We start from the raw sequence: 57,671 nt of genomic DNA, 5'->3' as shown, positions 1-57,671 counted from the left end.
CATCTTTACCAAGAATAGCTTCTGCTGCTCCACGGGTAATAAAACGATTGAGTTCATTACTAAGTAAATTTGCCCGTACTGCTGCATTATTTTCAAAGCGACTTTCTTTAGATTGTGAACGATAAGATTCGTTGATAATGTTATCACGAACCTTTTGTCCCGCAGCGACGGGGTTAGGTATCTTCAATTCTATATCTCCCTGGGAACTATCAAGAGCATTTCGGCTCTGTGCTTCTACAGGCTTTAAGTTTTCGCTCACATTATTTTGAAAGTATTTTCCCATATCTGTGGAATATGATTTAAAATTAGTCCAAACCTCGCCTAATCCCGATCCCAGTTGAACTTGTGCCATTACTGGTAAGATTGCCAAAGATGATAGCAACGTCAGAGTAAAAATGGTAGTTTTTCGCATACATTTGTGCCTGAAAAAGGTAGACGATATCAATTAAGTAGCAAGTCAGAAATTTAGCTTTTTAACTATGATTTATAACTTTTTGATCGCTGTTAACTGCTTACAAAACCCGATTAACTACTACGCAGATTAGCCACTAACTGACGTGCAAATGCAGAAATTGCTTCATATTTATCGCTATGAAGTTGCATCATTTTACTACGTGCAGTTTGTTCAGCAGGGTTATTAGCAACTGCTGCCAATTGTTCGTAACCTGGATAATAACGACAGAATGTATAAATACCGTTATCATCTAACAGCCATTGGCTATAAACGCTTTCTTTCCGGGGAAAAAAGCTTTCTGAGGCGTTACGAGCAATAATGTTGCGGGGATACTTTAAGATATCTGCAAAACTATCCACTGCAACTGGCTGAATGCGTCCAATCAATCGTGTTGTCAAGTTTTGCAAAATCTTAGATGCAGCTTTAGATTTGGCAATTGTATCAGGATCTTGTCCTGATAAAATGACTCTAATGCCGGCTTTAGCGCCGTTTGCACAAATTCTGCCAACTAAGTCAGAAATTTGCTCGAATTCAAATAGAATTGGTGCTTCGTCAATGAAGAATATAGAAGCTGGACTACCTAATGCGCGTCGTAATGCTGCTGAATAGGCACTTAGAGATAGTACGGCTGCATCTTCACTATCTGATAGGTTTCTGAGAGCAAAAACTAAAAGTTGTGCATCGGTAGGAAAGCTAGATGGTGCAGAAATGGCTTGTCCCACCCGACTAGAAAGCCAAAACCGCAAGCGCAGCTGAATTTGACTAAGCGCGTCTTCTACTCTGCCAGTTAAAGAACTTAGCTGCAAGTGTTCTGATGAACAGAAATACAGAAAATCTTTTAAGGTAGGGGTTTTCTGCCAAGCAAGAGTGCCAAATCCTCCCGCCATCGCCTGTCGATATCGCTCTTTTATACCCTCATCAGCAAAGAAGGCTTCTAATGCTAAGTTGAGGAGCGATCGCACGGTTTGGGATAAAATTTGACTTTCAGTGGAAGATCCTAAAACCATTGTCATTAAAGCTGATTCTAGGAAGGCGGTATAATCGTTGAAGCGATCGCGCTGTTGTTCTTGATCTAGCGATCGTAAGTCTGGCTGTTCAAATAAGTTATTCGATTGTTTGGAGATATCAAAGTATGCTCCATTGACCCCCATAAACTCTGTGTAATCAGTGAAAGTAGATGTACCATCCGGTTTCGGGAAATCTAACGCCACAACAGGAATCCCATGCGCCAAAGCCTGAGTTAAAATCCCTGATACCAACACCGATTTACCAGCACGAGTTGTCGCAAACAAAGCTAAATTTTTGTGTTGGTTAAACAAATCTAAATGTATCGGTGTTCCGCCTTCTTCGGCAATCAACTCAAAGCCTTGTTTATCACCCTGTTTAGTTAAAACTAAAGGCATTAATCCCGGAACTTCACTGGTTAAATATAGCTGGCGACGATTGAAAGGTGTCGCTAACAAACCTTCCCAAACTATTGGGAGAGTTTGCAGCCAAATTTTCCAGGCGTACTCAGTTTCCCTAATTAGTTTTGCTGGACGTTGAAAACAGTTTTCAATATATCTTGTTGCCTCATCTAATTTATCAACAGTTGGACGATGTACCAAAATAACGATACTCGTATAAATCGGAACTGCACCTTCAAATAATTGTTCTTGTGCTGCAACCGATTTCTTCAACTTTAATTGCGCGTTGACATCAATAGTTTTACTTTTTTCTTGAGCCATGATTGTCGTCATGTTAGACTGCTTCAAGACTCGTTGCAAAGTAGTTTTCACTAATGCCGGATTTGCCGCAGTCAACTCACAAAAAATCTCTGTATCTACTACTGTTTCTCTAGCCAACAGTTCCCATAAATATCGCAGTTGAGTAGATTTATTTGCCCAACCTCCGGGTTTTTCCAGAAATGACAGTGCGCCAATATAACGATTGTTAACATTAACCCAACGGCGATCGGCACAAGGTACGCTAGACTCCATCAGCAAAGTTGTGCCGTGGATATTGTCTAGAAGCAATTTAGTACTAGCTAAATCTGAATTAACTTGCTCGTGAAGCCCTTGTTCATCCAAAGTCATTAACTGGGGAATCGGTATTGGCTGCGTATCATTAAACCTTTTCCAGATGCCCTCCCAGAGTTCATCAGCTTTCAAAGGCTTGACATCCAATCCCATTTGGTTAGATAAAATTTGTTCCCAGCGGAGAAAACCCTGCTTGTAAGCGTTTGTTACCAGCGTTTCAATGCGTTGGTGTTCTACTTCTGAGAGATCCCCTTTAAATTTCAACCACCATGATTCAGCTTTGACTAAAAGCTTCTCTATCCAATCATCTGCATTCTTGGAGTTGGATTCAATGGTGTAAGTGACATAAATCCGCAAAAATTTAGGCTTACGAATACCAGAAATAGTCAATTCTTTGACTCTGGCTCTTTCCGCCATCAACAAATATTTGATATCTCGTGATGTCGCATTTCTTATTAGCGATGCTAATTCTTTTTGGCGCTCTTTGTCGGAACTAAAAGATCCCAAATGCAGTGTCATTCTTTCACCGCTAGGAATGTCTTTCAATCCGGCTTCAATGTTATTAAAAAGCGTATCGATTTGTTCGGCTCTTAAAGTGGTATGAATTCCCTTACAGTCAAAACCAAAAACAAAGCAAAACCGATCTCTTTGAGTGCCTTTTGTCAAAAGATAAGCGCCAATATCACGTCCATTCATTGCGACACGTAGCATTGTCGCCAAGTGTAAGGCATCTTCAAATGGTGTTAATCTACTACTTTCATTTCCGGCGATGCCGACGCTTTGTTTTCCGATTTTTTGCTTCATGGTTAACTTCCAATAAGCTTTGATAACGAGCAAAGCCTCTTGTCCAAGCGGGAACGCCAATAAATTTACTTAAAAAACTCCAACTCCTACCACCAGTTAAAATCCACCAAGTTCCGATTCCCCAACCAGTCATTAGTATTGTCCACAACCACTTTTGAAACTCTTCTTGGAAAATACCACCAAAAATTCCATTGATAATAAAGTAGGAGGCTAAGGCAATTACTGTCCAAGGAAGAATTTGATCGGCAGGGATTGGCCCTAATGAGGGTTGGCTTCCTAGAACCTGATTGACTGGACGAAAATCTTGTTCCCGCTCTTGAGACATTTGAAATATGAAATATCTAAATTATTTACTGCCCTTGTGGGCCAATTACAAAGCGTGTGAGTACATCAGCAATGGTAACAGCAACAACGACTAATAGGGGAGTTCTGGCAATGCTTTGCCAATCTTCATCTTTACGCACTGCGTTAATCACACCAACCAGAGAAATTGCAATATAGAGTAAGTAAATCGCCCGCAACACATTAAATATCAAACTTATTGCTGCTTCACTACCACCACCAGCTGTTTGCGCTCCACCTAAGTTTCTTTTGAAAAACCTTTCAGCTTCTCCAAAAAACTGTGCTTGTGCGGGGGCTGCAAACCAGTCTAACCAATACAAACTCAGAATGACGGCTGCTGCTAAAATTTGTAATATTATTAGCGATCGCCTTGGTAAATTCACCTGCTGCCCAATTTGCTGGGTGATAACTGCAATTAAACTACCAACTAATAAACAAAAAAGCAGGATAGGACTTTTTAGGCTGATAACGCTTACAAGTACAGCACAAGCAATCAAAAAAGGTACAGATTCAACCAGAATAATCAGGCCATATTTCAGTCCCAGTCTTAATTTATGAGAGCCTTTGACCGCACTACCAGTTAAAGCTTTGAAAAAGTTTCTCTCGTGAGAACTTTGTCTAGACATTTGCTAATTTTCCTATGGTGTACTATGAGTATTGGTTGTCTAAAATTTTACAGATATTATAATTTAACATGATTTAACATTCATTTTTAATCAAAATTATCAAGTCGCAGTCAAAGTTTTACATTTTATACAAACTCTTATTAAGTTAACTTAACAGAATATTAAATTTGGTTTAAAAGGCAAATATATGTGATTTGAGAAACTAGGTTTCGAGCTTTAAACCAGAAGTGCTACAGTCTTCCTAAACTTTTTCTATCCCAGCGTTGCCTCAATTAGAGGTTGGGGAATCCGGTAGAAACCTGAGACAATGCTTAGGAGCAGAGTTACAAGTTCTATAGAAAACATTTTATTTCTCCAAGCAACCGTTTTGTGAGGTGTTATCCTTACCTAATTTACTACAAAAAACTACATAAATTGCTACAAGGTTGAGGAAGTTCGCAACGCAGTCGCTACACTATCCCATCTGCAAAGACCTTTGGAAATACTTTTGGAGATTATGTTAGCACTACCATTTACATACGCGTTAATAAGTCTACCGTCCTTAGCACGAAATAGACCACGCTTTATCCTTTCCCCTAAATATTCTGAATGTTTACAAATTGGTTCATTGTCAAAAAAAATACTTTAGCTTACTTATTGACAGAAAACACCAAACACGTAGTATAGATTTCTGTTATTATAGCTAGATTTTTCAGCTATTTTTTTGCGATGCCTGTCTTGAAAAGTGACGCTCGTTCCGACAATCGTTTTAACGCTACCGCTTTGTGAGATAGGAGGCAGAAACTCTTTATACCTGATGCATGAGTCCTATATTTTGTACCTCATTTACTTGCAAACTTGTACGGGGATATATTCCTCTTGCCGATGCGATTAAAAATCAGGCTCTTAAAGCTTATAAGTAGATGGGTATAAATAAATCTCAGATAGTTTGTGATTGCGATCGCCCTTAGACGTGAATGTAGGGTACGAAGTTAAGCGATCGCAGGGGTTGAGGATTTGAGTGTTTTACCTATTGATGAGGTATCAATATTAACAAATATGTAGTTGAAAAAAGTTCAACCGTCAACTATGTTATAATTAGGTAGTTGAGAAATATTTTCGGTCATGTAACTGACTATATAGACGCCTCTCCGAATCTAAATCTCTACACCCTTTGATTCTGGAGGTGTTTTATGTCAGTTTATATGGCTAATCTACCTAATGAAACCCAATAAGGTTGAAGACGATCGCCTAGAATAGGTCTTCTCAGAGTAGGGATTATCTTAAAAAAATTTTGGTGTCTACCAACTAAAAAGGGGATTTACCGTCGTATAAATGGAAACAAACGCCGAAGAAGTAATTGCTATTCAGGCGTTGAGAGATATCCAAAAGATGGGTCATAGTATCAAAGTTAATAGAGCTAAGACCTTTAGCGATCGGAGTATTTAGCATTCCCAAACTTGAAATTTTTAGTGAGCCGAACTGTGTTGCAATACCTCGCGTGAAACTGATACATCTCACTGTCAAAAAATGTGCTAAGAAGAACGGACAGCAAAATGGGTTACAAACCCAGATAATATACGGATACTACTTGAACTTATGGCAACGGATATAATTACCCGTCCTGAATCCCTCACGGAAGATTGTTTCTTTACTTACGCCCTTGGGACTGATTTGCATGATACTAATTCGACAGCCCAATATTTACGCCGAATCAGAAAAGAAAATAAACCATATATTGACCTAGCTGTTTCTCCCAGACCAGGTTATCGGTTTGAGGTTTGCCTTATCCCGGTTGAAGGGTTTGCTCAAGAAACAATTTTGACAAAAGATGGGTTTGCCAAAGCTTTAGCGATTATTTGTGCTGTATCTAACAAAGCTAGGAAGCGATTCCCTTCCGGAAACGGACAAGAGATTGTCCGGTGTCAATTTAGCAACTTAGCTGATGCAGTTGCTGTAGCGAACAGATTGTCTGCATTGCCCTCTGATATGTATGAAACTCTCGCCAAGCTACCAAATGCCTCGTGAAATCGCGTCCCCATGAAGATTTATTATTAGGACTGACGCGAAGACATTTTAATGGTAAATAACTAGACGGACTTGAGAATAAAAAACTCAATGCTTCAGATTTCATCTGCTGAGAAAAGATTTGTTATACAAGTCTTTTAACCCTAGTGTACAATTTTCCTGTTTTTGCAGGGTGACCCGTAATTCAAAGTGAGTTTTTTTTATGCCTACAAGTCCTTTACGTGAAGAACCTCGGAACCAGCGAGCGCCTGTAATTCGTACAAGTAATGAATTTATTCTCTTGGAATGGTTAAAGTCAACTGGTCGTCTAATAGAGCGCGAACATCAAGAATCTGAGTATCTAAATGAAGTAGAAGAAATTTCCGAAATGATAGACCTTGACGATATCCCTTACGATCATGACGATGATGATACTGAAATGGATTTAGAAGCCTAGCGCTGTAATTCATAATTACTATACCGTAAGCGTTTCATTGATTTAAGATGAGTGCTTAATGTACGCCGAAAGGCTAAGAATCCCGACTTCTCTAAAAAAGTCGGGATTCTTAGTATTAAAATGCGAATGTGTTTAATTTTTGGACTTGAGTAATAGATAAAATAATTGTCCATTGCTGACTGTAACACCAGCGCGATCGCCTGCTAATTTCCCAGTACCTAAAAAATAATCTACCCTACCTGCACCTTTGATTGCACCTCCGGTATCTTGGTCAAGAACATAGCGACTAACGATGCGCTCCTCGATTTTTCCGGTAGGATTAGCAAAGGGAATAGAAGCGCGAATCAACGCTAAAGCACCAGGAGGCATGAGGGATTTATCTGTAGCGATAGAACGCTCTGCTGTTAGCGGTACGTTGATAGAACCTTGGGCTGGTTCGCCGTGGTTTTCTTGAAAAAAAACAAAGCTGCGATCGCGCGGAATATAAATATTTAATTCTTGGGGATGCTTTTGGAAATAGTCGAGAATAATTGGTAAAGTTATACCTTCTAGCGGTAATTTACCATCATTTGCTAATTCTCGCCCAATGCTTTTGTAGTTATAAGCAATATGACCAGCATAGCCGATTGTTGTTTGAGTGCCATCGGGAAGCTGAAGTCTAGCTGAACCTTCAATTTGAGCTAGATATGGTTCGAGGCGATCGCGAAACCAAAACAACTCTAATCCTCGTAATTTTCCTTTTGCGCCTTGTAAACCATCTGCTCCTTCTAATTCTTCCCGTGTAGGATGAGGCTTAGGCCAGGAGTTTAAATCAGCAGGTAATCGATAAACAGGATAACGATATTCTGCTGTGGGGAGACGACTGGCTGCGTAAAGCGGTTCATAATAGGCGGTGAATAAAACGGAACCTTTAGTGTCTTTACCGACTGACTGGTAAAGAACAAATTCTCGCTGAATGGCTTGATGTAATTCTGTTGCAGAATTAGTTTTTAATAAAAGTTCGCGGAATCTTTTCAAACTTTTTAAAACGCGATCGCGCGTAATCCCAGCTACCTGATAGTTTTGATAAGCAGCCGCAGCATTAGCTGTTTGCAGATATTGGAGACTGCGATCTATAGCTGTCAACAGTGCCTTTTTCTCTGATATTTTTCCATAGAGCATCTCATCCATACAAGAGCTATCATTCTGACAACAAGTAACTGGTAGTTTCTGAATTAATGGTGCTTTTTGCTTTTGTGTAAAAGACACTGGTATATCCCACTTTTTCACGCGACATTCTGGCGGACTGAGTTCCCGATGCACTAAAGATTGCATACGCACTAAGAAAATCGACAGAAGCACCGGTAGACTGATGGCGATAACTTTGCTTAGTTTTCCTAACCCAGCAAGTGTGTTTTTCATCAAAATTTAAAATTTTTGAGATTATCCCACTTTACTCAAATTCAAAAATCACAAACCAAAAATACAGTAGATATTTTGCATAAATCAAACAATTTGAACCCCACTCCTTACTCTTTGAACTAAATTGTCTCAATTTGGTAGTAAGCCCCGACTCCATCGAACTACTTACACCCAAGATCGCGAAGCGCCTCCCCCAGCGCACGCGCAAGGGAGAGGCAAAGAGGCACATAAAATCCTATTTACTGTCCGTTCATCTATTTTGTAACTAGTTGCTTACGTTTGCGAAGAGAGGTGATGCCAAAAGCACCTAAGCCTAAGATACCGATGAGGGAAGCGGGTTCGGGAACAGCTTGGGTAACTACGTCAAATTTGAAATTGGGGCCAATCCTACCGTTACCGGGTGTCAGGATTGAAGGAAAACTAAAGCCTTGGGATGAACCATTTCTGGCGCTACCGGTGAGAGTAATTTCTGGAGCCGTATTTACTGATGCAGGAACAGTATAAATATCACTAAATGGACTAGTTATTGCTGCACCAATAACGTATGACATTCCAGCAAGAAGATTGACTGATGTAATATCCTGGTAACGAAAGCTTCCAGTTAGTGGACTGGTGGTTTGGACAGTTGTTGAAGCTAGTAAATTCCCGTCCGATGTCCACAACCCAACTAAGTGGGATTGTGATAGAGGATTCCCAGGAGTTTGATCGTAAAAGCCTAATGCAGTAACTGAGAGGTTGTCATTAGCAGTAAATGACCAACCGATTGTTTGATTTGTACCATTAAAAGCTGGAAAGTTAGATCCACCTGTCAAACTCTGTATCGCTTCAGATGCGTATACAGATGGTGCAGAAACTAAAGCTGTTGTCAGGATGAAAGTAGAAGCTATTGATAATTTTTTTAGTACATTTACGATTGTCACGATCTTATTTCTCCGATAAACCTCCACAACAATATAATTTTTTTATACTTGCAGTGTCAAGTTTATTAAGCAAATTCACGCAAACTTTAAAGAAAGGCTAGTTTATTTAACGCAATACCTTCGTCAAAAGAAGAAGATATCTGATTTTTCACGGCATATGGAAAAGCTCATTTTAAAGATTTCCTAAACCCTGATTTTTCTGTTAGTTATTTTCATTAACTCAAAGCTATTGAGAATTAACCTGTGGAAAAAGCCACGCTTTTTCGAGGTTTGAGGGCTGAGGTATTGTTGCTTTAACTTAGGGTTCATCCGAATTTGGCAAATTTATTTTGTAGTGCGAGCGTTTCACTTGCACTACATATTCCAAAATGGGATGCTCCCGTAAGTTAATTGTTTTATTAAAATTTTTCCCACCCAATCCCCAGTTCCCAATCCTTATTCATTCATATTACGGTAAGTAGCAACTGCGGAAGGCGATATCCGATTCAAATATCGGAAGATCCAATATTTGAAAATTGTATCTAAAATCACCGGAAATGTGGCAATAAATAAGAAGATAAAATCTCGATTAGCTGGTAATCCCCAATGACGCGATACACCTTCTAGCAGTACTTCCCAGCCATGAGGAGAGTGGAAACCTACAAATATATCGGTAAACAAAATGATGATAAATGCCTTGGCACTATCACTAAGACCATAGACAATATGATCGAAGAAATCTTTGATTACAGCAATAGAAGACTTGCTAACAACTAAAAGCCAGATAAAAGCAGCGACTGAGAAAACATCTGCAAAAACATTTTTGATAGCATTAGAGCTTTCGTGCCGAAATTCTTCAGAAAGCTCAATAGCCCTCTTTTTTAGTTCTACTTCTATCTGCTCAGGTAACAATGGCGGGGCATTTCTAATGAGATTTTCAAACTTGACCTTTTCTTCAAATCTTTGTAATTCTTCAAGGGCTTCCTCTTCCATTTCTGAATTGAGGAATATCTGCATTTGCTCGCTGTCTCTAGACCGCTCAATAATTGGCCCTACCACGAAAGCTTTTGCTATCTGATGTGTCAAAAGTGGTACAATAATTAATAGTAAGATAAACCTGATAGATATTATTGTTCTTCTTTGAGCTTGACGAAAACTCTGGATTACTTCTTCTTCAGAATTAGGGTCTAATTCAACTTGCAAACGAGTGATAGTACTTAAAATAGAACGGGGTAAAACGCCTGTTGTATCGACTTTACCCTTTGGTTTTGTTTTTTTCTCCCAGTCTTGAGTTGGTATTTTGGGTGGTAATGTTGGAGTATTGACGAGCAGCGACTTGTCGTCAGATATCGCATTAACTGGTAGATTTGGAGGGTTGACCATTAAAGCTTTGGAACTTATTCGATCGGGAGTTGTTGTGTATTTGGATATAACTCGATCGATGAAGTTTAGCTTTTCCAAAACCAAAGAAGGACTGGGATACTCTATACCTGCTTTCTCGGCAGCTTTTTGATTTTCTTCATTTAAAAACCAACGGCTTGCTCTCAACTCTGTAAGCCGCATCCTTGCAGTTTTTAATAGCTTTTTTAGGTCTGACTCAAAATAATCTATCACGCTGTTACTGTACATGGCTGAGTCAATGTCTATTTTATTACCATTGAAATGCTTATCTTCTATTTCTTTAATCTTTAATGCTGCATCGTAAGCCTCATGTAAAGAACGTTCCGGAGTCTGTAAGTACCATCGATAAGCAGCAAGTAAGAAAGAATAGATTTTTTGGCTAAAAACAGAGTTTTTCATCGCAGACAATCATCCAGCATTTTTTGGTGACTATTAACCTTAAGTTAACGCACGAGGTATACTAGCAAATCTACAAGGAGAAAGTTTGTGGTTTCTCATTCGGTTTGGATTGTTGGCAATAGCCGCAGTGGTAAGACGGCTCGCTTGGTAGAGCAATTTTGTAGTTGGGTACAACCTGAAAAACAGTATATTGAATCATTTTATACTAAAAAACCGGGACGTAAAAAAGGCGATCGCATACCTGAATTTTTATATCTTAAACAAACCGAGCCAGGAGTTTTAGTCTTAGCTGCCAATGATGATAATCGGCGAGAATTGGGAGATATAATTGTTACATCTACATTAGGGAAATATCCGGTTCGTGCTAAGACGCCGCTAGGTTTTTTCCAGGATGAAGTTATTTTATTTTGGCCGTTACTAATTAACTCGTTGAACCTGAAGGCACAGTTTCCGGTAAGATTGCGCCCAGAAACCGAACAAGAGTTAGCAACCAAACTCTGGCGTCCCCAATTAGACGAAGAAATTTTACGAATTGCGGGAGTGAATGAATCTCGCTTGGTGCGCCGCATCTTAGACTTATTACAATTAGCAGCTTACAGTGGTATACCTTGCGAAGATATTGCCCAGATTTTGACAAGGGGTCTGCGGGAAAATAATACAAATTTAGAACCGGAATTTCTAGCCTCTTTACTCCTAGATTGGCGTAACTGGTGTTTAGAGAGGGGTTTACTTACTTATGGGATTATTACTGAACTTTATAGTCAACATTTATTAAGCGATCGCAATTACCAACAGCATCTAACGAAACGCTATCAGGCGGTACTGGCGGATGATGTAGATGATTATCCTAGCGTAGCGCGTCTTTTGTTTGAGTTGCTATTAGATCGAGGTGCAGTTGGGGCGTTTAGTTACAATCCCGACGGTGCAGTGCGATTGGGGTTGGGAGCAGACCCCAACTACCTAGAAGGGTTAGCAGAACGTTGTCGGGTAGAAATCTTGACGGGGTCGCCTCCAGAGTCCCTTGGCGAGCAACTCACTACACAGATGGTGGAATTAGTCACAGAACCGATGGTACTGTCAAGCTTACCAAAGACAGTCCATTCAATTGAAACCACCTCCCGCGCCCAATTATTGCGGCAAACAGCAGAAGTAATTGCTGATGCCATTCAATCACAGCAAGTGCAACCAGAACAAGTGGCGATTATTGCACCAGGTTTAGATGCGATCGCTCGTTATACTCTAGTAGAAATCCTCGTTAAGCAAAATATCCCAGTAGAATCGCTCAATGACCAACGTCCCCTAATTAGTTCACCCGTGATTCGCGCATTACTCACCATGCTGGCACTAGTTTATCCCGGCTTGGGACGCCTTGTAGATCGGGATGCTGTGGCAGAAATGCTAGTTGTATTGAGCAGAAAACAACAACCACCAGAAAACTCTACAGACGCGATTAATCGGGTATCTACAACAGACGCGATGAATCGCGTCTCTACAAATATTGACCCGGTACGTGCTGGTTTGATTGCAGATTACTGCTTTGTACCCCATCCCGATCGCCCCAATTTGCTACCAGTATCAGCCTTCGAGCGCTGGGATAGAATCGGCTATGCAGCGACTACAGCCTATAATGAGATATTGGAGTGGTTAGAACAGCAGCGATCGCAACAAGAATTGCGGTTAATTCCCAGTCCCATTTCCCTCTTAGACAGAGCAATTCAACGTTTTTTGTGGAATGGTAGTAATCTCCCCTACGAACAACTAGCAGCACTGCGGGAATTATTAGAAACTGCCCAACACTACTGGGAAATTGACACCAGGTTACGACAAATTACCCCAATTGAGACAACGCTTCATACAACTATTATTGAATTCATTCAACTACTGCGACGTGGGACTATTACCGCCAACCCTTACCCTGTGCGTCCCATTGGTGGAGCGAGAAAGGCTGTCACATTAGCAACTATATTTCAATATCGATCTAGTAGGCGATCGCACCGTTGGCATTTTTGGCTGGATGCTGGTTCACCTCTTTGGGCGAAAGGTGGTGCAGCAACTTTGTTTGGTGCGCCGTTTTTTCTGCGAGACAGGTTAGGCGAACCTTGGACAGCAGAAGATGAGAAATTGGCGGAAGAACAACGACTGCGAAGGATTTTGACAGATTTACTGTCTCGTGTATCCGAGAGAGTTTATTTGTGTCACAGCGATTTAGCCGTGAATGGACAAGAGCAATTAGGGCCGCTGTTACCCTTAGTGAATGCCTGTGTGACGGTTATTTCTGAGGCTAATGTTAATTGAGTGTTTTTGTAGCGGTTCTCGACAAGCGTGAAGTACAATTTTGACCTCTCTCCAAACCTCTCTCCTAAAAGGAGAGAGGCTTTGAATCTTTTACTAAATCAACCTATAGCGTTTCCTAATCACATGAGGTACATCTTAGCCCCCTCTTCGCTTGCGGGGAGGGGGTTGGGGGTGGGGTTCTTGTACCTCACTCAACCGAGAACCGCTATAGCACTTACTAAAATATCCGAGTAAATTAAAAATGATATTGCTGAAATAGTAAAAGAAGGTTGTTAAGTTAATGTCACTCGATTCGCTTAAGCAAGAAGCAACGAATCATAACACTTCACCACAAAGATTACGAGAACTAGCTGCAATTAATGATGAGCTAACGAGATTAGTTGCTGCAAATCCTCTTGCCGATAGTAGTTTATTAGGAGAACTTGCGATACAAGCCAGAACTAACAAAGATGTGGAAATGCAAAGAGCGATCGCAAGTAATCCCAATACACCAACAAAATGCTTAATCGGACTAGCGCATCTATTTCCTGAAGAATTCTTTAGCAATCCGGCTTATGATTTGTCAATTTGGGAAAATGTCAACTTTACTCACCGTTTTGAGAATAAATTACTCTTTAAGCTTGTTTGTGCATCTAATGCAACAACATCTTTTCTAGAATTGGCTGCTGGCATTTGTGAAACTAATATTAAGCGTATTCGTAATGATAAATATTTTGGACATTTCTCTCTAGAGCAGCAATATGGCATTAAATATCTTCGGATGAGTATAGGGTATATAAGTACATTCTCTTTTGAAAATTTTTGGCAATGGAGAGAAATTTTAATTCTTATAGCTAGTAATCAGAATACTTCCAGAAAAAAGCTATTGGGTTTATCTATATCTGGGGAGGATATTGTTGCAGAAGTTGCTCAGTTACGTCTTGATTATCCCAATGATGATATTACTTTCTGGGATAAGGTGGCTTTAAATAATAAACCAAACCTCATTCTTTTTATTCCCCGTAGACTGATGTTTAAATTAGTGCAATTGCCAGATATATCCACAAACTTTTTAAAAGCAGCATCTCAAATTGAGACATTTCCAGGAATTCTCAATATTATTGCAAATCATTCAAAAACACCCAAAAAATTACTCGATAAGCTAGCGAAAAATAGCCTTCCTTTTATTGCTGAAGCAGCAAAGCTACATATTAATTATGCTGGAGAGTTGGAAACTGGATGGCGCGATCTAGCGGAAAGCAAAATTGATAGAGCGCAACTGTCTATTTCAACTGATAATGAAGAAGCAATTGAACTGCGATTGTGGTATGTAGGAGCAATTCATGAAAGTACTTTACCTTATTTAAATCAAAATTTAGTAGACGAATATACAAGTACATTATTAACGATCCTTTGTTCTGTTAACACACCTCGATCGATTTTAGATAATCTTGAAAACCACCCCATACTTTCTCAATTAATCACTGAATGTATTACATTCTTAAAACAACGAGAAACAATATTTTTCGATTTACTTCCGCTAATATTGCCAATAAACAATACTGAATTACTAAATCATGCTGCTAATAAAACCAACCCTGTAGTTACCAACCTAGAAACTTTATTTGCGAAATTGGAAGATAGATATTGGTGGAAAAAAGTAAGATATATATCCATAGAAAAAGCAAATATTCACGTACATTTAATTGAGATGATGCAAGGAAGAAGGGGACGAAAGAAGAGAGGATACTACCTACAAAATATGCTTATTGATTTTGGAGAAGGCAGATATAAAGACCATAACCCAATATTTATTAGACTTTATAATTTAGAATACTATGGCAGAATTTTAGCAAACGACCCAAGAACTTCACCGCAAATCCTATCAAAATTAGTGGAGCATCCAATCCAGGGAGTGAGAGTTTTGGTAGCTAGTCATCACAATATTACTCAAAACTCTTTAGATAAGTTAATTGACGATCGCAATCCAGAAGTTAGAGCAGCTGCTTTGGCGAATCCTAAACTTGATTCGATGCTTAGAGAACAATTAGCAAGCTTGGAAAATCCAAATTTATCTTTACTAGATTTACGAGAACTAGCAAATAGTGAGCATACTGCTGTCAGAGCGAAAGTTGTTCGACATCCTAACGTTGATAGTTCAATTCTGGCAAAACTAGCTGACGATAAGTTAATTGTCAGATTAGCTGTAGCTAAACATCCGAAAACTCCAGCCGAGATTCTAACTAGATTTACCGAGCATCCAGATCGAAAATTACCTTTAGCAGTCGCTCAAAATCCTGGTGCGCCGAAAGATTTACTAATTCAGTTAGCTACTCAACCCGGAGGACGTGGGGGATTTCACTTTAATCCACTCAATTTAGCTGCTGTTAAAAGTTTACTGACTCAAGAACCAGAAGCGGCGATTCCTTTCTTGGATCGGTGTCTAAAATTTCCTAATCGCCCATCATTTTCTCGCTTTTTGGTTCTGATGAATCCTCATATACCGAGTTCATTTCTGGCAAGATACTATAAATCTTGGTTTTGGCCAGAAAGATATGCGATCGCTCAAAATCCAAATACTCACCGCGACATTTGCCAACAACTAACGCAAGACCCCAATAGCATTGTTCGTGCTGCCGCACGGGATAATTTAAAGTAGTATTCGCTCTTAGAAGTTGCATTATAGCAGAAGGAAGTTAACTATTACGGATGAGCCTTTACTTAAAACAGCGTATTCTCGCTTCATCTTTTCCAAAAATTAAATCGGATTTTTATAAGACTTATTAACGATTATTTAATGATCAATTTCACAAACAAAAATATTTGTTTGTATCGAGTCGTAATTGTGCCATTCTTAACACTGGCGTTTGGGGTTGATAATTGCAACTTTCGGGACTGTGGTTGAATTGGAACAGGAGAATGAAAAGGGACTTGATCTCGCCTTAAGAGTAAAGGAATACTGAAAAATCCTAAAATAATTACTACTCCAGTCATTATCCAAACCATTAACCTGTTTGGTCTATAGTTCCCTGCTTCAATTTGCCAGAAAACTTGGTTGTATCGCCATGCAGCTAAGGCAATAGTCGAAATTCCAAAAATTACCAAAGCAACACCCAAATTTTCCGAGTTAGATAATGGACTTACCGGAGGTTCTTGTTGAATAATAGCAATATTCAACTGGCGCAGAAATATACCAAATCGCGCGATCGCAAAACCAAAGCCAATCAATCCAATAGAAGTGCGAAGCCAAGCCAGAAATGTGCGTTCGTTGGCTTGATGCTCCCTTTGGCGGTCAATTTTCGGTATTTTATCCATGAGTAGCTTCTAACACCAAATTCTTCTTTAAAAGTATTCGTAATATTGATGAAGTTTCGTAAAAGTCTAATCTAAAAGTGTCCTTAGATTTTGGGAAAACTTATTCTATATCTAAAAATTCTTGATTATGCTTGATGACAAAGATTTTGCCTTAGCCTCGGCTGTTGACACCTCGGTTGTGGTGCTTGAGGAGCTATCTTTACATCCTCAGCCAGAAATTCGTGAGGCTGTGGCTAAAAATCCGAATACGCCCACGAAAGTGTTGCTGAAATTAGGTAAGGAGTTTCCAGACGCAATTACGGCGAACCCAATTTTCAATCTTTTGCTGCTCGAAAATCCTGAAAGCCATTTCATCAGGCTCTCTTTAGCGCGTAGCACAACAACTAGTGAAAGCGCGATCGCTCAGTTATCTAAAATCGAGGATAAGGAAATTCTTTGTGCTGTGGCTGGAAATCCAAAGACACCTCTTCACATCCTGGAACGACTTGTAGTAGAAGGCCCGCCTCTTTTCTGCGATCACGAAAATGCTGATGAATCTGATTTTGATGGACTCTTTACCGCGATCGCTCAAAATCCTAACACTTCTGAATCGTTATTACTTCAAATAGCCGAGGATGGAAGCAGGAATATCAAAATAACGATCGCTGAGAACCCCAAAACACCCTTATCTCTGCTAAATAAGTTTGCAGATTGGAGAGATTTTTCGATGCATCAAGCAATTGCTCGAAATCCTCAAGCACCAAGCGCAATATTGGAAAAACTACTGGGAGAAAATACCAAAGAAATTCGCGATCTGGTCAAGATCCATCCAAATGTATCAGAAACTGCGATCGCCATCATCAATTTTATCGAGGGAAAACCTGGAACATCCATAGAGTTGCTAGAGCGGTTAGCTAGCGATCGACGAGCCTCTATCCGGCGATTGGTTGCCGCCCATCCCTCAACCCCTGCAAAGGTTTTAGAAAAGCTCGCGCAGGATACAGATGAAGATGTACCCTTCAAAGCCGCAAACCATCCCAATGCAACCTCTACCGTTTTAGAGTTTTTTGCAGAGTTCTTGGTTAAGCAACGTCAGTTAGTCTCGCCAATCAATGGAGCCAAGATTCAACAGTATAAAGAAAGTGCGCTTGAATTGCTAAAACGTTCTGACATCACGCCAAAAGTGTTAGAAAATCTGTTGCAGATGAATGAATCTGTTGTAGTGGATGCGATCGCATTGTCTTTGAAAACACCACCTACTATGCTGCTTGCACTTATAGACTATCAAGCTAAATTTGTAAGCATTGATTTTTTCAGAAATCTCGCTAAAAACCCCAATACACCCTCAGATGGGCTGGAGAAGCTTTATCTAAAAATCAACCAAACGCAACATGCAAATACGATTAGTGGTCTAGGCGCTATCGCTGCTCATCCCAATACCCCCGTCTATTTGCTAGAACAATTAGCAGTTCATGCCGACTACAGTATTCGGACAAATGTAGCCATAAATATCAATACACCGATTTCAATTTTGGAGCGGTTAAGCAATGATTCGCAAGGCAGGGTTAGTAGGTTTGCTAAACAGGCGCTCAAGGAAAGAGCTTGATTTCAGGATTGTTTCTGTAAAGGTCAACACTTTGCAGAGAGACTCTGAGAAAATCCCAAGCGATGCCAGAATCTTTACAATACAGGACTTACGCACTGAAAACTTGAAAGCTTGATCCCCCCTAGCCCCCCTTAAAAAGGGGGGAATCTTAAAAGCCCCCTTTTTAAGGGGGTTGGGGGATCTCTTCTGCGTAAGTCCTACAATAGTAAATAAGGTAAAGATATATATTCAGAGTCAAAATCAATGGCACTATTCGGATTTGGCAAAAAGTCAGTTATACCCACACCTGAAGAAGCTTTGTCAGGAAGGGCACAATCTATGTCAGTACCCGCCGCTCATTATGTCAACAAAAATCCCTTACAACCTCCTTTTCCCGATGGATTAGAAAAGGTAATCTTTGGCTTGGGCTGTTTTTGGGGTGCAGAACGCAAATTCTGGCAACTTAAAGGAGTTTACACCACCGCAGTCGGTTATGCTGCTGGTTTAACACCCAACCCCACCTATGAAGAGGTATGTAGTGGGCGAACTGGTCACAATGAAGTGGTGTTGGTTGTGTTCGATCCCAAAGTGATTAGTTATGCCGAACTGCTCAAAGTCTTTTGGGAAAGCCACAATCCTACCCAAGGGATGCGCCAAGGTAATGATAGTGGCACTCAATACCGTTCGGGAATTTATGTATATTCCGAAAATCAAAAGCAGCTAGCAGAAGCATCGCGGGAAGCTTATCAGCAAGCCCTCAACAGCGCAGGTTATGGCAAGATTACTACAGAAATCTTGGATGCGCCTGAATTCTACTACGCTGAAGCTTACCATCAGCAATACTTGGCTAAAAATCCCAACGGCTATTGTGGTTTGGGAGGGACAAATGTTTCTTGTCCCGTGGGTGTAGTTGAATCGCAAGTGAGTTGATAGGGTAGGGTAGTCAACTTAAGGTGAGTTAGACGAACCTCTCCTTGCCTTGAACTAAAGTTCAAGGCTGTCCCTCTCCGAGTCGGAGAGGGATATATTTTGTCTAGTTAAGAATATTTGTAGTTGATGGGCTAGGGCGATATCTTTGTCCTTGAAGAATTTGAACCATTTGTTGAACCTTTTTGCCTAAAAAACCTTCGCTTGATATTTACCCAAAAGGCTTACCTTACAGTGCAGATTTGAGCAAAACGATCGCTCGAACCCACATCATAATACTAATAGGCGCTCCAATTAGAATCCCAGCGATCGCCCAGCCTCTCTGATGCGCTTTGAATTGTTCAATACTGCGCCACGGTCTACTTTTCCAAGCCCATTCGTTGCCTTTAGAACCGAGTGCGATCGCCATTAGCCACCAACCGTGCGGTATAAAACAGAATAGCCCGTACCAGACTTGATTAGGCCACATCCACAACCAAGGCATCAGAAATGCGCCCCAATTCCAACCGAGAATTTCTTCTGGGACTGTTTCATTATGATTATTTATCCCGCAGCCAGAATTGTTGACTATTTCCTTTAGCGGCAAAAGTTCATTCCTCTTTCCAGATTTGACAGTTAGCCCCGATTTGAGGGCATTCAGCGCTTGGGTGGCACTAGTAAATCGTTGTTCTGGAGCAGGTTCTATCAACTTTTGTAGCCAACTGACAAAACTTGGACTGAGGTTAACTCGGTCTGTAAATTGCAGTCGCAAATCCTGCTGGGGTAAATCAGAGGGAGAAGTCCCAGTTAGCAAATGAATCAAAGTCGCTCCCAGTGCATAGAGGTCTGAAGCCGCAACCGCTCGACCACCAAATTGTTCCATTGGAGCATAACCATAAGTACCCACAACGGTAAAAGTCACGCCTTCTCTTGCCGCTTTATCCTGAACTGCGCCAAAATCAACTAAATAAATCCGATTATCTTCGCCCCAGATTAAATTACTCGGTTTAATATCTCTATGCAATACCCCTGGATTCAACTCATGTAGATACGTGAGAATATTTAAAACCTCAACAGCAATTTTTCTCGCTCGCTTTTCACTAAACCTTTTGCCAACAGCAAGTTTATCCTTGAGTGATTCACCAGGGATATATTCTTGTATTAAGGCAAACCAGAGTGTGCGATCGTCGATACAAAAATAATCTATATATCGAGGGATGCGCGGATGATTTAGCTGTTTAAGAATTTGTGCTTCCCTCTCAAAAAGTTTCAGGTCATCCCACTGCACAGTACCGCCAAAGGCCAAAAGTTTGACCACAACGGTCGAATTTTCGCCATCAGAGGCTTGTAAATCCAATGCTTGCCAAGTTTGGCGAATTCCATTGTTACCAAGTTGGCGTTGAATTTGATAACGGTCTTGTAATATCTGTTCTGCTTGCAGCATCTTGACACCTGCTGGCAATTTACTCTGATTCCCTTACTATTCAAGGATAGTCATTATCTAGAGAAATTGTCAGAGCCTGATAATTTCTTGAAAGCAGTTGAAGATTCCAACTTTGGGGTTCTCTATAAAAATACTGCGAATTATTGTTCGCACATGCTATAAATAGCATAGTAGAGATTAAAAGTGGCCAAAGAAGCACAAGCAAAACAGATTATCATCTATGCCAATCAAGACGGTTACGAGCCGTTTGCAGAGTGGATGGATAATTTACGCGATCGACAAGGAAAACGACGCATACTGCAACGCCTACGCCGCCTTGAACAAGGCAATTACGGCGATGTTGCGCCAATAGGAGATGGTTTAAGCGAGTTGCGAGTGTTCTTTGGTTCTGGTTATCGCGTCTATTTCGGTGAAGATGCTGAAAATATCGTTGTCTTACTGTGTGGAGGCGACAAAAGCACACAGAATCAGGACATAGAAGACGCAAAAGCTTACTGGCAGGAGTACCTAAGCGGTGAGAAAATTTAGAACACTTGATGAATTTGAGGAAGAGTACTTCCGTAACCACCCGGAAGAAATCGACAATTATTTGACGGAGATTTTTCAGGAATATGCACAAGACAACGATTCCGGTGCGTTGTTGGCATCCTTGCGCGTCGTTGCTCGTGTACGAGGAATTAGTGAGATAGCCGATCAAATAGGTATGACACGCCGGGGATTGCAAAAAGCCTTATCCAACAATGGCAACCCGCGCCTTGAAAACGTCAATTCCATCATGAAGGCACTAGGATATTTTCTCACGCCACAAAAAATCATGCCTCCATCGGCAGAGTGAATCACAACAGTAATTATCGATGGTCAAAAGAGGCAGGGGAGCAGGGAGCAGGGGAAGAGACTGAGACGGAGCTTGTACTTTGCCAAGCGTCCAAGCGTCCGCCGAAGAAGGGGCTTCATACCCATGTTCTGACAATGCTTGTCGCACAGGGAAGGGCTTTCTCCCCCTGCTCTCTGCTCCCTTCCCCTCTGCCTTTTCGGTGACACTATTGGGTGCAAAATGTGGGTTACAGATAATTTTTGCGATAGTAAGCTTGATATTGGGCAGACAGTAAAGGTTCCCACCAATCACGATGATTGAGATACCATTCAACAGTTAAACGTAAACCCTCAGCAATTGTTACTGAAGGCGTCCAACCAAGCTGAGTTTTAATTTTGTTGGCATTAATTGCATATCTCCGATCGTGTCCGGGTCTATCCTTGACAAAAGTGATTAACTGCTTTGCCGGATTTACTGGTAAATCAGATGCTAATTCATCCATCATCTGACACAAAAGTTCTACAAGGTTGAGATTTTCCACCTCATTGTTGCCACCAATATTGTATGTTTCTCCTGGTTGGCCGTGATTAATTACCACATCCAGAGCCAGACAATGATCGCCGACATAAAGCCAATCCCGCACGTTTTTACCATCACCATAAACAGGTAATGGTTTCCCGATCAAAGTGTTGATACACATCAGGGGAATTAGCTTTTCGGGAAACTGATAAGGGCCGTAATTATTAGAGCAATTCGTAATAATTGTTGGGAGTTGATAAGTATGGTAATAAGCACGCACTAAATGATCGCTACCGGCTTTTGAAGCTGAATAGGGACTATTGGGAGCGTAGGGTGTAGTTTCACAAAAAGCTGGATCGTCTGCGCCCAAGCTACCGTAGACTTCATCAGTAGAGACATGCAGAAAACGATAATCAGATGGCTGTGCTTTTGTCTCCCAATGTTGGCGAAAAGCTTCTAAAAGAGTGAAAGTTCCCACTACATTAGTTTGTACAAAAGCAGCAGGCCCAAGAATCGAACGATCGACATGAGATTCAGCGGCAAAATGAGCGATGGTATCAATATTTTCGGTTGATAATAGCTCGTCTATGATGGTGCGATCGCAAATATCCCCCTGCACAAACCGAAAATTCTCTCTTCCCTCAACCTGCGCCAAATTCAGACGATTCCCCGCGTAGGTAAGAGCATCCAACACCACCACTCGGTCATCGGGATAAACCTGACACCAATGATGTACAAAATTTGCCCCAATAAACCCCGCACCCCCCGTAACTAATAACCGCCGAATCATCTAATTTTTTCTCTTCTCCCTGTGTTCTCTGCGGTGCGTTTCTATTACTTAAAGTATTTCTTTCTCAACTTACCGTATATTTTCTGAGCGAATAATTTCGCCATCCGTATTTGCGTCAAACTCTTAATATTAGACGGCTGCTGGATTTTGTGGTCAAAAAACTCATTTAACTCATTTAAAATAACTTGCAAACGCTTAAGAATGTTTTCAGTCCGATATTCAGCTAAAAATTCCTCAGACAAACTAAAAGCTACTGAAGAATCAATCACCTTCAGAATCCGTTGGACATCATATTCTTGTGAATATCCAGCAATTTTATAGCAGTTAAATCCTGGGTCTAAGTAATCAGCCAGTCCACCGTTGACACTAGAAAATACTTGACAACCACAGGCAAGAGCTTCCATTGGTTGCAGACCAAATCCTTCACTAACACCCTGTTGTGCCCAGTACTCAGCCGAATCATAAAGGTAAACCTTAGCTCGGTTGAATAGTCCAGGTAAATCCTCTACATAAGAATCAACAACCAATACTTTACAACGTTTTTGTAGCGCTGGAATCAATTCTTTAATTAAATACTCAGAAGACTTCCGAGCCTGAACTAAAACATCAATATCCCGTTCAATTCCTAAATTTTTAAACTCATCAGAAATTTGATTAGGCAAATAATAAATCAGAGAATTGGGTGATTTTTCTCCCCAATATCCCATTGTATAGCGGCTGACAGTGACGATTGGAATACTGGCTCTTAGCGTGAATGGATAACCTGGACTATGTGCATGGTAAACGACATTGTATTGCTTAAGTTTAGCCACTAGTTGAGCTACATCAAATCCCCAACTGATGACAAAAATTACATCACTTAAATTTTTCTCTTTTAGCAAATCATCAAGAAAAAGCTTACCTTTTTCGCGTTGACGGTAAGTTACAACATCAGCACTACAGAGCTGCTGAACCAGATTAAGTGCTTTTAACTCAGCCCAAAGACCACCACAGGCAAATTTGCCATCTGTACCGGGGAGTAAGAAGTAAAGTTTTCTCATAATTTTCTTAGGGGAATGGGCATTAGGGGAGTAATTTTGAATTTTGAATTTTGAATTTTGAATTTTGAATTGTTTCCCCCTCTTGCTCTCTTCATTCTTGCCAGCCCACTTTAACAAAATGTGCCTCACGCCCCCAAACGTCACGTGTACGGGTAATATTTTCTATTGTTAGGTTAAAAGGAATGGCGGTTGTTAGGTAACGCTGTGCCATAGAACCTAAATCAGGTGCGAGTTCAGCGGCTGTCGTCGCTGCTAACCCCAAACCTATAAGTTGCTCGATTGGTCGAAATGGTAGCAACAGATGCACACCTACAGCTAGTCCAGCTGTTAAGAGCATTGCTACTGATAAATTTGTGCCGCAACGAGGATGTACAGCCAAATCCCATTCTCCACTGGTGAGGCGATGTCGAGCAAGTATGACCCCACGCCGCAAATCACTAATATTCACCTCACCATAAAGGTAAAATCCCTGCTCAGTAGACAAACCGCCTAATAATTCGTTATCTAGTTGAACGTTAGTAGCTCCTTTAGCAGGATAGGCACTTTTTGATTCGCTAAGAACCCAAACAGTAGCGTGTTCTAAGGCGTGAACCTGCCGCAGCATCAAAATTTCTTTCAACCCTGGAATAAACGATAGCTGCCTGAGTAAGTCGGCATCTTGTGTGGGTTGCGGAAAGTCTAAGGGTCGGTATTCTGGGGCCGGAATCTCAGATATAGGTGTCGTAAAATCGAAGTTAAAAAATTCAAAGGGAGACGAGCTACCTTGAAAAGAAGCAGAAGTATTCATTGGAACACTGCTCTCCAAGCCGATGGAGCAACATAGATTTCTTTCAAATGTAACGCTTGCACCACTGAATTGTTGCTAATTTTTGTGGATGATTGTTTTGCTGGGGCATTGGGCACAAGAGGCAGAGGTGCAAAGGGGCAGAAGGGGGAAAGACTTGCTGCAACTTCTCCCCTGCTCCCCCAGTTCTACACCTGTTCTGCTGAATTTGAAAAGGAATTGCGATCTTTGTTATAGTTTCCGAGTCCGAGGGTCAGCTGGCTCCACTAACATAAACTCCGGCTGAGTGAAGGACTCGGAACTTTTGGTAGAGTGTTCACACTGAAAACTTAGGCGTGAAGAGGGAAACAATCAGTAAACCTCAAAATTGGCTATTTAGTGTACCAGACCAGAGCAATTACGTTGCTACTTGTAAACTATTTATTCGATCTGGTTAGGTAGAGTACAGCAATTGACATCATTCAAACAGACTTTGCCCCACTGTAAAGCCCAGCGGACAAGGGCTACTCGATTATCTGTCTCAGTCTTAGTGAGAATATTGCTGATATGGTTATCAACTGTACGTTTGCTAATCTCCAGTTTTGCTGCAATTTCTTGGTTAGTTAAGCCAGCGGCCACTAAGTCGATAATTTGCAGTTCTCTGTCTGACAGACTAACGGGGGTCTCAGACTTGCCACCAGCCATGACTATTTCTATCCTCGCTTGGTATATGTACTTAATCGCTCTTTCTAATTCTAGAGGATTCTTTTGTTGGTAGGGGTTTCAAGTGTTAGCAGTAATACTATTGTCAATATTTTCTTTGGATTTAAAGTTGGCATAAATCTAACCTTAAAATTTTATGGTATAAATAATACAATTTTTGTAAAAATATTTAAGTTTATTCACTGAGATAAATTTAGAGAGTATTAGAAGCATATACATGTTATGGGAGTAGTTAAAATTGCTATTTAATTCTATGAAGGACTGGCGACAGATTAGCAAAAATTATTGTAGATTTTATACTGTAAATTCCTAATCCCAAATCGAAATCTAAAATTGAAAATGAGATGAGCAATCCCCGTGTTTTGTGCCTTGGTGAAATTTTGTTTGATTGTTTAGCCGATCAATTAGGGCTAAAGCTGGAAGAAGTAAAATCTTGGACTCCCTACCCAGGAGGGGCACCAGCTAACGTAGCCTGTGCTTTAGTCAAGCTGGGGACATCAGCCGGCTTTATCGGAGCCGTTGGCGAAGATGAACCAGGGAATGCACTGGTCAAACTATTACAAGATGTAGGTGTAGAGACTATGGGGGTACAACGCCATCCCACAGCACCAACGCGGCAAGTTTATGTTACACGGGATCTGGCTGGCGATCGCACCTTCGCCGGATTTGGTCAGTATGATACCTCTGAATTTGCCGATACTCGCCTGCAAGCTAAACAATTGCCAAATTCGCTGTTTCAAGAGGCAGATTTTCTGGTTTTGGGTACTTTGGAATTAGCCTATCCTGAAAGTGAAGAGGCAATTCACCGCGCCCTAGAGTTAGCAGAACATTACGATCTGAAGATTGTGCTAGATGTCAACTGGCGTCCTGTATTTTGGGAAGAGCCAAACATCGCTCATCAAAAAATTCCAGAATTATTTAAGCGAGTCGATTTCCTCAAGCTTTCTAAAGAAGAAGCTGAATGGTTATTTGAAACAGCAGATCCCGGAGCAATTACTTACCGTCTAGCTTCAATTGAAGGAGTGCTAGTAACAGATGGGGAAAACGGTTGCACCTATTGTCTGGGTGAGAACGAAGGCAAATTACCTTCATTTTCTATCCCCGTAGTTGATACAACTGGTGCAGGGGATAGCTTTTTGGCAGGATTCATCCATCAATTGAGTCAGAACGGCATCCACAGCTTGCGGGATGCAGAAACAGCAAAACGCATTGTCACCTATGCCAGTGCTGTTGGAGCACTGACTACCATTAAACCAGGTGCGATCGCTTCTCAACCAACAAATGCTGAAGTCGAAGCTTTTCTAGCCGCACATCAACTTTAGGAACTCTAGTATAAGCCACTGGGATATCAGCCTTTGGTGGCTGATACTCCAGACTAGAAAATGGATGAAAATCTTCATTCATGCCATTGTGCGATCGTGTTGCACAACAGACTACACAAAACTCATCAAAAGTCTTGAGCATGAAAAAAATATTAAATCTTTATACTTTCATTATTTGCATAAACAACAATCTTGATACCTATAAGTAAATAGAAAATACAGATTACTTTCAGGTATTGGTGAAGCATTATGAAAAACATCACAAAATGGCTTTTAGGTTTAGCGATTATTCCTGCAAGTTTGGTATTGGCAACTAGTCATGCTAAAGCAAGTCAGCTTGCTAGTGAGTGGTTCTTTGGTCTCTGGGATTGTAATATTGACGGTAGACCAGCCAAAATGCAGTGGAAAGTAGTTGATGACCCACAGACTAGTTGTAGTGGTGATGTTTGCTCTACTACTTCTGGTGTGCGTCTCGTCGGGCGATTTAGTGATAACGGTAGTGCGTGGGTTCCTCTAGGAAAACGTTTTTCCAGCACACAAAGACAGGATTTAGGTATTCGTTATTTAGGTGCAGAACAAGATAACTGGTATCTCAAATACAACAGTCGTACTAAAATCGCAGATGGTTGGACGACATGGCGAGGTAAGCGCTACCCACTGCAATGTCGTAATCGCAGATAAACTTTAATGCCAAACACGCTAATACTTTAGTTTGTTTTAGCTTGCTCCCACAGAGTATCAACAGTTACAAACTCATAACCTTGTTGTAGCAATTGCGGAATGAGAATTTGAATTGTGGCAGCAACATCTTGTCCACCGCAAGCACCATCATGTAAAACTATTAGCGAACCATTTTTGACCTGTTGCATAATTCGTTCTACTACAGTATTTACGCCTGGTCGTACCCAGTCTTCTGGTACAACGCTCCACATTACTGGACGGTAATTCCACTGAAAGAATAAATTTAAAGTAGCAGGTGTGAATAAACCATTGGGGGGGCGGACATCTCGCACTTGTTTTGGTCGCAGGTTGCAGGCGTTATAAATGGCAGCTTGGGTTTTTTCTAAACTGTCCTTCAGGTCATTTGGGGAAAGCATGGGAAAAGAGCGATGATCGTAGCCATGCAATCCGATCCAGTGTCCGCGATCGCTAACGGCTTTAGCAATGGCTGGTGAACGGTTGACGCAAACACCCAACCAAAAAAAACTCGCTGTAATTTTGTAACGATCTAACACTGCCAAGACTTCGGGTGTGTATTGCGGATGTGGCCCATCATCGAATGTGAGTGCGATCGCTTTAGAATTGGAATTTCCTGCCCAAAGGCAGTTGGGAAAACTTGGTTGGAGAACGCGGTAGATAATTGGGAATAGGGGAGCTAGTTGCATTTTGCCTTTATCTGGTGCTGACAACTTTTTGTAGGTGTTGCTTACGAAACTGCGATACCACCCAATACGCTTGGGTTAAGCACATTTATCTGTTAATGCAGGCAAGGGGGAGCAGGGGAGGCAGGGGGAGAAAAAAGCTTAACTGAACTGTATTGCGATACCACCCCAATACAATGCCTCAATATTCTAGCCAAATTGGATGCCTTGGCAGACGATTGCCACAGAAGGGGCAGTAAACTCCAGTGCTGACCAAAGCAAATCTAAAATAGCCAGTGGCATATCATCAATGAAGGCGTTTAATCGCAAAGTTTCCCAGTCTTCTTGGCTGGGGAATAAGATTTTTTGACCGTCAATATCAATACAAGTGTGTCTGATGCTAGGGTTATTTGAGTTCGTGAACTTGTGGCATACTTCTATACCAAACCTCTCCCCGTTTTACCAAGAAGACGCGGAGAGTGGAGACGCTTTGTAACAAAATCTGTAACAGCAATGCCATTTGACCTAGCACTCGTCTAAATTGATGAGAAATCTACGGGAAATCCCTGAATAAAAGGGTAATGTTGCTCAAAGATATACGAGACTATCAAATTCTATTTCTGGGTTTATTCTTAGTCTTGGGAATCGGTACACGAGATTGGACGCTGCGACCAGAGTTGATTGGGGTAGCGATCGCCACCAGTCTGGCAACCCAATGGATCTTGTCATTAGTTACTGGTAAAGAACCAATGGCGAATCTTCGCAGTGCTTTAATTACCTCACTGGGACTCAGTTTACTGTTGCGGGCTGACCACTGGACGACAATGGCAATAGCCGCAGCAATTGCGATCGCCAGCAAATTTATCTTCCAAGTTGGGGATAAGCATTTCTTCAATCCCGCCAATTTTGGCATCATATCTGCCTTGATTCTGACTCCCAATGCTTGGGTTTCGCCGGGACAATGGGGTGAAGAGTGGTGGTATGGATTATTATTTGCCGGCACTGGCGGCATGATTTTGCAGCGCGTTGGTCGCTGGGACACCACAGCAGCTTTTTTGGGTTCCTACTCTTTGCTAGAGGCGATTCGCAATCTCTGGCTGGGTTGGACTTGGGATGTTTACTGGCATCGATTGATGAGCGGGTCTTTACTGCTGTTCGCCCTATTTATGATTACAGATCCGCGATCAATTCCCAATTCCCGAATTGGGCGTGTAGTTTGGGCAGTTTGCATAGCTGGATTAACTTTTATCCTACGGAATTATTTCTTTATTTCCACAGCAGTTTTCTGGGCGCTGTTTGCCCTTGCGCCGTTGACCATCCTGTTAGATGTTCTGTGGCTAGCCCCAAGGTTTGCTTGGCAAGAGGGAGATGAGGGAGCAGGGGGAGAAGTTCTTACTCAGCATTAAAAATACAGAGGTATAAAATGAAATTTTTTCGACTTTTAACCCCATTATTGTTGGCAATTGTAGCTGTTTTGTGCTTTGCACCAGCAGCCTGGGCATTTTGTGGATTTTATGTAGCTAAAGCTGATACAAAACTGTATAACAAAGCTTCTCAGGTGGTTATAGCGCGGGATGGCGATGGCTTCGCCAACACCAAGGGTGAACGCACTATCCTAACAATGGCAAACGACTTTCAAGGCGAAGTCAAAGATTTTGCAATGGTAGTACCTGTACCAACGGTGCTGCAAAAAGAGCAAGTTCGCGTTGCTGAACCCAAGATTATCGAGCGCCTAGATGCTTTTAGTGCGCCGCGATTGGTAGAATATTTCGACCCAGATCCTTGTGCCCCAGTTTACCCGCAAGAGTTATCAGCAGCACCAGCGCCAGCAGCAGCGAGAAGTGAGGCGGGGGGTGCAAGGGATGATACTAGTTTAGGTGTAACAGTCGAAGCACGTTTCAACGTCGGCGAATACGACATTCTGATCCTTAGCGCTAAAGAATCTGGCGGACTGGAAACTTGGCTCAAACGCAATGGCTACAAAATCCCCAGAGGTGCGAAACAATTACTTCAGCCTTACATTCGCTCCTCAATGAAATTCTTTGTTGCTAAAGTCAACTTAGATAAATTCGAGCAATCTGGCTATCAGTTCCTCCGTCCGCTACAAATTTCCTACCAGTCACCTAAATTCATGCTGCCAATTCGTTTGGGCATGATTAATGCCACGACAGAGCAGGATTTAATTGTGTACATCCTCTCGCCTCAAGGACAGGCAGAAATCACTAACTACCGGACGGTGAAAATTCCCTCCGATGCAAACATTCCCTTGTTTGTTAAAGATGAATTTGGTGAATTCTACAAATCCATGTTTCAAACTGCCTACACCAAAGAAGATAGGAAAGTTGGTTTTTTGGAATACGCTTGGGATATGGGTAGTTGCGATCCTTGTTCTGCTGAACCCCTAACTCCAGAAGAACTCAAGCAAGCAGGTGTCTTTTGGTTAGATGATAATTCTGAAAGCAATGTGCCAGTACGCCCCGGCTTCGGTCGTGCTTTTCCTCGAAGTAACGTCTTCATCTCTCGGTTACATGTCCGCTACACCCGCGACAAATTCCCTGAAGACTTGATATTCCAACAAACTGCTAACAGTGAATCTTTCCAAGGGCGTTATGTTTTGCAACATGCGTTTCAAGGGGAACTCAAATGTCAGGCGGGTAGAGAATATAAGCGGTCTTTGCCCAAGCGTTTTGAACAAGAGGCGCAAACTCTGGCTAAACTAACCAACTGGAATATCCAAGACATTCGCAACAAAATGAAGCTGAGTGTTGGTAATCTGACATATTCCTGGTGGGAAAATTTATTTTCTTGGCTGGGATTATAGTCTTTATCGCAAGCAGGGAGCAGAGGGGAGAATCGACTCCCCTGCACCATCCCAATGCCAAATGCTTTTTGAAAAAAGATATAGCATCTTGACGAAAATTTTTTAGAGTGTTGTTATACGCAATACTAAGATATTCTTGCTTTCTTCGCCAAGATTCTCATGGTTCAATTCGATGAACACCTACGCCGCTTAGTTAGCGAAGCCTGTGAACACCCATCTGGAAGTCCTCAGCGTCAGAAGCTGCTCACGCAAATTATTCGCTTGACAGCAAATAGACTCTGGAGAGAAAGTACTCCTTATTATCAAGATGCACTACAACAAACTTGGTTGTATTTCTGCCGCAATGTTTGTGAAGGTTTGACAGGTCAAATCTATGACCCCACCTATGGCAGTGTCATCACCTGGTTAAATGCTTACCTAAAACGGAGACTACAAGACTTTTACATTAACCAGAATCGAGAACAAGCCACAACAGTCCCTCTTCGGGTTCGTCAGTCTATATCGGGTGGAACAGGTGAAACCATCGATCCTGTTGATAACCTTCCAGCGACCCCCCAAGCACCTCCCATTCTGGAAGACTTAGAAATATGGGTTAAGACAGATTCTCAAGGAGAACTGCGCGGTACTTACATTAAAGGGCGTCCAGATGTGAATTGTCAGGTTTTAATTCTCAGACGCCTACCCCCGGAAGTTAGCTGGAAAGAATTATCTGAGGAATTTGGGCTGTCAATTCCGACATTAAGCAGTTTTTATCAGCGCCAGTGTCTACCACGTTTGCGTAAATTCGCCGAATTGGAGGGATTGTTATAACAGTTAGCGCGTAACGCACACAAGCTTGAAATGGTACGTTATGCTCTGCTAAGGGACTTCCAAATAAAAAAATATCCAATTAACTCTTGTGGGGTGGGCGACACGAGAGCCATATCAACTCGGCGGGCAGGATGCCCACCCCACAATATTGGATAATTTATTTCTTGGAGTTCCCTAAGACACCCTACAAGACTAATGAGATTTTTTCAAAAACAATTTAGGATTCCGATAGTAGAACGCCCTGTTGAAATAGTCGAATATCGAAAGACAAACTTGCCAATGTCAGCATTGCAGATCGGTCGAAAGCAAATCAAATAAAAAGCCTATATCACTTGGTAATAGACAAAACCCAATCGCCTAAAAGTTGGTTTACTTTATCGGGTATTTCATCATGGGGACAATGACCGGCTGTTAGGAAATGTTCTCTGAGTTCAGGATAATATTGACGAAACTTTTGGGAACGTTCTCTAGCATTCATCCAAGGATCGGCTTCTCCCCACAACATCAACAAAGGACAAGTTAATTGCTTTAGTAGCACATCAACTTTTTCCCCTTGAGGACTGCTAAAGACTGACACAAATACTTCCATTGCACCAGGATCGTAAGCAGGGCGAGCAATTTCTTGTACTAATTGGTCTGTAATTGCACTTTTGTCAAGATAAACTTTTTCTAGAGTTTGGCGAATTACCCAACCTTGTCGCACGTATTGAAATAACAAAGACTGGGCTAAAGGTTGTTGAAAAATCCACTTAGTGCCGTCACCAAGAAGTTTCTGCAAACTAGCGGGTTGTTTGGGAGGCTCAATTTCTGATTGTAAAGCTTCCGGCTCAGATGTCGGCTGACTTTCGCTAAAAGGCCCTGCGCTATTGAGCAAAACTAAACCAGCGGCACTGTCGGGACGTTGCGCTGCAACACACAAGCAAGCATAGCCACCAAGAGAGTTACCTGCTAATACTGCTTTTTGACCAATCACTTCACTGATAAAATCGTGAAGTTGGTCGCGCCACAAGTCGCCACTATACTGCAATTTTGGTTTTGCCGATCGCCCGAATCCCAAAAGGTCGATCGCAAATACTTCAAAATCTTGACACAATCCTGTGATATTCTTGCGCCAGTGGTCTGTGGAAGCACCAAATCCATGTACTAAAAGCAAGGCCGGACGTTGCGCTTGCTTCTCTCCCGCACGCACATAGTAAACATTGTGCCCGCGCCACTGCCAATATTTACCAGGAATTGGGGTTGTAGAGGGGGCTGTAGTTGCCTGCATGATTCAAAGAATTGTTAAGTAGCTTTTAATAATTGTAGGCTAGTCCAAGGAGTAGGGGAGCAGGGGAGACTGGGGGGAAATCACTAATGACTAATAACTAATAACTAATGACTAAAGAAAGATTAATTACAGGCAAAACTAAGCTATTAGGGGTAATTGGACATCCGGTGGAACATTCGCTGTCGCCAGCGATGCATAATGCTGCGATCGCTCATTTGGGATTAGATTACGTTTATCTTCCCTTTCCTATAGCACCAGACAATTTAGAAGTAGCGATCGCAGGTTTCGCAGCTATTGATGTTGTCGGTTTTAGCGTGACTATACCTCATAAACAGGCTATCATGCCCCTGCTCTCAGAAATTACCCCTCTTGCTCAAACTATAGGCGCAGTAAATACTGTTAGTCGCCAAAATAATCAATGGGTGGGGACAAACACAGATATAGAAGGATTTATCGCTCCTTTGCAGACAACGTATAAGCAAGATTGGAGTCAGAAGGTAGCAGTGATTTTAGGCAATGGTGGCGCAGCTAGGGCAGTTGTAGCAGGTTGTCATCAACTAGGTTTTGCCAAAATTTATGTGTTGGGGCGCAATGTGCAGAAATTACAAGCATTTTGCAATAGTTGGAGTAATTCACCTATAGAAGAGAATTTGCAAGTCGGTACATGGGATGAACTAGCAAAATTGATTCCCCAAGCAGATTTGCTGGTAAACACAACCCCCATAGGTATGTATCCCAAGGTTGATGAGTCGCCTTTGAGCGTGGAGGAAATAGCAAATTTACCAAAGGGTGCGATCGCTTACGATTTAATATATATTCCAAAGCCGACGCAATTTTTAGAGCAGGCAGAAAAACAAGGCGCAATTGCGATCGATGGCTTAGAAATGCTAGTTCAACAAGGAGTAGCAGCATTAAAAATTTGGTTGCAGCAGGAAAATGTACCTGTAGAAGTGATGCGTCAAGCTTTGCAACAGCATTTAGGTTTACAGCAGTTTTGAAACCAGAAAAAACTGGAAAATAACACACCTTGAAAGGGCTATTCCTAGTTTAGTCACCCAAGTAAAAATCGATTTTATTACAGATAAATCTCCGATTCAGATGCAACAACCATTAATCTGTGCTGCCATTACAAAAAGTTAATCCTGCGAGTCATAACACCCGTAACGGGAACACTAACTTGAAATCAGGTAAAAGAAATTTTTAGTCATGAGAGTCTTAACCTTTCTATTTCTGTTTACAAGTGGGTTCTTAACTTCAGGAATGATGCGAGCGGCTATGGCTCAAGTAACATCTGATGGTACTACCAACACCATTGTCAACCAAAGTGGTAATAACTTCAGCATCACTAACGGTAGCCGTGTCGGAAACAACCTGTTCCACAGTTTTAGCCAATTCTCACTTCCTACCAACGGCTCTGCATTCTTCAACAATGCCTCAGATATCCAAAATATTTTTAGTCGCGTTAGTGGCGGTAATATTTCCAATATTGATGGTTTAATTCAAGCCAACGGTAGTGCTAATCTATTTTTGCTTAATCCCAACGGCATAATCTTTGGACAAAATGCCAGCTTAAATATTGGTGGTTCATTTATTGCTACAACCGCCGAAAGTATCAAATTTGCTGATGGCGCTGAGTTTAAGGCGATTAGTTCCCAAGCTCCCCCATTGTTGAGTATTGATGTTCCCATTGGTTTACAATTAGGTAGCAATCCTGGGGCAATCACACTTCAAGGTACAGGACATACTTTAACACTTAGCGATAGTCGGACTCCGATCACTCGCACTCCTAGTCCCACACAACTGCGGGTACAGCCTGGAAAAACTCTGGCGTTGGTGGGTGGTACTCTAAATTTGGATGGGGCAACTCTGACTGCCGAACAAGGACGGATTGAATTAGGTAGTTTGGGTGACGCAGGGAAAGTTCGCCTCATCCCAACCACTCAGGGTTATACACTGGGGTATAGCAACGGGCAAAGCTTTGGTGACATTCAACTTGAAAAGAAATCTCTACTAGATGTCAGTGGGGTAAATGCAGGTTCCGTGCAGGTGCAGGGTAAACACATTCAATTTACCGATAGCTCCCTGGTATTGGCACAAAATCTCGGTAATCTTCCTGGTGGCAACCTACATCTGCAAGCATCAGCAGGAATCGATCTGACTGGTACACTCACCGGCATTCGCAGTGAAACCTTAGGCACTGGCACTAGTGGGAACATCAGCGTCATTACTCCCCGATTCAGCCTTCAGCAGGGAGCAGCATTAAACAACATTACTTTTGGAACAGCTACCAGTGGCAATCTTCAGGTTGATGCCTCAGTGCTGGAGATATCCGGCTTTTCGCCCATCAGTTTAAGTGGCAGCGTGATTAACACTAGTACCTTCAGTTCTGGAAGCGCAGGTAATATCTTCGTGAATGGCGATAGTTTACTAGTGTCCGATGGTGCAGGGCTGTCTTCAATATCCCGTGGTAGCGGTGACAGTGGTCAAGTTGTCATTCGCAACATGGATACTACTGTCAGGGGAAGCAACTCGGCACCTATGGGTACTAGGATTGGCTCAACTGCTTTCAGTACAGGAAACGCTAAAACCATAACATTGGATACAGCCAGGTTGTATCTGCAAGATGGGGGAGCAATTACCACAAGTTCGTTTTCTGCCGGTCATGGCGGAGATATCAGGATAAATGCCACAGAATCCATCCAAATTATTGGCAGTAATCAAGTAATAACTAATAGCGGCATCCCTAATAGCGGTATCACCTCGTCCGTACTGAGCCTAAGCCCAACATTCCAGAAACAATTTAATGTATTCTATGATACGCCTGTAGGTGATGCAGGTACTGTGAGCATTACGACACCAAACCTGACGCTTCAGGATAGCGGGGCTGTGAGCGTTACCAATGATGGTAGTGGCAATGGTGGTAGTATCAACCTCACCGCAGATAGTATTCAATTAAAGAATCAAGCTTTAATCCAAGCAAAGACTGCATCTGGTGATGGAGGTAACATCAGCTTAGGAGTTGGCAAGTTATTGCAGCTGCGCGACAACAGCCAAATCACCGCCACCGCAGGCAGTAATGGTAACGGTGGTAATGTTAACATCAATTCACCCATCATTGTTGGATTAGAAAACAGCGACATTATTGCCAACGCAGTTCAGGGACGTGGAGGTAATATTCAAATCATCACACAAGGAATTATCGGCTTACAATATCGTCCACAACTGACTGCTGAAAACGATATTACTGCTAGTTCGCAATTTGGTGTTAGTGGTATAGTCCAAGTTAACAATATCGGTATTGACCCCAATTCTGGTTTGATAGAATTGCCTACCAATCGGACAGACTCATCTAAGCTTATTGCTACAGGTTGTTCTAATAATACTGGCAGCAGTTTTGTGGCAACGGGACGGGGTGGTGTGCCGCAAAATCCTCTTCAACAGGTGACGAGCGATCGCCCTTGGTCTGATATCCGCGATATTTCTGCATTCCAGAAAACGGACAATGTGGCCGCTCAAACGCCTACATTACCAGAGGTTCTGATTCAAGCTACTTCTTGGCATCGTAACGCACAGGGAAAAATCGAGTTAGTAGCAGCACAATCTCCCACTAATATGCGATCGCCTTTAACCTGTACTGCAACTGTAAGTAATTAGTTACTCCAGGAACTTTGCAATCAAGTAAATCGCGATCGCTAGGACTAGCCTTTCAAGGTGTGTTATTTTCCAGTTTTTTTTGGTTTAGAATCTTAAAAGTTGAAACATGAGGTCGATTCTTGAGATAAGTCCGCCACCGATACTGGACTCTCTTTTACAAACCGCTAAAATACCTGCCCTAACAACATTTTTTCTCCACCCAACAGATTTGCACTTCTTTTTACCAAACTCCAAATCTGCCCATCACACAACACCTTGAAAGCGCTAGTCCTAGTAGCTTAAGCCACTTGTTTTAGCCCACGGAGCTGGGCTTTGTTTGTGTAGCTATTTCTTTACAGCCATTATTACCACTCTTTCATTTATGTTTCCCAAACCAAAAATACTTTTCTCATGGCTTGCATTATTACTAAGTTTTACAAGCCTATTTCTTAGTTCTTGGATTCTTCTTCCGCCTCTAAATATGTTTTTACTCACCCTAGCAGTGGGAGCGCCAGAAGTCAGTCCTTGGTTATTGTTATTAAATTTGCTTTCTTTATTACTTTCTTTTTTTTACATCCGTCGCCGTAAATTACAGCGTTTAGCTTGTGTTTTCAGCTTAATAGGTTTGCTAATTTGTGGATGGGTGCTAGTGAATATCCCACTAACTCAAATACAGATGGCTAAAGCCATGAAACAAGGATTGGGAACAAATTATCTAGAGCAAATTCCAGCCCAAGTAACGGCTAAGATGCAAACTCATCCGTTTAACTTAGTTAATTTCTTCGGGGGTATTGCATTAGGCAAAACGCGTCATCAAAAAGATATTCTCTTTGCTTCTCCTGCGGGAGTGCCCTTAAAAATGGAAGTCTACCAACCCTCAGAGGTAGGGAAATATCCAGCAGTGGTAGTAATTTATGGTGGAGCTTGGCAATATGGAAACCCTCATGCCAATTCTGAGTTTAATCAATATATTGCTCATCAGGGATATACAGTATTTGCGATCGCCTATCGACACGCACCTAAATATCGGTTTCCAGATCAGTTAAATGATGTGCGTACAGCCTTAAATTTTATTCGCAAACATGCAGCGGAATATGAAGCCGATCCAGAACGGATGGTACTTATAGGACGTTCTGCGGGAGCGCACCTAGCAATGCTAGCGGCTTATCAACCAGATGCACCACCAATTCGTGCTGTAGTCAACTATTACGGGCCTGTTAACTTGCCTGAAGGATACAAAACGCCACCAGTTCCCGATCCTATTAACACCCGCGCTGTTTTAAAAGTATTTCTGGGCGGTTCTTTAGAAGAATTGCCTAATCAGTATCAAATTGCTTCACCAATAAATTATCTGACGCATCCTTTACCGCCAACTTTATTAATTTACGGCAGTCGTGACCATTTGGTGGAAGCGCGATTTGGCAGACAGATGTATGAACGTTTACATGACTCTGGTAATACTGCGGTTTTTCTAGAAATTCCTTGGGCAGAACACGCTTTTGATGCCGTTTTTAACGGTGTGAGCAATCAATTAGCGTTGTATCATACTGAGAGGTTTTTGGCTTGGGCGTTGTTCAAGCAATAATTTTCTAGACTTAATGAGATTTACTCAGCCCTCTTCACTCCTTTTGAGGCCAGCGCCAGTTATAGCGATTCCATTCGTAGATTCCTTGAATTTCATACTCAGCGCCGTTGAAGAAGCGGACGACGCAATTAGTCGGGGAATCATCGTGTAGGCGTAGCTCGTCGTAGACATCGCTAATTTCCTCGACCTTAATCACCATACAGGGAAACCATTCGCGCTTACAAGGGCCATCTTCTTGCACCCATTCCCATAGTGCATTAGAAACTTCAATGCGATCGCCTACTTTCAGCTTGAGCGCATCTTCAAAATAAGAATACTTATCAAAATGATATGACTCAACACGATTCAGCCACTGTAAACCATAGCGTTGCCGAATAAATTGTACCGATCCAGAGTCATTTTCTAGCAGCCAGTCGTTGAGTAATTGTACTTTCCAAGTGCGGTTGCGTTGTTCTTCATCCTTCACAAACTCTAAAAATGCTTCTAACTCCTCTGGGGTAAGTTCGTCTAAGGGATTAGCAATATCTGACGCCCTTGAGGGAGAACTTCCCTGAATTTGCTCGACGATTTGCAGTAATATCTGTTTCTGCGTGTCAGTGAGAGGACAACTTGCTGCATCACAATCATTAAAGGCTGCAAGCATAGCTGCTTCAATCTCATCTGGAGTCATAAGTTAATAGCAATTAAGGGTTTATTTCCCTAATTATTACAAAGGTTAAATTAAAGTCTCCAATCCCCTTGTAGTTGAATTCAGGTAAGCTGAGGTTATAAGTTACATATTGTTGGATTCAGTCACGGGGTCTTTTATGCGGTTACGCTCACTCACGGTCGTTTTTATTTCCTGTCTAATCGCTTTTCTCTCGTGGGCGATCGCTCCCCCAGCTTTAGCGTTGACACAGATTAAATTATTTGATGTTTCCTATAAAGATTGTCCATCAGAACTAGCACAAGGGGCTGTTATCAGTAGTGGTAGCGCGGCTGCCAATTGTTTTCTTGTCGTTGGCAAAGCAGAAAATGGTACTAATAAAACAGTCTACGACGCAGATATTTTCGGACGCATCTATGATGCCAACAATGACTCGGTAATGCAAAACCGCACTCGCTTAGGTTCTATTACTGAGATACCACCAGGCATTAGCGATTTTGAATTGAGAATTTCTGTACCTGCGAATCAACCTACTCCGTTGAAGCTGAAGCAGTTCAAGGCTGCCGGGTTTAGCGGCCAAGTGCGTAGGTAATACCAATTTTGTTTGGATTTGAGATTTTGGAGCCAGTGTATTGGTGTGAGTGTTAGCGAAGCGTGGGAGCAACCCAAACAAAGAGCGATCGCTAAAAACTATTTTCAGTACAAAAAACTATTTATTACGCTCAAATACCTATTAATAGATAGAACTATTGACTATACCTGATGAGTAGTAACGCTAATGAACTACTCCCTATAAAAATTGTAGAGACGCTTTTATCATAGGCGTCTCTACAAAAGTTTTATTGGCGTACTAATCAGTATCCCTGTACGAATGGCAGACGACCTAGTGTTCTGAGTAATTCCCCAGCTAAATTTAGTACTAAGAAAGCTAAGATCGGAGAAAAATCCATCCCGCCCAATGGGGGAATAATTGAGCGGAACAGATTCAGATAAGGGTCGGTTATCTGGCCCAAAGCAGCAAATGGCTGGTTATACCAGTCGATTGTTGGGAACCAGGTCAGCAAAACCCGAATAATTAGCAAATAGCTATAAAAGGTAATAAAGGTAGCTAGTGTTGTAATCAGTAAATCCAGAGGATTCATGGATAGTTTGGTTTCCTGCGAAGTGTTAAAAGCGGTCTTATCTTTGATTTTAATTTAGTCCATGTCATCGTGTCTGTGGATTAGACACTTATCGCAATTGACACTTTCACTACATCTGAACAAATCTCAGGAGTCTTTAGTGACGGAGCGGTCATTGGTTGCTTGGGGCGAACCGCCATTTACATTACCCAGTTGTTTTCGCACTTCATCAATTGTGGCATTAAGCTGGGCAATTTTATCTTCTAGCGATCGCCGGGCCGTTTCTATACCAATACTCTCACTTTCTGACGCTTTCATCTGACGCCGCTTTGCTGCTATTTTCTTAGCTTCGACTTGGCTATCTGTCAGTTCTGTCTCCTCCTCTGCGAGCAATTCTGGCTCGCGTCGAGAAGCAATCAGTGCTCCGATAACACCGCCAAATACGCCACCAACAAATGCCCCTGCTAAAAAACCACTGCCAAAACCATCTCGCTGACTCATATCTTTACCGCCTTCAACAAACCTTGCAACTTTTACAGTAGTTATGCTATTTTCCTGCCCTAGCTGCATACTAGCTTAAGTCCCAAAGATGCGATCGCCTGCATCTCCCAATCCCGGTACAATATACCCCTTGCTATTCAGTTTTTCGTCAATAGTAGCAGTGTAAATTATTAAACCTGGATAAGCTTCACTCAGTTTTTGCAAAGCTGGTGGAGCCGCCACTACACAAACAATCCGCGTCAGGGCTGGATCGGCACCCCGTTGTGTCAATTCTGCCATTGCAGCCATGATCGACCCTCCAGTTGCCAACATTGGATCGGTAATTAACACTCGTGTTTCGGGGTCAAATTTTTCTGGTAACTTGTTCAGATAACAATGAGGTTGCAGTGTCTCTTCGTCTCGTGCCAAGCCCAAGTGGTAAATCGATGCTAAAGGCAGTAAAGTCTGCGCTCCTTCTAGTAATCCTAGTCCAGCCCGCAGAATCGGCACTACTGCTACTGGTATCTGCGGATCGATCACCGTTGCTGGACAGGTATCCAAGGGACTCTGCACCGCTGTTTCTTGGGTCGGCAACCAGTCTCGCGCAGCTTCATAAGTCAGCCATCTTCCCAACTCAGTCATAGCACTGCGAAATAATACTGAAGGTGTGCCTGCATCACGGGCAACTGCCAGCCAGTGTTTGATCAAGGGATGAGGTGGAACATAAACGCGCAATTGTAGCGTCATAGCCAGAAATAGGGGCCTTTTTATTGTATAAGAACTGAAACACCATAATACTCTTTCCTGCATCCGGCTGACAGCTAATAATTAACACTCTAAATTTTATTGATAAAAATTTTCATTAGCAGTTGACATTAATTCTCAATCAAGGCTATATTGTTATACAGTGTTCTCCTCTCTTTTAAGGATCGGCAGACGGGATTAGCCAGCAGTAGCAGGCTCGTCCCTCTTTTTTTTGATTGGTCATTGGTCATTAGTCATTAGTCATTGGTCATTGGTCATTTGTCATTAGTTAAATTAAATATCGATTGACTCTAGACTAAAAACAAATACTTCTCTACGAGACGCTACGCGTTAGCGGAGCTTTCGCTTTAGCGATAGGCTCAGGACAAATGACAAAGGACAAAGGACAAATGACAATTGATGCGATCGTGATTGGGTCTGGGATTGGCGGATTAGTAACAGCGACCCAGTTAGCGGCGAAGGGAGCGAAAGTGCTGGTACTGGAACGTTATTTGATTCCAGGTGGTAGCGCTGGTTATTTTGAACGCCAAGGCTATCGATTCGATGTTGGCGCATCAATGATTTTTGGACTGGGACAGAACGGTACTACTAACTTACTCACCCGTGCATTATCCGCTGTAAATGTCAGCCAAGAAGCGATCGCAGATTCAGTGCAGATTCACTATCATCTACCCGGAGGTTTAGACCTGAAAGTTGACCGGGTTTATGAAAAATTTTTGCAAAATCTTACTGCTCATTTTCCCCATGAAGAACAGGGGATTCGTCGCTTTTATGACGAATGCCAAAAAGTATTCAAGTGTCTCAATAGCATGGATTTGCTGTCGCTGGAAGAACCTCGGTATTTACTGCGCGTATTTTTCCAGCATCCTTTGGCGTGTCTCGGTTTAGCTAAGTATCTGCCTCAAAATGCCGGGGATGTGGCGCGACGCTATATCAAAGACCCGCAATTATTGAAATTTATCGATATGGAATGTTATTGCTGGTCGGTGGTTCCATCAGATATGACACCAATGATTAATGCTGGGATGGTCTTTTCTGACAGGCATTATGGCGGAGTTAACTATCCTAAAGGCGGAGTCGGACAAATTGCCCAAAAACTGGTGGAGGGTCTAGAGAAGGCTGGAGGTAAGATTCAGTACCAGGCAAGAGTGACGAAAATTCTTACAGAACAAGGAAAAGCGGTAGGTGTGCAACTGGCTAATGGTAAAGTATATCGGGGTAAACGCATAGTTTCTAATGCTACACGCTGGGATACATTTTCACAATTACTACCAGCAGAAGAAATGCAAATTAATGAGAAAAAGTGGCAACAAAACTATCAAAAATCTCCAAGCTTCTTGAGTTTGCATATGGGGGTAAAGGAGTCAGTTTTACCTGCGGGGACAGAGTGTCACCATATTTTGCTGGAAGACTGGGAAAAGATGACAGCAGCAGAAGGCACAGTTTTTGTTTCGATTCCCACCTTGCTTGACCCGGATTTAGCACCAAGTGGATATCACATCATTCATGCCTTCACGCCTCACTGGATTGATGATTGGCAAGAACTTTCTCCAAGTGAGTACGAAGCGAAGAAAGAAAAGGCAGCTTGGCGAATTATTGACCGCCTAGAGAAGCTTTTTCCCGGTTTAGATGCCGGATTGGATTATTTAGAAGTGGGAACACCGCGCACCCATCGCCGCTTTTTGGGTCGTGAAGATGGCACATACGGGCCAATTCCTCGGCGCAAGTTATGGGGTTTATTAAATATGCCTTTTAATCGCACAGCTATCAAAGGACTTTATTGTGTAGGAGATAGTACCTTTCCAGGTCAAGGTTTGAATGCAGTCGCTTTTTCTGGATTTGCTTGCGCCCACCGTATTGCCGTAGATTTAGGATTTTAATTACAGAAACAGCCTACGCAAAAACCTAGTAAGCGGATAGCGTTACTAGTGAAGCTGATAGCTACACCAACAATCTGAGTAACTCTCAATACGGTTCAGTTAAGAAAGTTATCTGTTAAAGCAAGTTCTTTGAGCAGAGGTAGAGGAAAGTACTGGGAAAGCAAGAGTATTTAAATTTAATCTCTTCACTTTAAGCGCCTCCAAGCCACCTCCCCAGCTTATCTAAACCAGATTGAGATTGGTAGCAAATACAATCAAAAAGTTACTAATTTTAATGCTTTTGCTAACACAATATTAAGCTTTTTACTCTCGATCTGCTATTTTTTGGTTTTGAAAACTAGCTAACTCTGATGCTAAAGTCTCTTCTAACGCATCTAGAATCGCTTGCGGATCGACAGCTTCCTTCATTATTTGGGCCTGCGGATCGGAGCGATTTTTGACATTGGGAATATCTTGGCGTAATTCTTCAACTAAAGCGATAAGTTTTGCGATTTTTTGCTCAGAAAGCAGGTTAAGCTGAAGGCTAAGTTGCGCCCGTTGCTCTGCTAATTTTTCCTGACGCTCTTGTTTTATCAACACTCCTGTTGTGACTAACAGGGAACCTGCGGTCAGTGAAAATTGTAGCCAATAAAATGGCGGTGGATCGAATCTTGTTATTCCTAAACGTCGTGGTAAAACATTGGGTGTTATCCACAGAATAATTCCTAACAGGATGCTATACAAGAATACTGGACGATCAAAAAAGGCTGTTACTGTTTCTACAAATCGTTGATGTTGAGGTATGTCTTTTTCATAACGTCTGTGCAGGGCAATAATAGTCTCGATATTTTGACTAATCGCTTCCGGCAATGGGGCAGTGGGCAAAATGGTTTGGTAAGGCGCTGAAGCTGATACTTGTGGTGAATCTTTTGGATTTGGTTTATCTTGGGAGACCATGAACAGTTTTCTTGTATTACTGATTTCTCTAAATCAATAACTCAAGTTTTAGCTAAATATGTATACTTTTAGGTAGAAAAATATATGAAAGTACCTATAGACAGATTCTGGCAGATTGCTATTGCTGTTGAATCAAGCAAAGATATTGAAACAGAATCATAGCATCAAATTTCTTGTTTCAATATTGTATTGAGACTAAACGCCTCAATGCCCAAATCCAACGTCCAGTCAGCGCTGTTGCGATCGCGTACAGGGGCGCTCAATTATTTGAAGGAAACACTCCAAACAATTAAAGGGATTAAGTCACCAGAGGCTGTGTTTGTAGCTGCTAGTAAGTAGGGGAGGAAACTGCAAACCGCATAGGTAAAATTGAAAAAGTAAAACTACTGTCCCACCAAGGTTTCAGCATCAGCTTGAGCGGTGCAAAAAAATGGATAAAGTCGAGCTTAGACGATATTTTAATTGAGATTGCAAGTCAAACGTAGACAGTTAATTTTTGGAAGTTGAAAAGTTTAATTCCTGTTCAATACTTCTACTATCTTCATACATATTTGTCACTCTCAAATCATTACTTGGACAGCTAATATCTTGAGATATTTGCCCTTGATACCTAACTTGAGTTTTTGTACCGAATGAAACAGATTTAGCACATGATTTATATGGTAATTTTGTCAATGGTTCAGCGGATGAAATATCATTGAAAAATTTCGTAGCTGTGGCCAATTTTATTTCACCTGCACCGTTTCTGTTGCAAACAGTATAAGTTGCTTTTCCGGATGGCAATAGGTGAATTCTATATTTGCAGGTATTTGTAGAGCCACTATTAATAATAACCGCTGGCTGTTTTTGATTTGGAGTTTGTGCAAGTATTTTCAGAGGCAAAACACATAAGGTTGTAGCTAACAATACAGAAGCTAAACTAATTGTATATATGTGAAAAGCTTTCATTTTTACCTCACATTAATTTTTTGAGTTATCTAATTAGACCAGAACTGATTTGAGATATCTTATGCAGCAAAAAAGTCTGCTATAGCAATTGCTTGGTTAATACTCGATTAAGTATTATTAAATTTGCGATCGGCGCAGTTCCTAAACAGAAATTATGGTTATTTTTTAAAACTATAGTTGATTGTATACTTTTTAGATATGTCATTCTGATGTCAATGTTATGTCAGGATAAGACTTATTTTTTATGTGGGATTCCTGTCGAATATCTACTGTAGATTTCGCAAGAAAAGCTTTCAGTGACACAATTGTGGCATTGCGATCGCTGGAAAAACAGCCATTAGCCGCGATAGGCAAACAGATTTGCGCGTGGATGCGGGAGGTTACGCCTAGAGACCAGTCAACCAGTGTTTCCATACTTACAAAACTTTTCATAATTGTGCTTTAATGGTGAGCGGTTTTTGTTTTTCAAGAATTTTCCTCACACACAAAGCGATCGTCAATGCTCCTCACACACAAAGAAAACATTTTAAAATTTAGCTGGCTTTTACCCAGTTTCTTGAGCTTGTTTCTGTTTGGCTCCACTGTCAAAGCTGCTACGCTCGCAAATTGGCATTTTGATAGCAATCGCAATCATCTGGACTTCACCACAGATGAGAATGTTCAACCGAAAGTACAATTACTTACTAACCCTAATCGTCTGGTAATTGATTTATCTGGAGTTACATTAGGATATCCACAGACTAGTCAAAGAGTGGGGTTAGTAATTAAAGACATTAGCATCGGGCAGTTTAACGCACAGACTACCCGCATGGCAGTTACTTTAGCACCGGGTTACACCTTTGACTTAGCACAGGTAAAGTTACAAGAGGAATCCCCTAATCATTGGTCTGTGCAGTTACCCAAGCCATTACCACTGACTGCAACCCAGCCGAAATATCTAGAAATAACTCCGAGTATTTCTCCAACTCCAACAGTGAGTGATAATAGCACTCTGTTTGCTGGTGTGGTTCCGATGCATTCACCGATGAAAGCGCTAGAACCTCAAATTAAAGCCTTGATGAATCGCTACAGTTTTCTGAAAACAGGAATGTTTTTCCTAGATTTAGATACTGGAGATTATTTGGATATTGGAGGCGATCGCGTTTTCCCAGCTGCTAGTACAATCAAACTGCCAATTCTCATCGCCTTTTTCCAAGATTTAGATGCTGGTAAAGTCACTCTTCAGGAAAATCTGACCATGCGGCGTGACTTAGTTACCAATGGTTCTGGAAGTATGCAATATGAGCGAGTTGGTAAAAAGTACACAGCTTTGGAAACCATCACTAAGATGATTACCATCAGTGATAATACTGCCACCAACATGATTATCGATCGCTTAGGTGGAGCGGCGAAACTAAATCAGCGCTTCCGTAGCTGGGGACTGAAAGACACAGTAATTCGCCATCTTTTAGCTGACTTGAGAGGAACCAACACCACAAGTTCTCAAGATATGGCGCGGGTGCTGGCTTTAGTTGTGAACAACAAGCTAGTTTCTTTACAGAGTCGAGAACAAGCCTTGGATATTCTGCGTCACACCACAATTCACACACTGCTTCCCGCAGGTTTGGGGAAAGGTGCAGTTATCGCTAACAAAACCGGAGATATCGGGTTTCTCATCGGCGATGCGGGATTTGTTACTATGCCCAATGGTAAGCATTACCTGGCGGCTATCTTTGTCACTCGTCCTTATAAGGACACAAGAGGGAGAGACTTTATCCGTCAAGTTTCCCGATTAGTTTACGATTATTTGGATCAGCCGAATCCAGTTGCTGCGGTTGATTCGCCTAATAGTGTTACGAGATAGCAGCGTAATTGGCGCTTAGAAACCGCGTCTACACAAACAAAACCCACCTCCGTGGGTTAAAAAACCTTAATTTTCTGTGAGTCCGCGGAGGCGGGCTTTGCCTCTATAGCCGCGAATTTCATTCGCCCAGGCTTAAGTTGACAATAATGACACCTTAAGACCCTATAGTAATTCTGACTTTTCACGTTATGTGGAAAAGCGCACGAAAAACCTAACCCTCTAACCCTTCCCGACGCGGGAAGGGGGAAAATTCAAAATCTCTCTCCTTTTAGGAGAGAGATTTAGAGAGAGGTTTTCCAGATACCGTGAAAAGTCAGATAGTAATTAGATAATCGTGATTTTACTTGCGGCTCTAGTAGCTTTTTCCCTAGCCTCTTGGACATTATCACCCTTCGCTAAAGCTACGCCCATTCGCCGATAGGGATGAGCATTAGGTTTACCAAATAATCTAATATCTACATCTTTTTCTGACAAAGCATCGGCTACACCAGCAAAACCAATAGAATCAGATTTTTCTGAAGCTAAAATTACTGCACTTGCTGATGCTCCTAGCTGTTCTATATGAGGAATTGGCAAGTCTAAAATAGCTCGTAGATGTAGTTCAAATTCATTGAGATTTTGTGAGATTAATGTTACCATTCCCGTATCGTGAGGTCTAGGGGAAAGCTCTGAAAAAATCACTTCATCCTTGGTAATGAAAAATTCAACGCCAAAAATTCCGGCTCCTCCTAAAGCATCAGTAACTTTTATGGCTATTTCTTGAGCTTTTAATATCTTATCTTCAGAAATTACTGCGGGTTGCCACGACTCTTGATAATCTCCTCGTTCTTGACGATGACCAATAGGAGAACAGAAAATAGTGGGTGCATTCCACTGTTTAATTGTCAGTAAAGTTATCTCAATTTCAAAATTAATAAATTCTTCTACTATGACCTTTTGACTGTCTCCTCTAGAATTAGCGATCGCATAATTCCAAGCCTTCTCAACTTCACTCTTATCCTGGACTACAGACTGACCTTTACCAGAGGATGACATTACAGGTTTAACAACATTACCAAACCCAATTTCATCAGAAACTGCAATCAATTCTTCTAGAGTTGTTGCATAACCATATTTAGCCGTTCTGATACCCAATTCTTGATGTGCCAGTTCCCGAATTCTGTCGCGATTCATTGTATAGTTAGTAGCAGCCGCAGTCGGTATAATTGTAATCCCTCGCTGCTCAAATTCAACCAGCTTTTCTGTTCTGATTGCTTCAATTTCTGGTATAATAATATTTGGCTGGTGTTTTGTCACTACAGCTTCTAAATCATCAGCACTAAGCATAGAAATAACTTCATAAGCATCAGCAACTTGCATCGCCGGAGCATTAGCGTAGCGGTCAACGGCAATTACATAATTACCAAGACGTTGAGCTGCGATCGCAAACTCTTTGCCTAGTTCTCCTGAACCCAACAACATCAATTTTTGGGGCAACTTAATACTCATTAACTTATCCAGGTCAATATCAATTCAATCATTTTATAATTTTTTGTGTTTTCATTACTAATTTTTCAATAATTAAATATAGCTCCGCGTAATTGTAAATCTTGACGTTGCAGATAATTTAAACCAGTACCTACGCCAAGCTGACACTTATCTACTATAGTTTCTAACCAAATAGTCTCGTTCAGAGTTGCACCTCGCAAATCTGCATTTGTCAGGTTGGCTTTCGTAAAATTTACAAATAAGAGGTCTGCATTTACTAAACTACTACCTTGTAAATTTGCTTCTGACAAATTCCCTCGAATAAAGTTTACTCCATCTAAAATTAAACCAGATAAATCTGCTCCAATAAGATTAGGAAATTTTAACTGATTGGGATATTTGAAAAACCGCATTATACAGATGATATTGGCTTCATTTAGTTGTATTTTGGTTAAAAAATCATAACGGGCTATACCCAGTTGCTTAAGAATTTGTAGACGTTGTGGTGGATTTTGTTCTAAAAACTGGATAGCTGTGTAGCGTAGGTCTTGAGTCGGCAGATTTAGCATGATTATCAGATTGTCGTGATACTTGTGCTAATTAAAAGTTTAACCTTAATGTAAAACCCCGACTTCTCAAGGAAATCGGGGTTCTAATGGATAACTATTTACTTAGCGTCCTGCCAATAATGCTTTCGTAGCAGATTCGCCTGCTAATCTCACCTGTCTTGTCAACTGGAAGTTTAACAACGCTAGAACACTCAACTCAGCTAGGAATGCCATAAAAATTGTTGTCGCCCCAGAGTATTGTATCGCTATCCAAGGATAAGTTGAAAATAACCAGACAGTAGGATATTTGAATGGGGAGATATCGATAAGTTGTAGAATTATCGATGGTAAGAACATTGCAGCACTTAAAGTCCCAATTGCCCAGAAAGAACGTTTGGGAGTTTTCAGCAAAAGTATCAATTGGGTGATAGTAGCATAAATCATCATTATGCTGATAGACAAAGGTATAGCTAAAAGTACTTTAAACCTGTCAATATTGTTATCCAGCCAAGTTTGATCGTTGTTTGGATCAAAAACAGATGTAAATGAAATCCAGACTAGCCAGGGGATAGTAGCAATTGTAAGATTAATTGCGATCGCCACGAGTGCAGGGCTTTTTTCGGCCCAAATTAAATCGTGCCAAGCACTCTTGTGACTAGAAACTACCTGATGTCGATATCTTGCCCAATCTTGCACATTTTGACGGTGAGGGGAAAGAACTGCAATTAAACTAAAAATCAACACGAAGTTGTACGATGCTAACAAAATATAATTTTCCCCAACCTGTCGATCCCATGTGTAATTATTTCCACCATTTTGTAGGGTAAAACCCCAGATCATTAACTGTGAAAAGGCTACTAGTAAATAACTTTGCTTCTTGCTAATTATTGAGGCTTGAGGATTACGGAAGCAACGTTTAAGAACTTGCAAAATACCGTAACTGCATACTCCCAAGTTTAATAAATGGAAGCCAACAACACTAAGAAGACTTGTCCCTAATGGTAAATAGAAAAACTGCAAGTTTTTCAGGGGAGAAATATTAGATAGATGGAATAACTTTGGAAATAGATAATTAATTATATCCCAAAGACTAAGGAGCCTGATCCAAGCAGTTGAATTATTTAAATTTATGCTATCAGACAATGCCAGCACCATCGTTGTGAACAAAAAAGTCAAAACTACACCAGTACCTAACAAAGCTAATAAAGATTGAACGCTGCTAAACGAATGACTAAATAAGCCCAATAGGAGGGCCGCACTGTAGAAGAAAATACAGCTAGCAGCAAGAATTGCGTAGTAACTCAAAATGTAACTAAAGGCAATTTTGGCAGAAAGCCCAGCCCACAAATGTAAAGGAACTGCTACTAAGATCGGGAGATAAATTAAACTCGGAACTCCTAGCAATTTCCCAATCAATATACTTGTTTCTGATTGGGGACTGAGACGGATGAAATTCAACGTACCGCGAGTTTCTTCTTTAGCTAAATCGTTGATTAGCAAATAAGTTCCGGTAACTAATAGTGTAAATATAAAAACTACACTCAGTGTTAGGAATATATGTTCCCAACCGTCTTGCCACAAATTATCATCGGCAAATTCGTGTAACTGATACGATGAAAAAACTACCCATTGTAGTAGTAAGGATACTGTAACTGCGATCGCAACATTAGAAAATTTCAGTCGTCCTTTGAGTTCGCGGAATAGTTGCGGATTCCAATCGCCGATTTTATCTATTAAATTGAGCATCATAGGAAAAAATTCTCCAAAAATTGGGAGTGATATTTATTGACGTATCAAGATGCTTGTTTGTGACCTAATTTTAAGAAAATACTTTCTAAGTCTTCTTGCGTGCAGTGAAAATCAGTCAGGGGAATGCCTGCTTTAATGAGCGATCGCAACAACTCAGCACTATCTTCATCTTTGCCCGAAAAATTTACCCGTACACTGTTTTTTACTGATATAACTTCCCACTCTTCTACTAAAGGATGATGTTTAAGTTCGCTCAAAAGTGTCTCTAAGTTCCCCAGAGTTGATATCACAATTTGCTGATGAGCAAGACGTTGATAAAGTTGCTGTAGGGAGGTACTTTCTACCAAAAAGCCAAGTTCCATAATTCCTACAGAAGTACAGAGTTCCGCTAGATCGCTGAGAACGTGGGAAGAAATGATTACAGTCATCCCAGCTTCTTGCAAAGCCTTAATGATTTCACGAAACTGCATCCTAGCAATGGGGTCAAGCCCAGAAACAGGCTCATCTAGTAGTAGTAAAATTGGTTCGTGGATAATGGTTCGCGCTAAACTTAAGCGCTGTTTCATCCCCCGCGACAGAGTAGAAATCTGACTATTACGTTTATTCCCAAGTTGGATTAGTTCTAAAACTTCATGTAAGCGTTGAGTGCGGCGTGGTTCTCGTAAAAGGTACAGACGCGCAAAATAATCTAGGTAGTCCCAGACTGTTAGATCCTCATATAGGGGATAGTCATCGGGTAAGTAGCCTAGACGACGCTTGAGCTTGGGGTTACTCTTGTCACGGATTAAGCGATCGCCATTAATATAAATCTCACCCGTAGTTGGTTCCTCAGCAGTTGCCAACATTCGGATGAGAGTTGTTTTACCCGCGCCATTCGGCCCAATCAATCCATATACTTCCCCCGCCTGGATTTCTAAATCAACATCATTGACAGCAACGTGCCGATCAAATTGCTTAGTTAGTCCACGGGTGCAAATTGCTAATTCTTTTACCATCGCTGCTGGGGTGCGGCTTGTGATTAACAGCTAACCTAACTTTTTTTACAGCTTTTGTCAGGATGGTTTCAGAAATTGAAACTGGGTTTATATAAAGTTGCTTTGAGTCATGGGCATTATTTACCCTATCTTCATTAAAGTTTTAAATAATACCAATTATTAAGTTTTGCAACGGTGAATACTAAAGCTAGAAATCTCTAGGTCTTTTGAGTTAATCAGGTAAAAATTGTATGGATTTTGAATCGATTATGAATATGCCTTTTATCTGGCAAAATATTGTTAGTGCGATCGAAGAAGGTAGAGAGTGGGGGGAAATATTTCTCAACGATTCAAGCTGGAGCGGCGATAAAGAGCAAATGTTAAATCATGCTATATATGAGTCAACACTTTGGTCTGTGGGGAACGGAATTGCTAGTGGTGTTGTTGGGGTAGCTGGGATACCGTTTGAAATTGTTAGTACACTCTATGCCCAAGTAAAGCTGGCATCTACTCTTTTCGCCATACATGAAATTGACACCTACAGCGAATCTGCACGACTACTAGTTTTAGCTGCTGCGGCTGGAGTTAGTGTATCTGAACTGGCTAATCAATTAGGAACTCAGGTAGGAACTCAAGTAGGATCGCAAGCTATTCAAAAAGCTTTGATGTCCATTCCTGGTAAAACTTTTGCTGAGATAAACAAAGCTTTAGGAATTAAGTTAATCTCCAAAGCAGGCGAGAAAACTTTAGTCAACATAGCAACAATGATGCCTTTTATAGGCTCTGCGATCGGTGGTACAGTAAATGGAGTAATTATGAATGCTTGTGGACATTCAGTGATTGCCTTCATCAAGGTTTGGAATAGGTCATAATTTAGCAAAAGTAGGTAAGGCATACGCCCTACCTACTTATTAATTCTTATTCTGCTATTTAGAAAACTTTGCAAATGAAACCTTGACTTTTTGCTTTAGTGTCAAGTTATTTCTGATAGTGGTGGAATGACGTTATTAATCCCATTACCAGATGAACCGCTAATTGCATAACGGTATTCGGGAACTGGATATCCAGCCTCACCAAAGGTTTCACGGATAGCTTTATTCGTGTCGAAGTAAACCTGCCAGTAGTGGTCATTATTGCAATAAGGACGTACTGCTAGTACAGGCCCTGCAAAGTTGAAATTCTGAATTTCCACATCCGGTGCTGGATTTTGGAGAACATTAGGAATTTGGCTAATTTTCGCTTTCAAAAGTGCGATCGCTTCGTTGTGTTTCACATCATGATGGAGTTGAGCCACTAGATCAACCCGACGGTAAGGGTTGGCAGAATAATTCTGGATGTTATCAGCAAAGATTTTATTATTGGCGACAATTGTCAACACGTTATCAGGCGTATTGATATTAGTTGTGAACAGTCCAATTTCTGTAACAGTGCCTGTCACGCCTGCGGTGGTAATGAAATCACCAACTTTGAAAGGTCGAAAAACAATTAAAAATGCTCCGGCTGCAAAGTTGGCTAGTAAACCCCCCCATGCTGCACCAATTGCAATGCCTGCTCCTGCTAGCAATGCAGCAAAGGAAGTTGTTTCAACCCCAAAGAAGCCGAGAATTGCCACAACTAGAATAATTCTCAGTGTGACACCAATGATATTCAGAAGATAGTTAATGAGTGTTGGATCGACGTGTTGACCTCGGAAAGCACGTCGTACTAGCTTCAATCCAAAATCAATCAAGCGTTGAGCAATCAGCCACAGTGCGATGCCTGCGGCGGGCTACGCCTACGCACCTAAAATTTTCAACCCAAACTGAGTTAAAAGTTGGCTAGCAACTAAGCTAATTTGTCTAAAATCCATAATTTTTGTCTGTGAATATTAAATACAATAAACATACAAGAAATTAAATCAAAATGATATATCAATACTTTTTTTAATTTTTGCTGTAATGTGCAGCAGATAGGAAACTGTTCTCGGAGGATGTCTGAACAGTTTTGGGCAAATATAAATAAATGTTTTCTTGCGGGATTATCTACTTTTTGGCTTGTTGCTGTTTTTTTACTCCTTAATTCAAGTAAAGATGTCATAGATACTGGGATTTTCCAAGATTTAATCCTTGTCTGGCGTATCAATCTTTGCTCCCTATCTCAAATTTCTGCATAAATCGCGCTATGCCAGCAGGGCCAAGTTCTTTAGTCAAGGCTTTTATAGCGCTTCCTATGTTGGTGAAGTATAGCTAGACTTCATATATAAACCCTTTTAACTTTGAGGATGTGCCTCATTCGATCGAGAACCGCTATATTCCCAACCGCCTAATCTCAGCTTGATTATGTGCGTGTTGGTCAACGACTATGAGACTATCTATTCCTAAAGAGGTTACAGGTGTCAAGTAAAAAAATCGGTTTTTGGTCTGTGTGGGCATTGGGTGTAGGAGGCATTGTTGGTGGACTTTTTCCAGCACTGGGAGTAGTAATTCAAATAGCTGATGTAGGCGCACCACTAGCATTTGCGATCGCCGGGACAATAGCTTTGATAACTACTTATGCTTATGCAAAGCTTTCGGTAGCTCATCCATGTCGAGGCGGGACAGTAACCTTTTTAAATCAGGCTTTTGGTTCAGGGCTGTTTAGTGGGACACTGAATCTTCTACTATGGTTTAGCTATGTAGTCATGCTTTCCTTTTACTTACAGGCTTTTGGTAGTTATGGAGTTAGCCTGTTTACATCTACTCAACCTATTTGGAAGCATTTACTGATTAGCTTGGCAATTTTAGGGACAACTGGATTAAATCTACTAACTGCTAATCATATTGGTAAATCTCAAATCTGGATTGTCAGCTTCAAACTGGGGATTTTGATCCTGTTCATTACTATGGGAAGTAGTCATATCGACATTTCCCGTCTAGAACCAGTCTCAGTATCGTCGCTACAGTCAATTTTCGCAGGAGCAATGGTAATCTTCTTGTCTTATGAAGGCTTTGAGCTAATCGCCAATGCAGCAGAGGATCTTGTCAATCCCAAGCATACTTTGCCACGAGTTTATTACTCTGTAATCGGGTTCGTTATTTTGCTTTACGTTTTAATAGCACTGGTTACATTAGGAGCAGAACCAATAGAACAGATTTTGGCAGCAAAAGACTATGCTTTGGCTGAAGTTGCCAAACCAATTATGGGGCAATTTGGATCTGTTTTGATTACTATTGCTGCTCTTTTCTCAACTATCTCGGCTAGTAACGCCACACTCTACGGGTCAGCTCGTTTTAGCACTGTTATTGCTAAATCTAGGGGGTTTGACGTTGGTAGCCAAATGAATGGCATAAATCAATCTTCAATTGGCTTATTTCTTACTAGTGGTATCACTCTCATAATCGCCAATTTTTGTGATATAAGTCGGATCTCAACGATGGGTAGTGCTGGGTTTCTCCTAATATTTGCTGCGGTTAATTTAGCTAATGCTCGGATGTATCGTTATACGAAAAGCAAGCAGTGGATTTCAATTCTAGGGACTGGAATATGTTTGGTGGCACTAGGGATGTTAATTTGGTTTGCTTTGCAAACAGATCCACAAACTGTCTGGGTTTTAGTGTTGATGGTAGGAGTAGCTATATGCATCGAAGTAATCTACTACCTGTCAAAAAACCGACAGCTACACCTTTGAAGAAGCTTTGCTCAACTCTAAAATGTTTTTGTAATAGTCTACCTTTGGATTAATTTAACTTGAATTCGCGAACAGTGCCTTCTTTGTTAGCGGGTCGTTTGCTTGAGATTTTCATTATGAATGATCTCTTAAAGGTGATTTAGGAATGGCTCATAAACGGTAACTTTATCTGGAACGTCGAGCCTTTACCCTCATTGCTCATCACATGAATGTGACCGCCGTGAGCCTGGACAATTTGTTGAGCGATCGCTAATCCCAACCCAAATCCGCCGCTTTCTCTGGCACGTTCTGTATCAACTCGGTAAAAGCGATCGAAAATGTAAGGTAAATCTGCCTCTGGAATTCCAATTCCAGTATCAATAACCTGAATTACTGCCCGATCTGGGTGAGGTTCTAAGCGTAACCAGACAGTTCCACCAGATGGAGTGTAATTACAAGCGTTATTGAGCAAGTTTTCCACAGCTAGCCGCAGCAAATCGGGATCGGCCCACAACTCAATGAGTTGTTCTGGTAAATGGCTAATCAACTCGATCGACGCTTTTGCAGCAACAGTATGGTAATAAATAGCTAAATTCTCTAGCAAGCTATTAAGATTAACCTTTTTGAGAGATTCGGGAGTTAATTTTCCCTGATGCCGAGCCAACAGCAGTAGGTTATTGACCAAGGTACTCATCGACTTAGCGCTATCGATGATGTTCTCCACAGAGGGATGGATTTGGGGATGGTCTGCTGCCATTAGTAACCCAACTTGGGCATTGGTCAATATCGCAGAAAGGGGCGATCGCAACTCATGAGAAGCATCTGAAGTGAAGCGTTGTAGTTGATTATAGGCTTGCTGAACTGGTTGCATAGCTATGCCGCCAAGTACCCAACCTGTAAGTCCAATTAACCCCAGCGCTACAGGTACAGCCAACGTCAACATTAACTGAAATTCTCTGAGATCGTTTTGAGTTTCTGTCAGCGGGATAGCAACTTGCAGATAACCAATGACCGAATTTCCTCCTTGAACAGGTAGGGTGACTTGACGCAGCCAAAGCGTCTCACCTGTAAACTGGTCAACGGACTTAATCGTGAGAAACTCAGATGCTATTTCTAACTTTTCTGGAGGTGGAGTACCAAAAAACCGCTTGAGTTTTCCATACGGGTCATACCAGCGAACATAAACCAGTTCAATATCAGCAGGGTGAGAACCACTACCCAATAGCGGTATATTGCTCAGATCGACTTCTTTTTGTCCTCGATCCAGCCGATACTGCGAACTGGCTGCCATTAGCTCTGCTCTTTTATAAAGCAGTTGATCTAATGCTTTGAGCTTATCTTTTACCTCAAGATTGTAAATAACTCCTGCAAAGAGAATCAGAATGCACCCCATTGAAAGGGTAAACCAACGAGCTAAGTTACGACGACTGCGGTTAAACACAACTTATGATAATTCGTAATTCGTAATTCGTAATTCGTAATTACAAGACTTTTCGGCGTTGCATATTTGCGGGATGATTTTGCTAGTTTTGTGGGATGGGCATCTTGCCCGTCCCTTGTATTTCAGGGCGCTCGTGTCGCCCACCCTACAAGAATCATCCCTTTATTCAGCAACGCCGACTTTTCCAATAATTGAACTACACTATTTTCTACTCTGCGTTGCCACTATCAAGTTTCAAGATGGTTCTGGAGGGTTGAGGCGATAGCCCATACCGTAGACAGTTTCAATCCAATCTGCTGCTGCTAATGTTTGCAAACGTTGGCGAAGTTTACGAACTAGAACGGTGATTGCATTGCTTTCTGGTTCACTACCCCACTCCCATACAGCTTGCTCAATCTGGTTGCGAGTCAGGACTTGCTTAGGATGACGCATGAAGTACTCTAGCAACTGAAATTCTTGGCTGGAAAGGGATACGATCGCTCCTTGTCGCTCCAAAATTAGTCTATCGAGATGAAGTTCGAGGTCTGCCAAGCAGAGGGTGTCTCCTTGCCAAAGGGGCGATCGCCTCCTCAATGCCCGCACCCGTGCCATGAACTCCACGATATCAATCGGTTTGACGAGGTAATCATCAGCTCCGGCATCTAATCCTATGACTTTATCGGGTGTGGTATCTTTTGCCGTAATCATTAATACCGGAGATGTTTTTCCCGCCGCCCGATACTGTTGACACAAACTCACTCCACTAATCCGAGGTAACATCCAATCTAAAATTAGTAGGTCATATTCTTTTTCAGCCAAAAGCCATTGAGCAGTTTCACCATCCTTGACACCATCGACGCTGTGTCCAGCCTGAGAGAGAACCATTTGCAGCGGCATTAATTGCTTTGGATCATCCTCTACCAGTAAGATTTTCATCACCTTTGTGGGCTTGGGCTTATCTTAGTAAAATATAGCAGTTCTCACTTCGGTGCAATACAGTCGTCACCTCACCTCGCCTTTGACTGCCGTCAAAGTCTCCCCTCTCCGTACCTACGGTGTACACACAAGTCGTGAAATTCCACCTGACACTTGGTTTCGTCCTCTAGCAATAGGATTGTGCGATGGCGTACCCGCCCGCCGGAGGCGATCGCTCTGGAAGCTTGTCATTGCGAGGAGGAACGACGTTCGCAAGTGCGTGTCGCAGACAAGCAATCGCAAAAACTTACGGGATTATGTGATTACTTCGCTCCGTTATCACTGCGCTCGTAATGACAATTTAAGGGGTCTATAACGCCTGAAACCCTTTCAGATAGTACTTGTGTGTACACCGTAGTCTCCGAACTTCGGCTACAATACTGTCTGCCGACGAGAACAAATCATTGCTTTAATAATGAGTACGCCGAAATAACAAATGGGTACGCCGAAATAACAAATGAGTACGCCGAAATAGCAAATGGGTACGCCGAAATAGCAAATGGGTACGCCGAAATAGCAAATGGGTACGCCGAAATAGCAAATGGGTACGCCGAAA

51 protein-coding genes and 2 pseudogenes (1 of these 53 running past the window's edge) are annotated in these 57,671 nt (G+C 41.6%); 23 read left to right on the top strand and 30 right to left on the bottom strand.

Annotated elements, in window-relative coordinates; genetic code table 11:
- The 4 genes from V7L01_RS24235 to V7L01_RS24220 all read right to left on the bottom strand — a co-directional run.
- On the bottom strand, positions 1 to 412 hold the 5' end (the start) of the coding sequence (locus tag V7L01_RS24235; RefSeq protein WP_335039206.1) for a hypothetical protein. The gene continues 446 nt to the left of window position 1, outside the view; only the first 412 of its 858 coding nucleotides appear in the window; it begins with the start codon at positions 410 to 412; its stop codon lies off the left edge, out of view.
- Between the two features lie 113 nt (positions 413 to 525).
- Positions 526 to 3,276, bottom strand: a complete 2,751-nt coding sequence (locus V7L01_RS24230) for a hypothetical protein (RefSeq protein ID WP_335039204.1) — start codon at positions 3,274 to 3,276, stop codon at positions 526 to 528.
- Positions 3,230 to 3,601, bottom strand: coding sequence for a hypothetical protein (locus tag V7L01_RS24225; RefSeq protein WP_335039203.1), 372 nt, complete (start codon positions 3,599 to 3,601; stop codon positions 3,230 to 3,232). The genes V7L01_RS24230 and V7L01_RS24225 overlap by 47 nt, the downstream gene beginning before the upstream one ends.
- A gap of 25 nt (positions 3,602 to 3,626) precedes the next feature.
- Positions 3,627 to 4,244, bottom strand: a complete 618-nt coding sequence (locus tag V7L01_RS24220; protein ID WP_335039201.1) for a hypothetical protein — start codon at positions 4,242 to 4,244, stop codon at positions 3,627 to 3,629.
- A gap of 1,578 nt (positions 4,245 to 5,822) precedes the next feature.
- On the opposite strand from V7L01_RS24220, the gene V7L01_RS24215 reads away from it, so the two are divergent.
- Together V7L01_RS24215 and V7L01_RS24210 are read left to right on the top strand one after the other, a co-directional pair.
- Positions 5,823 to 6,251 (top strand): hypothetical protein, encoded by a 429-nt coding sequence (locus V7L01_RS24215; RefSeq protein ID WP_335039199.1) that lies wholly within the window; start codon positions 5,823 to 5,825, stop codon positions 6,249 to 6,251.
- Positions 6,252 to 6,453: 202 nt separating this feature from the next.
- Complete coding sequence (locus tag V7L01_RS24210) at positions 6,454 to 6,687, top strand: DUF3134 domain-containing protein (RefSeq protein WP_335039197.1); 234 nt, start codon at positions 6,454 to 6,456, stop codon at positions 6,685 to 6,687.
- A 132-nt stretch (positions 6,688 to 6,819) separates the two neighbouring features.
- On the opposite strand, the gene mltA is transcribed toward V7L01_RS24210, so the two are convergent.
- From mltA to V7L01_RS24195, 3 genes are all read right to left on the bottom strand, one after another.
- Positions 6,820 to 8,088, bottom strand: a complete 1,269-nt coding sequence (mltA, locus tag V7L01_RS24205; protein ID WP_335039195.1) for a murein transglycosylase A — start codon at positions 8,086 to 8,088, stop codon at positions 6,820 to 6,822.
- 254 nt (positions 8,089 to 8,342) lie between these two features.
- On the bottom strand, positions 8,343 to 9,008 hold the full coding sequence (locus V7L01_RS24200; protein ID WP_335039193.1) for a DUF4082 domain-containing protein: 666 nt from the start codon (positions 9,006 to 9,008) through the stop codon (positions 8,343 to 8,345).
- A gap of 435 nt (positions 9,009 to 9,443) precedes the next feature.
- Positions 9,444 to 10,796, bottom strand: a complete 1,353-nt coding sequence (locus V7L01_RS24195; protein ID WP_335039191.1) for a proton extrusion protein PcxA — start codon at positions 10,794 to 10,796, stop codon at positions 9,444 to 9,446.
- A 78-nt stretch (positions 10,797 to 10,874) separates the two neighbouring features.
- Here V7L01_RS24195 and V7L01_RS24190 point away from each other — a divergent pair, with 78 nt between their 5' ends.
- Together V7L01_RS24190 and V7L01_RS24185 are read left to right on the top strand one after the other, a co-directional pair.
- Positions 10,875 to 13,082, top strand: coding sequence for a recombinase family protein (locus V7L01_RS24190; protein WP_335039189.1), 2,208 nt, complete (start codon positions 10,875 to 10,877; stop codon positions 13,080 to 13,082).
- Between the two features lie 280 nt (positions 13,083 to 13,362).
- Entirely contained in the window at positions 13,363 to 15,720 is a 2,358-nt protein-coding gene (locus V7L01_RS24185) for a hypothetical protein (protein ID WP_335039187.1), read from the top strand.
- Between the two features lie 224 nt (positions 15,721 to 15,944).
- On the opposite strand, the pseudogene V7L01_RS24180 reads toward V7L01_RS24185, so the two are convergent.
- A pseudogene (locus V7L01_RS24180) lies at positions 15,945 to 16,376 on the bottom strand (YidH family protein); the annotation flags it as partial.
- A gap of 127 nt (positions 16,377 to 16,503) precedes the next feature.
- On the opposite strand from V7L01_RS24180, the gene V7L01_RS24175 reads away from it, so the two are divergent.
- Together V7L01_RS24175 and msrA are read left to right on the top strand one after the other, a co-directional pair.
- Positions 16,504 to 17,961: a hypothetical protein gene (locus V7L01_RS24175; RefSeq protein WP_335039184.1), complete on the top strand. Its 1,458-nt coding sequence runs from the start codon at positions 16,504 to 16,506 to the stop codon at positions 17,959 to 17,961.
- Positions 17,962 to 18,204: 243 nt separating this feature from the next.
- Positions 18,205 to 18,870 (top strand): peptide-methionine (S)-S-oxide reductase MsrA, encoded by a 666-nt coding sequence (gene msrA, locus V7L01_RS24170; protein ID WP_335039182.1) that lies wholly within the window; start codon positions 18,205 to 18,207, stop codon positions 18,868 to 18,870.
- A 226-nt stretch (positions 18,871 to 19,096) separates the two neighbouring features.
- On the opposite strand, the gene V7L01_RS24165 is transcribed toward msrA, so the two are convergent.
- On the bottom strand, positions 19,097 to 20,290 hold the full coding sequence (locus V7L01_RS24165; RefSeq protein WP_335039180.1) for a serine/threonine protein kinase: 1,194 nt from the start codon (positions 20,288 to 20,290) through the stop codon (positions 19,097 to 19,099).
- Positions 20,291 to 20,473: 183 nt separating this feature from the next.
- Between V7L01_RS24165 and V7L01_RS24160 the strand changes: the two genes are divergently transcribed.
- Together V7L01_RS24160 and V7L01_RS24155 are read left to right on the top strand one after the other, a co-directional pair.
- Positions 20,474 to 20,818, top strand: coding sequence for a type II toxin-antitoxin system RelE/ParE family toxin (locus V7L01_RS24160; RefSeq protein ID WP_335039177.1), 345 nt, complete (start codon positions 20,474 to 20,476; stop codon positions 20,816 to 20,818).
- The gene (locus tag V7L01_RS24155) at positions 20,805 to 21,125 is read left to right on the top strand and encodes an addiction module antidote protein (RefSeq protein ID WP_335039174.1); all 321 of its coding nucleotides are present in this window, start codon (positions 20,805 to 20,807) and stop codon (positions 21,123 to 21,125) included. Before V7L01_RS24160 ends, V7L01_RS24155 begins: the two co-directional genes overlap by 14 nt.
- Positions 21,126 to 21,351: 226 nt before the next feature.
- On the opposite strand, the gene rfbB is transcribed toward V7L01_RS24155, so the two are convergent.
- From rfbB to V7L01_RS24135, 4 genes are all read right to left on the bottom strand, one after another.
- Positions 21,352 to 22,413: a dTDP-glucose 4,6-dehydratase gene (rfbB, locus tag V7L01_RS24150; protein ID WP_335039171.1), complete on the bottom strand. Its 1,062-nt coding sequence runs from the start codon at positions 22,411 to 22,413 to the stop codon at positions 21,352 to 21,354.
- A gap of 44 nt (positions 22,414 to 22,457) precedes the next feature.
- Positions 22,458 to 23,453 carry a glycosyltransferase gene (locus V7L01_RS24145; RefSeq protein ID WP_335039169.1) on the bottom strand — a complete coding sequence of 332 codons (996 nt, stop codon included), beginning with the start codon at positions 23,451 to 23,453 and terminating at the stop codon, positions 22,458 to 22,460.
- Between the two features lie 91 nt (positions 23,454 to 23,544).
- Positions 23,545 to 24,240: a DUF6391 domain-containing protein gene (locus V7L01_RS24140; protein ID WP_335039167.1), complete on the bottom strand. Its 696-nt coding sequence runs from the start codon at positions 24,238 to 24,240 to the stop codon at positions 23,545 to 23,547.
- A 417-nt stretch (positions 24,241 to 24,657) separates the two neighbouring features.
- The gene (locus V7L01_RS24135; RefSeq protein ID WP_292870113.1) at positions 24,658 to 24,921 is read right to left on the bottom strand and encodes a helix-turn-helix domain-containing protein; all 264 of its coding nucleotides are present in this window, start codon (positions 24,919 to 24,921) and stop codon (positions 24,658 to 24,660) included.
- Positions 24,922 to 25,283: 362 nt separating this feature from the next.
- Between V7L01_RS24135 and V7L01_RS24130 the strand changes: the two genes are divergently transcribed.
- A complete protein-coding gene (locus V7L01_RS24130) occupies positions 25,284 to 26,261 on the top strand; it encodes a carbohydrate kinase family protein (protein WP_335039165.1) in 978 nt (325 codons plus the stop codon).
- Here V7L01_RS24130 and V7L01_RS24125 read toward each other — a convergent pair.
- Positions 26,188 to 26,403, bottom strand: coding sequence for a hypothetical protein (locus V7L01_RS24125; protein ID WP_335039163.1), 216 nt, complete (start codon positions 26,401 to 26,403; stop codon positions 26,188 to 26,190). The genes V7L01_RS24130 and V7L01_RS24125 overlap by 74 nt on opposite strands.
- 107 nt (positions 26,404 to 26,510) lie before the next feature.
- On the opposite strand from V7L01_RS24125, the gene V7L01_RS24120 reads away from it, so the two are divergent.
- The gene (locus V7L01_RS24120; protein WP_335039161.1) at positions 26,511 to 26,942 is read left to right on the top strand and encodes a DUF6006 family protein; all 432 of its coding nucleotides are present in this window, start codon (positions 26,511 to 26,513) and stop codon (positions 26,940 to 26,942) included.
- A gap of 26 nt (positions 26,943 to 26,968) precedes the next feature.
- On the opposite strand, the gene V7L01_RS24115 is transcribed toward V7L01_RS24120, so the two are convergent.
- Positions 26,969 to 27,646 carry a polysaccharide deacetylase family protein gene (locus V7L01_RS24115; protein WP_335039317.1) on the bottom strand — a complete coding sequence of 226 codons (678 nt, stop codon included), beginning with the start codon at positions 27,644 to 27,646 and terminating at the stop codon, positions 26,969 to 26,971.
- A 557-nt stretch (positions 27,647 to 28,203) separates the two neighbouring features.
- On the opposite strand from V7L01_RS24115, the gene V7L01_RS24110 reads away from it, so the two are divergent.
- The 3 genes from V7L01_RS24110 to V7L01_RS24100 all read left to right on the top strand — a co-directional run bounded on the left by V7L01_RS24110 (position 28,204) and on the right by V7L01_RS24100 (position 31,253).
- Positions 28,204 to 29,028, top strand: coding sequence for an RnfABCDGE type electron transport complex subunit D (locus V7L01_RS24110; RefSeq protein WP_335039159.1), 825 nt, complete (start codon positions 28,204 to 28,206; stop codon positions 29,026 to 29,028).
- A 17-nt stretch (positions 29,029 to 29,045) separates the two neighbouring features.
- Positions 29,046 to 30,443, top strand: coding sequence for a DUF2330 domain-containing protein (locus V7L01_RS24105; RefSeq protein WP_335039157.1), 1,398 nt, complete (start codon positions 29,046 to 29,048; stop codon positions 30,441 to 30,443).
- A 159-nt stretch (positions 30,444 to 30,602) separates the two neighbouring features.
- On the top strand, positions 30,603 to 31,253 hold the full coding sequence (locus V7L01_RS24100) for a sigma-70 family RNA polymerase sigma factor (protein ID WP_335039155.1): 651 nt from the start codon (positions 30,603 to 30,605) through the stop codon (positions 31,251 to 31,253).
- 328 nt (positions 31,254 to 31,581) lie between these two features.
- Here the strand turns inward: V7L01_RS24100 and V7L01_RS24095 are convergent, their stop codons facing one another.
- A complete protein-coding gene (locus V7L01_RS24095; protein WP_335039153.1) occupies positions 31,582 to 32,520 on the bottom strand; it encodes an alpha/beta fold hydrolase in 939 nt (312 codons plus the stop codon).
- A gap of 107 nt (positions 32,521 to 32,627) precedes the next feature.
- On the opposite strand from V7L01_RS24095, the gene V7L01_RS24090 reads away from it, so the two are divergent.
- The 3 genes from V7L01_RS24090 (at position 32,628) to V7L01_RS24080 (ending at position 37,738) form a co-directional block, all read left to right on the top strand.
- A complete protein-coding gene (locus tag V7L01_RS24090; protein ID WP_335039150.1) occupies positions 32,628 to 33,518 on the top strand; it encodes a shikimate dehydrogenase in 891 nt (296 codons plus the stop codon).
- A 208-nt stretch (positions 33,519 to 33,726) separates the two neighbouring features.
- Entirely contained in the window at positions 33,727 to 36,174 is a 2,448-nt protein-coding gene (locus V7L01_RS24085; RefSeq protein WP_335039146.1) for a two-partner secretion domain-containing protein, read from the top strand.
- Positions 36,175 to 36,535: 361 nt separating this feature from the next.
- Complete coding sequence (locus V7L01_RS24080) at positions 36,536 to 37,738, top strand: alpha/beta hydrolase (protein WP_335039145.1); 1,203 nt, start codon at positions 36,536 to 36,538, stop codon at positions 37,736 to 37,738.
- Between the two features lie 34 nt (positions 37,739 to 37,772).
- Here V7L01_RS24080 and V7L01_RS24075 read toward each other — a convergent pair whose 3' ends face one another.
- Complete coding sequence (locus V7L01_RS24075) at positions 37,773 to 38,408, bottom strand: hypothetical protein (protein ID WP_335039144.1); 636 nt, start codon at positions 38,406 to 38,408, stop codon at positions 37,773 to 37,775.
- Between the two features lie 136 nt (positions 38,409 to 38,544).
- Here V7L01_RS24075 and V7L01_RS24070 point away from each other — a divergent pair, with 136 nt between their 5' ends.
- The gene (locus tag V7L01_RS24070; protein ID WP_335039142.1) at positions 38,545 to 38,976 is read left to right on the top strand and encodes a biotin carboxylase; all 432 of its coding nucleotides are present in this window, start codon (positions 38,545 to 38,547) and stop codon (positions 38,974 to 38,976) included.
- Positions 38,977 to 39,238: 262 nt separating this feature from the next.
- On the opposite strand, the gene V7L01_RS24065 is transcribed toward V7L01_RS24070, so the two are convergent.
- The 3 genes from V7L01_RS24065 to upp all read right to left on the bottom strand — a co-directional run bounded on the left by V7L01_RS24065 (position 39,239) and on the right by upp (position 40,732).
- Positions 39,239 to 39,517: a YggT family protein gene (locus V7L01_RS24065; RefSeq protein WP_335039315.1), complete on the bottom strand. Its 279-nt coding sequence runs from the start codon at positions 39,515 to 39,517 to the stop codon at positions 39,239 to 39,241.
- A 135-nt stretch (positions 39,518 to 39,652) separates the two neighbouring features.
- Positions 39,653 to 40,006 (bottom strand): hypothetical protein, encoded by a 354-nt coding sequence (locus V7L01_RS24060; RefSeq protein ID WP_335039313.1) that lies wholly within the window; start codon positions 40,004 to 40,006, stop codon positions 39,653 to 39,655.
- 75 nt (positions 40,007 to 40,081) lie between these two features.
- Positions 40,082 to 40,732, bottom strand: a complete 651-nt coding sequence (gene upp, locus V7L01_RS24055) for a uracil phosphoribosyltransferase (RefSeq protein WP_335039140.1) — start codon at positions 40,730 to 40,732, stop codon at positions 40,082 to 40,084.
- A gap of 386 nt (positions 40,733 to 41,118) precedes the next feature.
- Between upp and crtH the strand changes: the two genes are divergently transcribed.
- Positions 41,119 to 42,630, top strand: coding sequence for a carotenoid isomerase (crtH, locus tag V7L01_RS24050; RefSeq protein ID WP_335039138.1), 1,512 nt, complete (start codon positions 41,119 to 41,121; stop codon positions 42,628 to 42,630).
- 303 nt (positions 42,631 to 42,933) lie between these two features.
- Here crtH and V7L01_RS24045 read toward each other — a convergent pair whose 3' ends face one another.
- Positions 42,934 to 43,566 carry a DUF1003 domain-containing protein gene (locus tag V7L01_RS24045; RefSeq protein WP_335039136.1) on the bottom strand — a complete coding sequence of 211 codons (633 nt, stop codon included), beginning with the start codon at positions 43,564 to 43,566 and terminating at the stop codon, positions 42,934 to 42,936.
- A 207-nt stretch (positions 43,567 to 43,773) separates the two neighbouring features.
- Between V7L01_RS24045 and V7L01_RS24040 the strand changes: the two genes are divergently transcribed.
- Positions 43,774 to 43,905: a hypothetical protein gene (locus V7L01_RS24040; protein WP_335039135.1), complete on the top strand. Its 132-nt coding sequence runs from the start codon at positions 43,774 to 43,776 to the stop codon at positions 43,903 to 43,905.
- A 150-nt stretch (positions 43,906 to 44,055) separates the two neighbouring features.
- Here the strand turns inward: V7L01_RS24040 and V7L01_RS24035 are convergent, their stop codons facing one another.
- Entirely contained in the window at positions 44,056 to 44,514 is a 459-nt protein-coding gene (locus V7L01_RS24035; protein ID WP_335039133.1) for a hypothetical protein, read from the bottom strand.
- A gap of 201 nt (positions 44,515 to 44,715) precedes the next feature.
- Positions 44,716 to 44,946 carry a hypothetical protein gene (locus V7L01_RS24030; RefSeq protein ID WP_335039131.1) on the bottom strand — a complete coding sequence of 77 codons (231 nt, stop codon included), beginning with the start codon at positions 44,944 to 44,946 and terminating at the stop codon, positions 44,716 to 44,718.
- Positions 44,947 to 45,013: 67 nt separating this feature from the next.
- Here V7L01_RS24030 and V7L01_RS24025 point away from each other — a divergent pair, with 67 nt between their 5' ends.
- Entirely contained in the window at positions 45,014 to 46,357 is a 1,344-nt protein-coding gene (locus V7L01_RS24025) for a serine hydrolase (protein ID WP_335039129.1), read from the top strand.
- 324 nt (positions 46,358 to 46,681) lie between these two features.
- On the opposite strand, the gene purT is transcribed toward V7L01_RS24025, so the two are convergent.
- The 4 genes from purT to V7L01_RS24005 form a co-directional block, all read right to left on the bottom strand.
- Positions 46,682 to 47,845, bottom strand: a complete 1,164-nt coding sequence (gene purT, locus V7L01_RS24020; protein ID WP_335039127.1) for a formate-dependent phosphoribosylglycinamide formyltransferase — start codon at positions 47,843 to 47,845, stop codon at positions 46,682 to 46,684.
- A gap of 65 nt (positions 47,846 to 47,910) precedes the next feature.
- On the bottom strand, positions 47,911 to 48,393 hold the full coding sequence (locus V7L01_RS24015) for a pentapeptide repeat-containing protein (protein ID WP_335039125.1): 483 nt from the start codon (positions 48,391 to 48,393) through the stop codon (positions 47,911 to 47,913).
- A gap of 102 nt (positions 48,394 to 48,495) precedes the next feature.
- The gene (locus V7L01_RS24010; RefSeq protein WP_335039123.1) at positions 48,496 to 50,121 is read right to left on the bottom strand and encodes an ABC transporter permease subunit; all 1,626 of its coding nucleotides are present in this window, start codon (positions 50,119 to 50,121) and stop codon (positions 48,496 to 48,498) included.
- 44 nt (positions 50,122 to 50,165) lie between these two features.
- On the bottom strand, positions 50,166 to 51,116 hold the full coding sequence (locus tag V7L01_RS24005) for an ABC transporter ATP-binding protein (protein WP_335039121.1): 951 nt from the start codon (positions 51,114 to 51,116) through the stop codon (positions 50,166 to 50,168).
- Between the two features lie 230 nt (positions 51,117 to 51,346).
- Between V7L01_RS24005 and V7L01_RS24000 the strand changes: the two genes are divergently transcribed.
- Entirely contained in the window at positions 51,347 to 51,967 is a 621-nt protein-coding gene (locus V7L01_RS24000; RefSeq protein ID WP_335039120.1) for a hypothetical protein, read from the top strand.
- A 101-nt stretch (positions 51,968 to 52,068) separates the two neighbouring features.
- Here V7L01_RS24000 and V7L01_RS23995 read toward each other — a convergent pair.
- Positions 52,069 to 52,944: pseudogene (locus V7L01_RS23995) on the bottom strand (mechanosensitive ion channel family protein).
- Between the two features lie 522 nt (positions 52,945 to 53,466).
- On the opposite strand from V7L01_RS23995, the gene V7L01_RS23990 reads away from it, so the two are divergent.
- The gene (locus V7L01_RS23990; protein WP_335039118.1) at positions 53,467 to 54,741 is read left to right on the top strand and encodes an APC family permease; all 1,275 of its coding nucleotides are present in this window, start codon (positions 53,467 to 53,469) and stop codon (positions 54,739 to 54,741) included.
- A gap of 139 nt (positions 54,742 to 54,880) precedes the next feature.
- Here the strand turns inward: V7L01_RS23990 and V7L01_RS23985 are convergent, their stop codons facing one another.
- On the bottom strand, positions 54,881 to 56,161 hold the full coding sequence (locus V7L01_RS23985) for a sensor histidine kinase (protein WP_335039116.1): 1,281 nt from the start codon (positions 56,159 to 56,161) through the stop codon (positions 54,881 to 54,883).
- Between the two features lie 234 nt (positions 56,162 to 56,395).
- Positions 56,396 to 57,076 (bottom strand): two-component system response regulator RppA, encoded by a 681-nt coding sequence (gene rppA / locus V7L01_RS23980; protein ID WP_322736136.1) that lies wholly within the window; start codon positions 57,074 to 57,076, stop codon positions 56,396 to 56,398.
- A 52-nt stretch (positions 57,077 to 57,128) separates the two neighbouring features.
- Here rppA and V7L01_RS23975 point away from each other — a divergent pair, with 52 nt between their 5' ends.
- Entirely contained in the window at positions 57,129 to 57,431 is a 303-nt protein-coding gene (locus V7L01_RS23975; RefSeq protein WP_335039114.1) for a hypothetical protein, read from the top strand.
- The last annotated feature ends 240 nt before the right edge of the window (positions 57,432 to 57,671 follow it).

The organism is Nostoc sp. (assembly GCF_036917095.1).
Taxonomy (GTDB): domain Bacteria; phylum Cyanobacteriota; class Cyanobacteriia; order Cyanobacteriales; family Nostocaceae; genus Nostoc.
Note: the sequence above shows the minus strand (reverse complement) of the source record. Positions and strands in the feature narration are given on the sequence as shown.

Coding starts and splice junctions, on each gene's coding strand:
- rfbB (WP_335039171.1), bottom strand. CDS start 22,413: ATGATTCGGCGGTTATTAGTTACGGGGGGTGCGGGGTTTATTGGGGCA.
- V7L01_RS24130 (WP_335039165.1), top strand. CDS start 25,284: ATGAGCAATCCCCGTGTTTTGTGCCTTGGTGAAATTTTGTTTGATTGT.
- V7L01_RS24025 (WP_335039129.1), top strand. CDS start 45,014: ATGCTCCTCACACACAAAGAAAACATTTTAAAATTTAGCTGGCTTTTA.
- V7L01_RS24165 (WP_335039180.1), bottom strand. CDS start 20,290: ATGCTGCAAGCAGAACAGATATTACAAGACCGTTATCAAATTCAACGC.
- V7L01_RS24145 (WP_335039169.1), bottom strand. CDS start 23,453: ATGAGAAAACTTTACTTCTTACTCCCCGGTACAGATGGCAAATTTGCC.
- V7L01_RS24080 (WP_335039145.1), top strand. CDS start 36,536: ATGTTTCCCAAACCAAAAATACTTTTCTCATGGCTTGCATTATTACTA.
- purT (WP_335039127.1), bottom strand. CDS start 47,845: ATGAGTATTAAGTTGCCCCAAAAATTGATGTTGTTGGGTTCAGGAGAA.
- V7L01_RS24100 (WP_335039155.1), top strand. CDS start 30,603: ATGGTTCAATTCGATGAACACCTACGCCGCTTAGTTAGCGAAGCCTGT.
- V7L01_RS24090 (WP_335039150.1), top strand. CDS start 32,628: ATGACTAAAGAAAGATTAATTACAGGCAAAACTAAGCTATTAGGGGTA.
- V7L01_RS24115 (WP_335039317.1), bottom strand. CDS start 27,646: ATGCAACTAGCTCCCCTATTCCCAATTATCTACCGCGTTCTCCAACCA.
- V7L01_RS24210 (WP_335039197.1), top strand. CDS start 6,454: ATGCCTACAAGTCCTTTACGTGAAGAACCTCGGAACCAGCGAGCGCCT.
- V7L01_RS24110 (WP_335039159.1), top strand. CDS start 28,204: ATGTTGCTCAAAGATATACGAGACTATCAAATTCTATTTCTGGGTTTA.
- V7L01_RS24175 (WP_335039184.1), top strand. CDS start 16,504: ATGCTTGATGACAAAGATTTTGCCTTAGCCTCGGCTGTTGACACCTCG.
- V7L01_RS24045 (WP_335039136.1), bottom strand. CDS start 43,566: ATGGTCTCCCAAGATAAACCAAATCCAAAAGATTCACCACAAGTATCA.
- V7L01_RS24000 (WP_335039120.1), top strand. CDS start 51,347: ATGGATTTTGAATCGATTATGAATATGCCTTTTATCTGGCAAAATATT.
- V7L01_RS24070 (WP_335039142.1), top strand. CDS start 38,545: ATGCGGTTACGCTCACTCACGGTCGTTTTTATTTCCTGTCTAATCGCT.
- V7L01_RS24030 (WP_335039131.1), bottom strand. CDS start 44,946: ATGAAAAGTTTTGTAAGTATGGAAACACTGGTTGACTGGTCTCTAGGC.
- mltA (WP_335039195.1), bottom strand. CDS start 8,088: ATGAAAAACACACTTGCTGGGTTAGGAAAACTAAGCAAAGTTATCGCC.
- crtH (WP_335039138.1), top strand. CDS start 41,119: ATGACAAAGGACAAAGGACAAATGACAATTGATGCGATCGTGATTGGG.
- V7L01_RS24010 (WP_335039123.1), bottom strand. CDS start 50,121: ATGATGCTCAATTTAATAGATAAAATCGGCGATTGGAATCCGCAACTA.
- V7L01_RS24095 (WP_335039153.1), bottom strand. CDS start 32,520: ATGCAGGCAACTACAGCCCCCTCTACAACCCCAATTCCTGGTAAATAT.
- V7L01_RS24230 (WP_335039204.1), bottom strand. CDS start 3,276: ATGAAGCAAAAAATCGGAAAACAAAGCGTCGGCATCGCCGGAAATGAA.
- V7L01_RS24225 (WP_335039203.1), bottom strand. CDS start 3,601: ATGTCTCAAGAGCGGGAACAAGATTTTCGTCCAGTCAATCAGGTTCTA.
- V7L01_RS24015 (WP_335039125.1), bottom strand. CDS start 48,393: ATGCTAAATCTGCCGACTCAAGACCTACGCTACACAGCTATCCAGTTT.
- V7L01_RS24120 (WP_335039161.1), top strand. CDS start 26,511: ATGAAAAACATCACAAAATGGCTTTTAGGTTTAGCGATTATTCCTGCA.
- V7L01_RS24220 (WP_335039201.1), bottom strand. CDS start 4,244: ATGTCTAGACAAAGTTCTCACGAGAGAAACTTTTTCAAAGCTTTAACT.
- V7L01_RS24140 (WP_335039167.1), bottom strand. CDS start 24,240: ATGAATACTTCTGCTTCTTTTCAAGGTAGCTCGTCTCCCTTTGAATTT.
- V7L01_RS24060 (WP_335039313.1), bottom strand. CDS start 40,006: ATGAGTCAGCGAGATGGTTTTGGCAGTGGTTTTTTAGCAGGGGCATTT.
- V7L01_RS24040 (WP_335039135.1), top strand. CDS start 43,774: ATGCCCAAATCCAACGTCCAGTCAGCGCTGTTGCGATCGCGTACAGGG.
- V7L01_RS24105 (WP_335039157.1), top strand. CDS start 29,046: ATGAAATTTTTTCGACTTTTAACCCCATTATTGTTGGCAATTGTAGCT.
- V7L01_RS24005 (WP_335039121.1), bottom strand. CDS start 51,116: ATGGTAAAAGAATTAGCAATTTGCACCCGTGGACTAACTAAGCAATTT.
- V7L01_RS24035 (WP_335039133.1), bottom strand. CDS start 44,514: ATGAAAGCTTTTCACATATATACAATTAGTTTAGCTTCTGTATTGTTA.
- upp (WP_335039140.1), bottom strand. CDS start 40,732: ATGACGCTACAATTGCGCGTTTATGTTCCACCTCATCCCTTGATCAAA.
- V7L01_RS24215 (WP_335039199.1), top strand. CDS start 5,823: ATGGCAACGGATATAATTACCCGTCCTGAATCCCTCACGGAAGATTGT.
- rppA (WP_322736136.1), bottom strand. CDS start 57,076: ATGAAAATCTTACTGGTAGAGGATGATCCAAAGCAATTAATGCCGCTG.
- msrA (WP_335039182.1), top strand. CDS start 18,205: ATGGCACTATTCGGATTTGGCAAAAAGTCAGTTATACCCACACCTGAA.
- V7L01_RS24135 (WP_292870113.1), bottom strand. CDS start 24,921: ATGGCTGGTGGCAAGTCTGAGACCCCCGTTAGTCTGTCAGACAGAGAA.
- V7L01_RS24085 (WP_335039146.1), top strand. CDS start 33,727: ATGAGAGTCTTAACCTTTCTATTTCTGTTTACAAGTGGGTTCTTAACT.
- V7L01_RS24185 (WP_335039187.1), top strand. CDS start 13,363: ATGTCACTCGATTCGCTTAAGCAAGAAGCAACGAATCATAACACTTCA.
- V7L01_RS24125 (WP_335039163.1), bottom strand. CDS start 26,403: ATGCTCAAGACTTTTGATGAGTTTTGTGTAGTCTGTTGTGCAACACGA.
- V7L01_RS24075 (WP_335039144.1), bottom strand. CDS start 38,408: ATGACTCCAGATGAGATTGAAGCAGCTATGCTTGCAGCCTTTAATGAT.